This is a genomic window from uncultured Bacteroides sp., assembly GCF_902491285.1.
Classification (GTDB): Bacteria; Bacteroidota; Bacteroidia; order Bacteroidales; family Bacteroidaceae; genus Bacteroides.
In genome coordinates this window covers 1-40,866 of the sequence record NZ_CABUHK010000053.1, presented here as the reverse complement: position 1 = coordinate 40,866, position 40,866 = coordinate 1, and the positions used below count along the sequence as shown (strand labels likewise).

Below are 40,866 nucleotides of genomic sequence, written 5' to 3'. Positions count from 1 at the left end.
GCCAAGATTCTTTATTCACAATAGAAGAAGTACCACCAAATTTGACGAAGAACCTGGGGCCGAATACGTTTTTGTACGTTTCTTCTCCTGTACCCAGGCAGTCGTGATTGCCAATCAGAACCACATAAGGCACTTTCAGCCTGTTCATAATATCGCGCTGCCAAAGAAACTCTTTCGTCACTCCGAAGTCACTCATGTCTCCGCCATGAATGACGAAATCAATATCATCCCGTTTATTAATCTCTTTCACGAAATCTTCCGTTTCGTCATACCAGCGTTGTGAATCACCCATGGTTACGAAGCGTAGTGTAGTCTTGCCTTTGCAATTCGCTTCTATCTTTTCGATGTTGTGTGCATTGACATTTGTCTCGCCACTGATGCGGACATCGTATGGATGATAATCAATCATACCGCATCCGGTTAGTAGCAGACACGACAAGAGTGCATATAAATTCTTGTTTGGCATAAATAAAATATTAATTTATTGAAAACTTTGCACGAAAATAAAGTTTTCAACTGAGATAATAATGTCAGGTTATGAAAAATAGGTAAAAAAGAACAATAAAGAGGTGGAAGTATCTACTTTGCCGGAAAGAAGGGCAGGCTATTGATTTTGTCTAATAATTAGACGCGACTGTCTAATTATTAGACAATGAATATTGGGCTCGGATAATGTAAATGTCTGATAATTAAGAAGATGTCCTTCTGGCATACTTTCTGTATTTCAATTTGCAAATGTACACAATATAAATATATGGTAAGACACTGTTATTATATCGTTCAAACGTTGATGCATGAGCGGGCTACGAACATTATTAAAATCATTTCTTTGACATTAGGGGTATTTGTAAGTATCCTGTTGTTTTCCTGTGTTGCCTTTCAGTTGAGTTACTATAATTTCTGTAGGCAATCCGACCAGTTGTATATCGCATATATGGATGGAGTTTATACCTATGGTCCTTTCTCTGCGGCTATGCGTGAGAGTTTTCCGGAAGAAGTGGAGGATGCCACGACATTGAGAAATATGGGAACAAATGTTTTCTATAATGGAAATGTTCGTTTGACGGAATCTATGATACACGCTGATGAACATCTATTTTCCACATTGGGCTTGAAAGTACTGGCCGGTAAGACAGAAGAACTGATTCGGCCTGATATTTTATTCATTTCCCGTTCGTTGGCAGAAAAAATAGGAGAGGGAAACGACCTTGAGAGTGTCATAGGCAAGGCTTTATCTATTGACCGCAAGGAATCGATGATTATACGTGGGGTTTTTGAAGACATAGGAGAAAATACCGATATACATTTTGATGTGGTGGCACCGATGAGCCAGTTATGGAATCAGAATCGTGGAGGATGGGGGTACGATATCAGTTATATGTCGATAATTCGTTTCCGCGAACCTGATAAAGATATAGCGACGGTAGAGGCACGGATACCTGATATGCTCAAGAAATATATGGCTGATTCTGCTAATAAAAAGAACTCTTTTTCTTTCCGCCCCTTGCTTGAATTTCATACGGCCAATCCAACGGTACGGCTCATGATATTAATGATGTCTGTGTTGGGCGTTGTCATTCTGCTGATTTCCGCTTTTGATTATGTGCTGATTTCCGTTTCGTCTTTGGCACGGCGTGCCAAATCTGTCGGAGTACATAAATGCTGTGGTGCAACAGATGGCAATATCTTTAGAATGTTTTTGGTGGAAACTGTTTTTATTCTTTTTATTTCAGTGTTAATGACTGTGTTACTCCTTTTCCAGTTTCGGGAGTTTGTGGAAGAAATTGCAGGTATACGTTTAAGTTCGCTTTTTACGTGGCAGACACTTTGGGCACCATTGACCGTACTTCTAACAGTTTTTATATTGGCGGGAACTATACCGGCGAGCATATTTGCATCTATTCCTGTGACACAAGTTTTCCGTCGTTATGCAGAACGCAAAACTTCTTGGAAACGCCCGTTATTGTTTATCCAGTTTGCCGGTATGACTTTTATTTTAAGTTTCCTTATGGTTGTGTTTTGCCAATATCAGATGGTAATGAATAAAGATTTGGGATATCGTCCCGAACGTGTGGTGATGTGTTGGAAGAGTATGGGAAGTGACCGGCAAAATGCTAAAAGCTTCTTTATGAATCTGCCTATGGTTGAGGATTATGGGGTGGGTATGCAGAGTATTTGGTCCGGTTGGAGCGGGGAGCAGTTTGAGGTAGGGGAAGGACGTACCATTCACGGTCGGATAGAGTGGATTGGAGCTGATTTTATACCTATGATGGGGATACAAATATTGCAGGGTAAAAATGTGATGATGAAGAATGAAGCTTTAGTGAATGAAGAATTTGTACGTCAAGCCGGATGGACAGACAGCCCGATTGGTAAACAGTTGCCCACATGGAAAAGAAAAGTTACAATCGTTGGGGTAGTAAAAGATTTCTCTGTCCAAAGTGTCTATTATCCCCAGTTTCCCGTTTTATTGATAGGAGGAGATTCCAATCTTGCATTTCATTATCTGCGGTTAAAAGAGCCATTTGAGGATAATCTTAAACGTTTGAATGAGATGATGGCAGAAATATTTCCGGCCGATGATGTGCTCTTCTATTCATTGACTCAGAAATTAGATGCTCAATATACGGATATTGTACGTTTCCGAAATGCAGTATTTCTGGCCTCAATTTCTATTTTTCTGATTGCTTTGATGGGGCTGCTCGGATACGTTGGCGATGAGATTCGCTTTTGCAGGAAAGAGATTGCTATCCGCAAAGTAAATGGAGCCGATACTTTCGGTATCTTGAGATTATTCTCGACTAATATTTTGTGGACAGCATTTCCTGCTACTCTTGTTGGTGCGGGAGTGGCTTATCTGGTCGGCATGAAGTGGTTGCAGCAATTTAGCGAATCTGTCAACCCGGGCATTTGGCTGTTTGCCGGAATTATTGTCTTTGTATTAGTAGTGGTTCTTGTTTGTGTCATATTTAAAGCATGGCAAGTCGCCAATGAGAATCCGGTGAATAGTATTGCAAATGAATAATTGGAACATAATAAATTTGAAACATAATAATTTAAAATAAGATGATACAAATCACAGACATCAGTAAAGTATTCCGTACTTCCGAAGTGGAGACGGTCGCATTGAATCATGTTAACCTTGAAGTAAAAGAAGGAGAGTTCGTAGCCATTATGGGACCTTCGGGATGTGGCAAATCTACCTTGTTGAATATTCTCGGACTGTTGGACAATCCCACCGAAGGTTCCTATCGCCTGGTAGGGGAAGAGGTGGCCGGACTGAAGGAGAGAGAACGTACAAATGTGCGTAAGGGGAAACTAGGTTTCGTATTCCAGAGTTTCAACCTGATAGACGAACTGAATGTCTATGAGAATGTGGAACTTCCGCTCACTTACCTGGGGCTTAAAGCTTCCGAACGTCGCCGTATGGTAGAAAGCATTCTGAAACGAATGAATCTCAGTCACCGTGCCAAACACTTCCCGCAACAACTTTCCGGTGGTCAGCAACAGCGTGTTGCCATTGCCCGTGCAGTTGTCACTAATCCTAAATTAATTCTTGCTGATGAGCCTACGGGCAATCTTGACTCCAAGAACGGTGCCGAAGTAATGAATCTGCTGACAGAACTGAATAAGGAAGGAACTACCATTATTATGGTGACCCACTCACAGCATGATGCGAGTTTCGCACATCGTACGGTGCATTTATTCGATGGAAGTATCGTAGCAAGCGTAACGGCATAAACTGAATATAATGAGACAAATCTATTATACTATACGTACATTACTGCGTGAACGAGGGTCGAATATCATAAGAGTCATTTCCCTCTCTTTAGGGATTACCATTGGTATTCTGCTTTTCTCGCAGATAGCCTTCGAGTTAAGTTATGAACAATGCTATCCGGACGCGGAACGTCTGGCTCTTGTGCGTTGCCAGGTTACCAACTCCAACACAGGCGAAACGACAGGAGACGAGAGCGGAACCAGTTATGACTATACCGTTTTTGATGCGGTAGCAGCTACTCTGGCACAAGAGATGCCGAAAGAAGTCGAAATATCCAGTTGCGTCTTTCCTCATGGTGGCGCTAATATCTATAAGGAAGGTAAACTTTTGTCCGACATAAATTATATCTATGCAGACACCTGTTTTTTTCGGACTTTCGGCATCCCCGTGCTGAAAGGAAATCCGAAAGACATGAATATGCCCGGAAGCGTTTTCGTGTCAGAGCATTTTGCCCGTAAAACGTTCGGAGATGAAAATCCTGTCGGCAAAGCGCTTTTTATCCAGAAACAAGAAGAACTGACCATTCGTGGCATATACAAGGACGTACCGGAAAACACGATGCTTACTCATGACTTCGTAATTTCCATCCATCAGAATGGGGGATATCACGCGGGAGCCGGCTGGGGTGGAAATGATGTTTTTTATGCGTTCCTTCGCTTGCGCGATGTTTCGGATATTGATAAGGTAAACGCTAATATCCAGCGGGTGATTGGGAAATATACCTCTTTGGAATTTGATGGTTGGAAAATGAAATTTAGTATTATTCCATTAGTGAAACGCCATTTGGATTCTCCCGATGTGCAGAAACGGCTGGTTATCTACGGATTTCTGGGCTTTGCTATCTTCTTTGTGGCTATTATGAATTATATGCTTATATCCATTGCCATCTTGAGCCGTCGTGCGAAAGGGGTAGGAGTTCATAAGTGTAATGGAGCCAGTTCGGCAAATATCTTCAATATGTTTTTGGCAGAGACGGGAATTCTTATTATCATTTCCATATTGCTTAGTTTCTTGCTGATAATTAATACACGTGGCTTGATTGAAGATTTGCTTTCCGTACGTCTTTCCTCACTTTTTACTTGGGAAACGTTGTGGGTGCCGCTACTTACTGTCTTCGTGCTTTTCATTTTGGCAGGCGGCATACCGGGGCGGTTGTTCTCACGTATTCCTGTCACGCAAGTGTTCCGTCGTTATACTGACGGGAAGAAAGGCTGGAAACGTTCGTTGCTGTTTGTGCAATTTACAGGAGTTTCTTTCGTCTTGGGGTTACTGTTAGTCACCTTATTGCAGTATAGCCATTTGATGAACCGGGACATGGGGATTGTCGTGCCCGGATTGGCTCAGGCACAGACATGGCTTCCCAAAGAATCGGTAGAGCATATCAAAGACGAACTTCGCCGCCAGCCGATGGTAGAAGGAGTGACGGTTGCCATAAATGGTGTGCTTGGCGAGTACTGGACACGCGGACTGATAGGAAATGATGGCAAACGGATTGCTACACTGAATTTTAATTCTTGTCATTATAATTATCCTGAAGTAATGGGAATCAAGATTCTTGAAGGAACTACGATAAAGAAGCAGGATGATTTGCTGGTAAACGAGGAACTCGTGCGTCTGATGAAATGGACGGATGGGGCAGTAGGTAAAAAGTTGAATGATGTTCAGGGAACGATTGTGGGTGTTTTTCGTGACATTCGCAACACCAGCTTTTATGCGCCTCAATCTCCTATCGTCCTGATAGGAGATGAGAATGCAAACCATGCGTTCGATGTCCGTTTAAAAGAACCTTATGACGAAAACCTGAAACGTCTGAACGAATTTGTGGAAAGTACTTTCCCGAATATATCCTTACGCTTTGTCTTGGTAGACAGTATGGTGAAAGACGTATATAAGAATGTATACCGCTTCCGTAATTCCGTCTGGATTACTTCCGGCTTTATTTTGTTGATTGTCATCATGGGACTGATAGGCTATGTGAACGACGAAACCCAACGCCGCAGCAAGGAGATAGCTATCCGGAAAGTGAACGGTGCTGAGGCTTCCCGTGTATTGGGATTGCTGACACGTGACATCTTGTATGTTTCTGTAATTTCTATCCTGATAGGGACGGTTGTCTCTTATTTTGCGGGACAGGCATGGCTCGACCAATTTGCCGAGCAGATTGATTTAAATCCGTTGCTTTTTGTAGGCACAGCCCTTTCTGTTCAATTACTGATTGTAATTTGTGTTGTTCTGAAAGCATGGCATATCGCTAATGAAAATCCGGTAAATAGTATCAAAACGGAATAGGAATCACAGGACAAAAGCAGAATAGGGCAGGAATAGCCTTATTCTGCTATCACACTTTGTTGTTTGGATACTTTTTTGATATAGATTATCAAACTGACTACCGCCGTAATAAATGCAAAACCATCCGACACCGGCATACTAATCCAAACTCCTTTCAATCCCCACCAATTAGGGAAGAGTAGCAAGCAAGGCAACAAATAAAGCAACTGTCGTGTCAACGACAGGAAAATACTGATTTTTGCCTTGCCGATACTTTGGAAGAAGTTACCGATAACAATCTGTGCCCCTACGAACGGGAACATAATCACCGTTATCCGAAGCCCTTCTACGGCAAGGTCAATTAAATGGTCACTGTCAGTGAAAACTGCAGATACCGCATGCGGGAAAAGTTCACAGATAAAGAAACCGCTACTGGTGATGACTACTCCCGAGATAATACCCAGTTTTAATGTCTGTTTCACCCGGTCTATCTTCTGCGCTCCGAAGTTATAGCCGACAATCGGCTGCATTCCCATCGTCAGCCCGAGTACAATCATTACATAAAGAGTCAGCAGCCGATTGATGATGCCATAGGCACCGATAGCCATATCGCCCCCATGACTTTGCAGGCTGTTGTTGATGATAATTACTATCACGCAGGCGCATACATTCATCAGGAACGGTGACATACCGATAGCGAAGATGTTTCCTACGATTCTCCGTTTCATCTTCCAGACTTTCCCTTCGAAATGCACCGTACTGTCCTGTTTGAAGAAATGGCTCACTACCCACACCATACCGATTAACTGTGAAATAACGGTTGCCGTAGCAGCCCCCCGCATTCCCCATTCAAAGTGGAAGATGAAGATAGGAGCGAGGATGATGTTGGCGAATACCGTTGTCATAGAAGTAATCATTGCTTTTTTCGGGTATCCGGTGGCACGCATTATGTTGTTCAATCCAATCATCGTGTAAGTGATTGGAGTTCCCAACAAGATTACTTGCATGAAGCTGCGTGCATAAGGAAGTGTATCCGGACTGGCTCCGAAGAAAATCAAGATATCGTCCAGAAAGATAAAAGACAATATTCCGAAGAAGAAAGAGTTCGTAATACAGAGCATCAGCGTATGCGATAAAATCTCCGTAGCCCCTTTCATGTCTTTTTGTCCCAACCGGATAGAAGCAAGCGTAGAACCGCCTGCCGACACCAAGGTACAGAAAGCCACTACAAGGTTCATCAACGGAAAACTGATAGCCAACCCCGCAATAGCCATCGGGCCGACCCCATGCCCGATAAAGATACTGTCAATAATATTATAGATAGAAGTAATCGTCATTCCGATAATGGCAGGAATGGAATATTGTAGCAGCAATTTACCGATGCTTTCTTTTCCTAAAATATGTGGGTCGTTCTTACTCATGCGCTTGGATATTAGGTTGGATGAAAAAACGAATGTTACGTTTTTTTAAGTAGTGCAAAGGTACGAATAATTTGTCTGATTCGATGATTATTCGGAACTTTGCACTGACTGATACACAAGGTTTAACGTTTTAGGTAAAAAGAAAGTTTATATGAATGCAACGAAAACAATTGTGGCACTGTTCGATTTCGATGGTGTCATTATGGACACAGAGACACAGTACACCGTCTTTTGGAACGAACAGGGACTGATATATCTGAACGAAGAAGATTTCGGACGTCGTATCAAGGGACAGACTCTGACGCAGATTTACGAGAAATACTTTTCGGCTCTTCCCGAAGCGCAACAGGAAATCACTGCCCTGCTCAACGTCTTTGAGAAAAAGATGTCCTACGAATATATTCCCGGTGTGAAAGCCTTTATCACCGACTTGCACCGCCACGGCGTAAAGATAGCCGTAGTCACCAGCTCCAACGAGGAAAAGATGCAGAATGTCTACAATGCCCATCCCGAATTTAAGGGAATGGTAGACCGTATCCTCACCGGCGAAATGTTCGCCCGCTCCAAACCTGCTCCCGACTGTTTCCTGTTGGGAATGGAAATATTCGGTGCAACCCCCGAAACCACTTACGTTTTCGAAGATTCTTTTCACGGACTGCAAGCCGGAATGACTTCAGGCGCAACCGTTATCGGACTTGCCACCACCAACTCCTGTGAAGCTATTGCCGGAAAGGCCCATTACATCATAGACGACTTTACCGAAATGACTTATGATAAACTGCTGACGTTGCACCGCTGATCTCATTCTGAACAACGTCTTCATCTATCCTCTCAACCGTCTGTCAGCTATCATAGACAGATGGTTGAAAGGATTTTTTGTATTTCCTTCTCTGTTATGAATTAAATGTTATAACTTTGCCCCGATTTTTTTGCCGGTGTTCAAGGACATCGCTCAAAAGCACATAATAATTAATTTATAATTCAAAATTTAAAAAGACATGGCTGGTTATATATCAGATGACACAAGAAAGGTGACTACTCATCGTTTGGTTGAGATGAAACAGAGAGGTGAAAAGATTTCTATGCTTACTTCTTATGACTACACAATGGCACAGATTGTAGACGGTGCAGGGATGGATGTCATTCTTGTAGGTGATTCAGCTTCCAATGTAATGGCGGGCAACGTGACTACATTGCCTATTACTCTCGACCAGATGATTTATCACGCTAAATCCGTAGTGCGTGGTGTGAAACGTGCGATGGTGGTAGTTGATATGCCTTTCGGTTCTTATCAGGGAAATGAAATGGAAGGTCTTGCTTCTGCTATCCGTATCATGAAAGAGAGTCATGCCGATGCTCTGAAACTGGAAGGTGGAGAAGAAATCATCGGTTCCGTGAAGCGTATTATCAGTGCAGGTATTCCGGTGATGGGACATCTCGGATTAATGCCTCAGTCCATCAATAAATACGGAACTTACACCGTACGTGCCAAAGACGACGCCGAAGCGGAAAAACTGATTCGCGACGCTCATCTGCTCGAAGAGGCAGGCTGTTTCGCCATCGTACTCGAAAAGATTCCGGCAACCCTTGCCGAACGTGTAGCTTCCGAACTGACTATACCTATTATCGGTATTGGTGCAGGTGGTCATGTGGACGGTCAGGTATTGGTTATCCAGGATATGCTTGGCATGAACAACGGTTTCCGTCCCCGCTTCTTACGTCGTTATGCTGATTTGTATACGGTGATGACCGATGCAATCAGCCGTTATGTATCCGACGTGAAGAATTGCTACTTCCCGAACGAGAAGGAACAATATTAAAATAGTATATGGCGGTTAAATTGTGGACAATACATTTTATGCGGATATGTGTAGCTAATTTGCTATTGTTTATATCCTTGTATGTGTTATTTCCGGTACTTTCCGTTGAGATGGCCGACCGTCTCGGAGTGCCGGTTGCACAGACAGGAGTAATCTTTCTCTTTTTCACGCTGGGAATGTTCCTTATCGGTCCTTTCCATGCCTATCTTGTAGATGCATACAAACGTAAGACAGTGTGTGTATTCTCTTTTGCCCTCATGGTAGCGGCAACGGCAGGTTATGCTTTTGTGACCAACATGACGGAACTTATCCTGTTGAGCACCGTGCAGGGATTATCATTCGGCATAGCTACAACGGCAGGCATCACTCTGGCGATTGACATCACCAACTCCACACTGCGCAGTGCGGGTAATGTCAGTTTCTCATGGATGGCACGTCTGGGAATGATTCTGGGCATCGTCCTCGGAGTATGGCTTTACAAAAGTTACTCCTTTCAGAATTTACTGTCCGTCTCCGTTATCACCGGAGCAGCAGGAATTCTGGTTGCGTCAGGTGTTTATGTGCCTTTTCGTGCGCCGATTGTCACCAGACTCTATTCTTTCGACCGATTTCTGCTGTTGCGTGGATGGGTTCCTGCCATCAATATGATTCTGATTACGTTTGTACCGGGGTTGCTGATTCCGCTTGTCCATCCTTTCCTTAACGACTCTGTATTAGGAAATATGGGAATTCCCGTGCCTTTCTTTGTAGGAGTAGGAACCGGATACCTCGTGTCTCTGTTCCTTGCCCGTTTGTTTTTCATGAAAGAGAAAACGCTAAGGCTGGTCATTATAGGAATCGGACTTGAAATGCTGGCGATGTCTCTGCTGAATGCGGCTGACTCGGTAGTTGCTCCTTCTGTACTCTTAGGACTTGGATTAGGACTTATCATGCCGGAATTTCTGGTTATGTTTGTGAAGCTATCCTATCATTGTCAGCGCGGAACGGCAAACACCACTCATCTTCTGGCAAGCGAGGTGGGAGTATCTTTAGGTATTGTCACTACGTGTTACCTGGATATGGATACCGGAAAAATGCTTCATATCGGGCAGATAGTAGCTTCGGTAGCCTTGGTGTTCTTCGTCATTGTAACGTATCCTTATTATATGAGAAAGAAAGTGAGATAGGGGGCATAAATTACTATAAAAATAGTGACGCTATCCCATGCGGATAGCGTCATTATTTTTAATATGCAAATTCCGTATTAATTCCGGCTTACTTGTTTTACTCCCTTTACAGTCCGCAACTTCTTGATAAGCGCTTCCAGCCTTCCCGTATCACCGACCATAATCGTCAGCGTTCCGGAGAATAACCCGTCATGCGAGTCAATGCCGATGGAACGCAGTGTGATTCCGTTTTCCTTTGATATAATAGAAGTGATATTCGTTACAATGCCAATATCATCATGTCCTACAACGCGCAACGTGATAGGATACTGCGTGCCTTCCGACTTGCCCGCCCAACGAGCCTTTACAATCCGGTAACCGAAGCGCTCACGCATCTGGTTTGCATTCGGACAGTCTTTCCTGTGAATCTTGATGCCTCCGCTTACCGTCACGAAACCGAATACATCATCGCCATAAATTGGATTACAGCATTTGGCGAGTTTGAACTCCAGTCCTTTCAGGTTTTGGTCGATTACAAGCACATCTTCTTTCGATGTCGTTTCCTCTTGTGGCACCTGCATATTATATCCTTCGGCGCTACGATATACAATCTCGTCATGCGTATCATTATCCCGCTTCTGCTGTTCGACGTATTTGTCCAGAACCTCATTGACATCGAGTGCTTCATCAGCTATTTTCTGATAAAATTCTGTCACATTTTTGAACCCCAACCGCTTGATAAGGCGCATCATAGTCGCTTCATCATACTCCAGTTTGCGGTTCTTGAACTTCCGTTCCAATGTTTCTTTTGCAAAGTCATGCTGACGGGCCACCATCTCCTTGAGTGCCTGGCGAATCTTTGTGCGGGCTTTGGAGGTTGTTACGATATTCAGCCAGTCCTGTTTCGGAGTCTGGGTATTCGAGGTCATAATCTCCACCTGGTCGCCGCTGTTCAGCTTCTGTTTTAGCTGTACATTCTTACCGTTCACTTTGGCGCCGATGCATTTGCATCCCAGTTTGCTATGGATATGGAAAGCGAAATCAAGTACCGTAGCACCTTTCGCCAATTTGAACAAATCCCCTTTGGGAGTAAATACGAAAACCTCATCTTCGTAAAGATCCATCTTGAACTGATCCATTACTTTCATCGAGTCGTTGTCCGCATTCTCCAACGCTTCCCGAACCGAAGTCAACCATTCGTCCAGTCCTGTTTCACCTTTGATACCTTTGTATCTCCAGTGTGCCGCCAAGCCGCGTTCGGCGATTTCGTCCATGCGGCGGGTACGTATCTGTACTTCCACCCATTTTCCTTCCGGTCCCATCACGGTGATGTGCAACGACTCGTAACCGTTGCTCTTCGGGATAGAAAGCCAGTCGCGCAGGCGCTTCGGGTTGGGCTGGTACATATCTGTCACGATAGAATATACCTGCCAGCATTCCTGCTTCTCCTTTGCCGGATCCGGTTCCGAATCCAGTATAATACGGATGGCGAACAAGTCGTAAATACCTTCGAACGGTGTTTTCTGTTTCTGAATCTTGTTCCATATCGAATGTATGGACTTGGTGCGTCCCTTGATGTCGAACTTCAATCCTGCTGCCGCCACCTTCTTCTGTATAGGCTTGATAAAAGCGGCGATATACTTGTCGCGTGAAGCCTTCGTCTCGTTCAACTTATCCTTTATATAATAATAGGTATCCCGTTGCGTGTATTTCAGCGACAAATCCTCAAGTTCCGATTTCAGCTTATAAAGTCCCAGCTTGTGCGCCAGCGGAGCATATAGATAAGCAGCTTCGTTCGCCACCTTGTTGCGGTCTTCCTCGTTACCCGTATCCTTGATTTTGCGCATCACGTTCACGCGGTCGGCAATCATAATCAGGATGACACGCATATCTTCGGCAAACGAGAGCAGGAGATTACGGAAATTCTCCGACTCTATCGCCGGGCTCTTGGCATACAATTCGTTCGTTTTCACCAATCCCTTGATGATACTTGCCACATCTTCTCCGTATTCGGTATTCACTTCTTCGATAGACAGTATATGCGCCTTTACAATTTCGTGCAGCATGATACCGATGAGGCATGAGCCCTTCATGCCGATTTCCTCGGCTACGATGACCGCCGTTTGTAAATCTCTGATGACGGGATTCATCCCGAAGTTATTGCGTTGCAACCCGTTACACTGGGCTGCTTTTATTAAATGGCTCTTTAACTTTTGGCAGTCCCGCCAAAAAATGCTGTCTCCGGCAGATTTCATCAAATGCCGGTAGAGTGAAAAAAGCTCCTTTTTTTCCTCTGGTGTAAAAAAGTCGTCCATATTCAATCTTGTTAATTCGATGTAAAATTACTTTTTTTCTCGGTTATTCGGCAAGAAGTAAATAACATTTTGTATTTTTGGGCATCAATTAATAAAATTAGATATTATGATAACGACACAGGACAAAGAGTTGCTTGCCAAGAAAGGTATTACGGAAGCGCAAATAGCAGAGCAACTAGCTTGCTTCCAGACAGGTTTTCCTTTTTTGAAACTGGACGCTGCCGCTTCCATTGAAAAAGGTATATTGGCTCCTAATGCCGAAGAGCAGAAGGCGTATTTGGCAGCGTGGGATGCATATACAAACACGGATAAGACCATTGTGAAGTTTGTACCGGCTTCGGGTGCCGCAAGCCGTATGTTCAAGAACCTGTTTGAGTTTCTGTCTGCCGATTATGACAAACCGACTACAAAGTTCGAACAAGCATTCTTTGACGGCATCAAGGATTTTGCTTTCTATGACGACCTCAATGTAGCTTGCCAGCGTACAGCCGGAAAGGACATTCCCGGATTAATCGAAGAAGGCAACTATAAAGCTGTAGTATCTGCATTGCTCGAAACTGCCGGCTTGAATTACGGCGCACTGCCGAAAGGCCTGCTCAAATTCCATAAATATCCCGAAGGCGCACGTACTCCGTTGGAAGAACATCTTGCCGAAGGAGCCATGTACGCAGCCGGAAAGAGTGGCAAAGTCAATGTGCACTTTACCGTATCTACCGAACACCGTGAACTTTTCAAGAAACTCGTGGAAGAAAAGGCGGGAGAATTTGCCAAACGCTACGGAGTGGATTATTATATCACTTTCTCCGAACAGAAGCCGAGCACCGACACTATTGCCGCTGATATGGACAACCAACCGTTCCGCGATAACGGCAAACTGTTGTTTCGTCCGGGCGGACACGGTGCATTGATTGAGAACCTGAATGATCTCGATGCTGATATTATCTTTATCAAGAACATAGATAACGTAGTCCCCGACAAACTGAAGGAAGATACCGTTACCTATAAGAAACTAATTGCCGGTGTACTTGTCGCCCTGCAGAAACAAGCTTTCGAATACCTCGAACTGCTCGACAGCGGTAAATATACGCACGACCAGATGATGGAAATGCTCCAATTCCTGCAAAAGAAACTCTTCTGCAAGAATCCGGAAACGAAAGACCTCGAAGATTCTGTACTTGCCATTTACTTGAAGAACAAACTGAACCGTCCGATGCGTGTCTGCGGAATGGTGAAGAACGTAGGTGAACCTGGCGGCGGGCCGTTCCTTGCATACAACAGTGACGGAACTATCTCCCTGCAAATCCTCGAAAGCTCACAAATCGACATGAACGACCCCGAAAAGAAGGAAATGTTCGAGAAAGGTACGCACTTTAATCCGGTAGACCTGGTATGTGCTGTACGTGACTATAAAGGTCATAAGTTCGATTTGGTGAAATACGTGGATAAGGCAACAGGCTTCATCTCCTACAAATCAAAGAACGGCAAAGACCTGAAAGCTCTCGAACTTCCCGGCTTGTGGAACGGTGCGATGAGTGACTGGAATACCGTATTTGTAGAAGTTCCCCTTTCTACCTTCAATCCGGTAAAGACGGTCAATGACTTGCTGCGTGAGCAACATCAATAAAGAAAAAAGTGCGACTGTCCGATGAGGGAAAATTGAGCGGTCGTTTTCCACAAACTAACATTCCGGTTGCGTGAGCGGACGTATGTCCGCAAGCAACCGGTTTTATTAAAAAAAAGAGTGTTTAGAATGAATCAGATTGAGAAAGTCATTGATATTGCTACTTGGAACAGAAAAGAACATTTCGAGCACTTCAGTGCTTTTGACGACCCGTTTTTCGGAGTGACGGTCAATGTAGATTGTACTCGTGCTTATCGGGAAGCCAAAGACAAAGGCATATCTTTCTCCCTCTTGGTCTTGCACCGGATTATCACGGCTGCCGCCAAAGTCGAAGAATTCCGCTACCGTATCGAAGGTGACAGGGTAGTGTGTTATGACAGCCTTCTGCCCGAAGCCACCGTAGGTCGTGCCGACCATACGTTTTCTTTTGCTGCTTTTGAATATGACCCGGACGAACTCGTCTTTATCCGTAAAGCGAAAACTGAAATGGAACGCCTGCAAGCTACTACCGGACTGAATAAAGGGGGGACATTCCATCCCAACGCCATCCACTACTCGGCTGTTCCGTGGCTCACTTTCACAGATATGAAGCACCCCACCAATATGCATTCGGGAGATAGTGTCCCCAAAATCTCTACCGGAAAGTACTTCCACGAAGGAGAGAAGTTGATGATGCCCGTTTCCGTCACTTGCCATCATGGATTGATGGATGGTTATCATGTCGCCAAGTTTATTGAAATCCTCGATTTATAAACTTCGTTCTAAAAAAGACAAACTAGACTTATATGAGATTAAAAGTATCAAGATGGAAAGTCATTGCCTTCTATTCGTTATTACTCTTTCCGCGGACTTTCTTATATGCACAGGAGGTACGACAAGATACATTGGAAGATGTCCGGCAGAACGTGAAGCAACTTCAACATGATGTTCGTGAGCTTCGTCAGGAAGTCCGGAAGTTGCAGGAGGAAATCCGGGAACTCCGGCAGGGCTATTTCCCGGAGTACGGTGAATATGGATTTGATACTGTTTCGACCTACACTCCCCATCGTTTCATCCATCGTTTGGGAATAGAGGCACGCCCGCAATACGTATTTCCCACCAATCCTTTCCTGCGTGGAGAGAACGAACGGTGGAAACCGATTCAGACGTCTTTTGCCGCCCATCTGAAATATTCATTCAAATTCCGTCCCAATACTTGTGCCGACCGTATCTATGGCGGTGCATATCAAGGATTCGGTCTGGCTCTCACCACTTTTGGCGACAAGAAACAACTTGGTGACCCTGTCACTTTCTATCTGTTTCAAGGAGCCCGTATCGCCCGTTTCAACCCGCGTCTTTCGCTCAATTACGAATGGAACTTCGGCATCTCAACCGGATGGCAACCGTACGATAATGATTATAATTCCTACAACGGGGCCGTCGGTTCCCGTATGAATGCCTACCTCAATGCAGGTATTTATCTGAATTGGGCATTCTCCCGCAATTTCGACCTGATTATCGGTGGAGACTTTACGCATTTCTCCAACGGAAACACGAAGTTCCCCAATGCGGGAGTGAATACTACCGGAGCTAAAATCGGACTGGTCTACAACTTCAACCGTGAAGAATCGGATTTGGCTAAATCTTTGGTGACTCCGCTTATTCCCCGTTTCCCGCGTCACATCAGTTATGACCTTGTCATGTTCGGTTCATGGCGCCGGAAAGGCGTATATGTAGACAGTGGGAAACAGATCGCTTCTCCCGGCAGTTATCCTGTGGCGGGATTCAACTTTGCTCCGATGTACAATCTCAGCTATAAATTTCGTTTTGGAGTTTCGTTGGACGGGGTTTATGACGGTAGTGCCAATGTATACATCGAAGATGTCATTTCAGAATACGGAGATAGCAACGGTTCACGCCGTTTCTGCAGACCGGGAATCCAACACCAGTTGGCTTTGGGCGTTTCGGGACGTGCGGAATACGTGATGCCTTATTTCACTATTGGTGTCGGTCTTGGTTCGAACGTATTGGGTCGCGGCGATTTACGGGGGCTATATCAGGTGGTTGCCTTGAAGATGAACATCACCCGAAGTTCTTTCCTTCACATCGGCTACAATCTTCAGAATTTTCAGACCCCTAATTACCTGATGCTCGGACTCGGTTTCCGTTTTCACAATAAATATCCGAAAGTACGTCACTAAAAAAAGCCGTATTTCATCGAAATATACTAATTTTGCGTCACTAATATAAAACACTCAAAATGATGAAGAAAATACTGTTACTCGGTTCTGGAGAACTTGGAAAGGAGTTTGTAATCTCAGCTCAACGTAAAGGTCAGCATATCATTGCCTGTGACTCTTATGCAGGAGCTCCGGCTATGCAAGTAGCCGATGAATTTGAAGTATTCGACATGCTGGATGGTGAAGAACTGGAACGTGTCGTAAAGAAACATCAGCCGGATATTATCGTGCCGGAAATTGAGGCAATCCGCACAGAACGTCTGTACGACTTCGAGAAAGAAGGAATCCAGGTAGTGCCTAGTGCCCGTGCCGTCAACTTCACGATGAACCGTAAGGCTATTCGCGACCTTGCTGCCAAAGAACTCGGACTGAAGACAGCGAAATATTTCTATGCCAAATCACTGGAAGAACTGAAAGAGGCTGCCGCTAAAATCGGTTTTCCTTGTGTGGTAAAACCTTTAATGTCCTCATCCGGCAAAGGACAGTCCCTCGTAAAGAGTGCCGATGAGCTCGAACATGCCTGGGAATATGGATGCAGTGGTAGCCGTGGTGATATCCGTGAGCTTATCATCGAAGAATTTATCAAGTTCGACAGTGAGATCACTTTGCTGACTGTCACCCAGAAGAACGGTCCTACCTTGTTCTGCCCGCCTATCGGACATGTACAGAAGGGTGGCGATTACCGTGAAAGTTTCCAACCCGCACATATCGACCCCGCTCACCTGAAAGAAGCGGAAGAGATGGCTGAAAAAGTAACCCGTGCCCTGACAGGTGCAGGATTGTGGGGTGTGGAATTTTTCTTGAGTCACGAAAACGGAGTTTATTTCTCCGAACTTTCTCCACGTCCGCATGATACGGGCATGGTGACACTGGCAGGAACACAAAACCTGAACGAATTTGAGCTTCATCTCCGTGCCGTACTGGGTCTGCCTATTCCCGGCATCAAGCAGGAGCGGATAGGGGCAAGTGCCGTTATTCTTTCTCCGATTGCCAGCCAGGAACGTCCCCAATATCGTGGACTGGAAGAGGTGACAAAGGAAGAGGATACCTATCTCCGTATATTCGGCAAACCGTTTACCCGTGTCAACCGCCGTATGGGGGTAGTGCTCTGCTATGCTCCGTTGAATTCCGACCTCGACGTGTTGCGTGATAAGGCCAAGAAAATCGCTGAAAAGGTAGAAGTGTTTTAAAAATTATACATAACTCGGAATCTGTTACAAGATGTGATATTAAGGAAATCACATTAAAAGAAGGTGTCCTCCCATTCTGTCATCACCTTTGCCCGTATTCCGGTTCTTGTTCCTATTGTTCCCAGATTAATAGGAGCAAGCGGTGTACCTATTCCATAAAAATGATTGGCAATGATAGGAAAGCGGTAAACGCCTTGCGGGTCGATAATTCCCGTGCCGTTTCCGGTAGAAGAATTTGTATCATCGCTGTCGGAGAGAGTGACACGTGCCGAACGTAATGTATTTCCGGCAGCGTTTATAATTTCCACTTTCAACGTGTAATCATTGTCGTTCACTGCGGCGGGAGCAGGAATTGGCAGTACATAAGCGCCTTTGGATAGCGTGGCGACAGGTAATGTGCCTGTGGGTACAGGGATTTGCACCAATATTCGTCCGCCGGTGGAAGCAGAAAGGGGGCTGGCTATGTAATCCTTGAATACTGGGGTTTGACTGCGTTGCAGTAATGGGACACTTTTGTTTTGTTGAGTATAGAGAGTGATACGTATGGCGGTTACGGTAGTAGTACCAATAAGAGTGGGAACATTTGTGAACCAGCCCATTACACCCGCTACTCGTCGCCAAAGATCTACATTACCTTGTGTACCATAGTTGCCGGGAGTCAATATGGTGGCTCCGGCAAAAAGTTCGGAAGTACGTATATTGCTCCAAGTGGTTGTTTCCGAGCCGGACAGGGTGGCGATGGCATTGCCTAGCGTGGTAGTATTTACTTGGATGGCATTGGGGAATCCATAAGTAGTGCGGGAAGACGCATCCATTCCGACAGCAAGAAAAGTGTAAGGGGTATCCTTCACAAGTCCTTCATACTTTACATGATATTTCATGGTAGCAGTCACTGTGGGCGGCACATTACCGAAGTAGTCAGACCAGCCGACATCTTCGGATGCTATGCAAACGGCATCGTTACCCGTTCCATTGAAAATATAGAGCTGGACGGACGTCGCATGCTGAATATTGCCCGAACCGGGCAGTTCGGTACGGGTACTCGCCGGATCAGCACTTACTGACAACTCGCCTGCTACAGTGAAGTTAAGAATGACTTCACCTGCTTTCTCCTGAGGCACAGGTTCCACCAGTTCTTCTATCTCTTCTCCTTGCTGGCAAGCGGTTATCAGCACCGCCGACAGCAAGAACGCCCACTTTCTTCCTATATGATTCCGTTTCATAATGCTATATTTTTCAGGTATGATTCTTTATTATTGATTCTTCATTAGATAAAATCTTCCTACGTGCGTAGATAGTATTCCTAAATCCAGTGTCGTTTCCGAGGCAGATAATGAAGTACGTTTTCCTGTCTGCGTATCCATGAGCGACCAGTTCTTCCAGGCATTTCCACTGTCGTGGGAAAGTTTTAACGTAACCCGTGCAGGATTGCGCAGACTGAATCCCAAAGGAATCTGAACGGCATTATTGAGTTGCTGGATATCAAGTGCTTTCTCATCGGAAATACTGAACACGGCAATGATTGGAGAAACCTCGTTATCCATCAACAGCTCGGAATCTTCGCCTGCACGAAAACCGTCGCGGGCGGAAGAGGACAGGCGTATCAGACAACCGGAAGTGATATTCCCGGCTGTTGCCGAGAGTAACAGAGTAGGCCGTGAAGCAGAGGTGCTACCGGACAAAGACATGGCACGGGTGCTACGCATCAATCCGCCCGAGCCTGGAGCCTGCGTCAGGGCGGCTTCGGTGAACTTCACCGAAAGACCGGTAGCGGGCAGGCTGACAGTGACAAAGAAGGATTGCATCGGCGCGATATACTGAAAATTACTGCCGTTCGTCAATAGCTGTCCGTCTACTTTGATGACGGAGTTGTTGCTATTGCCGTCATATACTTTGATGGATGTCACGCTAGGATTGTCTGTCATAAAACGGTCGATGCGTATATGCGTCATAAAGGGATTTCCGATGAGGAAGCTCGTTCCGGCGGCTTTGTTCGTGGCGTTCACGGTATAAGGGAATGTAACCGTTCCGCTACTGTTCTCGTAGATAAAGCGTCCGGGAAGCGTCCGTGTCAGGTTTTCGCTATACGAAGTTCCTTGTCCCGACATATTATAATAGGTATAATGTGTGTGCGCTTTGGGGAAACGGAATGTGAGCGTGTTGCCCGATACCGATTCTTTGTCTGCCAATAAGGAAAATCCCATGCCTACGGTGTAGGCTTGGTTCAACGCGTTGAAAGGCGGTGTCCAGTTGGTCTTGTCCGGAGTGACGGTGACAGGAGTCAGCGTTCCGCCACTAATCTTCTGTCCGGGGGCGTCATGACTCCAAAGGCGTTGGTAGATACGGGGGCTGAAACGGTTTTCCGGGGAAGTCGTTTCGTTCAGAGTCACGAAGAAGTCGTTGTTCTGTGTTCCGCTCATGGAAGCAGGGATAAACATATCTCCTGTGAAAGTCGCTTTCAACGGGGCGGACAGCATATAGTAGCATCCGGATTGCAGCGCCATTTCCGCCCATGCCTGCGAATAGGTGAGATAGTGAGTATTTACTATTTCTGCGTTCGGGGCGAAGTGGAGATTGTTGCAATAGTTGGCGTCTCCTTGCACGAGTACGGGATAGAGGGCCGCACCGGACGGGATAATGACGTCCGTACATTGCCAGGGACTCCCGTCACTCCAGTTACCCCACGTGTTCCAGTTGGAAGTGCCGGCATTGGTTTTCCAGGTGGTGCGCAGCGGGTGGACGGTGGAATGGATGCCGTTGTAATATAGCTTCGTGCCGCCGGCATCATAGATGGAGATATAATAATCCCCTGCGGGCATATTGGTGATGGTAAAGGTCTGATTAGTGAGGGCCACCGTTTTATCAGTAACTTCGTTATTCTTAACGACGTTGTAGAAACGCAGCAAGTAATTATTGCCATTCGTTCCACCCTTCACTTGCAGGACGATGGGGCTGCCTTGACAGAGATGTGCGGTGACACCGAGAAAATCAATCGTCTCGTCCTGTCCGGGAGTCACTTCGGCACAGTCAGGAATGCCGTCACCGTTGCTGTCCTGGCGAGTATAAACTCCTCCCAGTTGAATTGTTTTCAGTGCATTGACAACTCCGGAAAAGGTTATCCGTACTTCATCGAAAGGGGCGGAAGAAGGAGTTGCTTCCATGTACTGCCTACTGTTTGTTCCGATTACATCCAGTCCCAATACGCCACCTGTTCCGGTCTGTCCCACCAGTACGCCTGCATTATAGACGGAGAGTGTAGTCCAGTTTATCAGGTCGGCTCCGGCTATTCCGGCAGGATCTGCCACGATAAAGCCTACAGGTTGTTTCTGCTGTATCCGATTGAACTTCACTGCTACGGTGACTGCTCCCAGTGCATTGGTAGTGGTAATGGTGGAATAAGTGTTTTCGTCGGCATCTATCAGGTTGCCTAAATTATTAAGGGAAGTTCCTATATGGGCTACTCCCGGACTTCCGGTGGCAGCGTAGTTGATGCTTGCTCCATATGTGGAAGGTGTCATAAGTTGAAGACAGGCATTGGCTATGCTACTGTTGTAACAGTTGTCGCTCACGTTTTCCCAATAAGCATAGTAAATGCGGAAAGCATTCAGATTGAGGTTGAGTATGCCACCCGTCCAAAGTTCGATGGCATCGAATTCCAGATTGGTGGTGACACCGACACGCACTTTATTGCCACTGTCACCTATCAGTCCCGCGGAGATGGCATTATTGTTGTCTGCGGTACTTTCGAATATCTTCACACCATTCCGATACAGACGTATGATAAGATATTTAAGCACGTTAGCACTGAGCAGCTTCGAAGAAGTCTGGATAACAAATCCTGTACGGATTTGCGCTTTCGAAGTATTGACAGGGGTAGTGGCTGCTGTCCGAATACCTACAATGGAGGTATTGGCGGCAATACTTGCTACATTATAATAGGTGATATAGTTATCGGGATTGTTGTCGATGAGGTTGCTTTTTCCCGTAAAATTAGTGCCTTCACCTACGCATAGCAGACATCCGCCGCCGGAAGGGGCATAGACGGTAGCTCCGTTGCTGATGCCGGTTATCATTGTATTGCAGGAAGCAGAGCCGTTGGAAACAGCATTGCGGGTTATCGTAGCGGTCTGTGTGTAAACAGTGCCGTTGGCTGCGGTGTAGGTTCCTGTCACCTGGTAGCTGCCGTTGACGGTCATACCCGTTATTTTATTGTTGCTAACGACAGGAGTAGCTCCTGAAGGGTAGCTGGTGACGGTGTAGTTCACGCTTCCGGTGGCAGGGGGTACTAACTGGTAAGAATTGCCTGTAATCGTGGCGTTACTTAGTGAGAAAAAGCTCGATGGGTCTACTATTGACGCATCACGTACAAAGGCGTAATTGATAGTCGTAGTTCCCAGGTTGACATTTATTCCGGAAAATTGTATTTTGACCTGTGTACAGGGTTTCTTTAACACCATACTGACTTGTGTGCCGCCACCTATAATAGCGGAAATGCCGAGGAGGTTGCTGATAGAAACCTGTTCCTGTTGTGTGTCATTAGCATCGTAGGTGGTTAATGTAGTTGTACCCAACAGGCTGATATTGGCAAGTCCGAGGTTGGAAAGATTGAATCCGACTTCGGCTTCTATGGGGATTACTTGTTTGAAATTGATCGTGGCACGGGGTTGTAGTAATGAGCCTATCAGGCTGAAAGAGGGACCGTTGCTCAGGTTGGCGTCTATTAATTCGCCGCTATTGGGGACAGTGGTCCAAGTCAATTCCAGGATAGAGTTGGTATGTACCGCTACGCCGTTTGTATAGTAAGCGTTTCCGGTTACGGCGGGTTGTATGGGGGTGTCGCCTACAAAGGCGTAGTATAGTTTCAGGGCATTTAGTACAGTCGCGGAGATACCGTACATACCTATTTTGATTTCGTCAAAGGGCTTGCTGAATGAGGTGGTAATAGAAAGAGCCTGTTGACCGCCATTGTTGGCAGCACCGATAAGGTTGAGTTGTAACGTTTCCACTACTTGTGAGTCGCTGCCTTTCATTTCCTGTTCCACACCTTTGAGGTAAGTCTTCAGATAGAAACCTTTCAGGACATCAAGTGTGAGTAAAGAGGAATTATCCAGCAAGTAGACAAATCCGGCAGCTTGTCCACCGGCATAGGTGCGGTTGACGTCACGGACGGAAGCTATTTGGTTGCCTATCAGGTTGGCGGTTGCCACGCCACTGAATGAGGCGGAGTTGGTCAGATCGGTATCGAGCATATTGGCGATACCCTGATTATTATTGAGTACTTCTATCAAAGCGTTCGACATATCGTCTACGATACGTCCTTCACCTACTAGAGGAACCCTTCGGCTGGCTGTCCACGTCAGGCCACCATTGGCAGTGGTGAGGACGGATGTGGAAGTAGAAGTGGCTGCAATGGCTCTCGACAGAGGAATATCTGCGGGAGCAGGCATTATTTCTTCGTCCTGACAGGCGGAAAGGCAGAGGATGAAGGCGCAGGTTAGAAAGATATGTTTTGTTTTCATTGTAGGAAGTGGATTCTTTAGTAACAGGGGGGTAAGTGAAGAAGGTGTGTCAAGGATTCTGTGGCTAGAATCTATTTCGGCACACCCTCTTATTGAAGAAATTATTCTATGCCAAGGTTATAGATCGTATCCCAAGCATCGTTAACGGTGATGTTAATAACAGTCTCTTTTGACAGGTCAATCGGTTGGTCGGCATCTCCGGGGTCGCTTGTACCGCCGTCGGTAGAACTGGCTTTATATTTTTGGCCGATGGAGTAGAAGTAATTGCGTTGAACGTCATACACTTTCTTGTCTCCTGTAAGAGCATTGTTCACTATATCCCATTCTTTCAATACTTCTCCTGTGGCATTTTCCAACTGTACGGTAAAAGTTGTTGCACTTGCTACTTTGGCAAATGGAATGAGGAACTTACCGTTGAGGATACTGTTGGGTACGGTGGCTGTCAGGCCGGTAGTGGCGGGAATATTGAACGTTTTGGTCAGGTCTGTCCCGACAGCAGTGGTTTGGGCAATGAAGTCGGTTATTAGTGTGGCAAGATTAAATTCCAGAACTTTAGTCTTAGTATTATTACCTGTACCATTTACCAACAATGCACTTGGGAAGGTGAATGCCGGTGCATGGGATGAAGCATATACACGGACGAATGCAACAACGGTAGGAATACCGGTAGTGGGATGCGGGTACAATATAGGTACATTTTTGAAGTATCCCAGCAAACCGGCTACGTGACGACGCAGTTCGACTTCGCTGCTGGTTCCTGCTTCTATATTACCGTTCACTACATTAAAGGTGTTCTTTCCGGCAAAGAGTTCGGACTCGTTGGTAGCTGCCGGAAGGGTAGCCGTGAACGCGTCGCTGGCATTGCCACCACCACTGATGGTGTAGTCGGTCGAAAGATTATAACCGTAAGCCACTACGGTGTATTGTCCATCGGTTGCCAGTTTATTCAATTTGACGGTCTGACTTGCTTTGTGCGCAGGACTCGGATTGTCACCGGGGGCGGCGGGGGTAGACGGACCTGCTGTCCAGACGATAGGATTTTGCGTACCTGCTGCCAATGCGGAAGCTGTAACGTCAGTTCCTGCCGCGTTATAAATGTACAGTTTAACGGCAGTTACATTATTGGCTGCTTCCGAACTGTTCACGGGACGAGCGGCGCGTGTACTTAGTCCGTCACCACCACTGTTGAGGGTTAGAGTGAGCGTCTGACCGGATTGGGCTACGTCAGGACTTTCCACAGGAACTGTGTCGTCATTACTACATGCTGCCAGCATCATGGCACCGACAGCGGACAAAAACAAATAATTTTTCATTTAAGCTAAGTTTTAGAATTAAATAATATGTGAAAAAAACGAGATTAATCTATATCTAGGTTGTAGATGATTTTCCAGACATCATCTATGAGCAGGAAGATGTTGAAGTCTCTTTTCTCGTCATCGTAGACATACTTTAAAGTAGTCAGTTCGTTACGTTTCAGAGTGACATTCACATTTTTTGGGGTGAGTGTAGGCGTTATTCGGTCTGCTTTATCGTATAGATTGAGATGTACGGGGGATTGGAGTTCTCCTGTCGAGGGAGCTAGAATGGTGTACAGTACAATCTCCGGAGCGGCATTCCAAGTGTCTTGCTTACGTACAGTGACCGGATTTGCATATTCGAACTTATGGTTCACACGTTCGTATATTTGTCCGATACTGTTATCCTCGTAGCGTACAGTGGCAGGAAGATTGGCGATTTGAATCAGCAACTTTCCGGTGGTGCGTTGCAGTGCTAATGAGTGATGGCTATGTTGTTCGTCATACACCAGCGTGTCATGTGCCAGATAGACATCGTTTGCTTCCGTCAGATTAGTATGCAGGATACTGGTCAGTGATTGTCCGGTTAGCTGCGATTGGTCTGACAGACCACCCCATACGTTCAGTACATATGTGCCGAAAGGCAGGCACTCACAGAAGGTGATGGAGTTTGTGGGAGTATTGCCTGTTACGTTGAATATGCCTTGTTCTTCTATGATATCACCGGTTGCAACATTGCGCAGCGTATAGTAGAGTGTAGGAACATAATCGCGAAAAGCGAGAGATTCACTCTTACGTGTTTCCAACGCCACATTATTGATGTTGGAGTAGTTTTTATCCTTTACAGAGAGCTCTACCTGTAGGGGCGGACAGTGTTGCATCCCTTCTTTGATGCAGGACGACAGCAATGGCAGGACAGAAATGAGAAAGAATTGGATGCTTCTTCTGACTGACTTACGGGGATACATTTTGTATAGGGGAATATCAGTTTTTATGGTGGTTAGCCGCAACAGCGTTTGTTTCATGGCATGGGCTTATTTCGTTTTCGGAAGACAACAGAAGCTAATTCTTGTTTGTTTCGGAAAAATAAGGCTTTAACCTTCATTAATCAATCCGTATGGAAACGGTTGCTTCGTGCTCGAACACGAAAATGGTTGTCTTTGCTACTATTTTTCTCTTTCTGTTAATTCGCTGATTTTGAATGAAGAGGTGGAAAACTTTAATCGTTTATTCAGCTTATTGTTATTTTATTATCGTAGAATATTGTTTTATTGAAAATAGTAACTGAAATATTCGGATTTTGGTATTTTTGTAGTATTTATTGGGCTAATAAGTGTTATCGAACGACAAATAAAGACAAAGGGAGAACAACCTCCCGAATTTGTTTCTATATTTGCGCAGTTGTTTGTTTAACTATTTGTTCTGGTGATAGTTTGCTGGAAATAGAAAATAGATGAACAAAAGTTGAACTTAACTGTTTATTATAATAGTAAAACAGGTAAAACGCGAAACGTTCCTTGCCATACTGTTATTTCAATAGGAATAGTGAAAGAATAATATAAATAAAAGATTGCTTATGTCACAGATTATCGGACATATCTCTCAGGTTATCGGCCCGGTGGTCGATGTGTACTTTGAAGGTACGGATGCAGAAATGGTGCTGCCAAGCATTCACGATGCACTGGAGATAAAAAGGCCAAACGGCAAAATACTGGTTGTAGAAGTACAGCAACATATCGGTGAGAATACGGTACGTACCGTAGCAATGGACAGCACCGACGGACTTCAACGCGGTATGAAGGTATATCCCACAGGCGGCCCCATCACAATGCCTATCGGCGAACAGATTAAAGGCCGGTTGATGAACGTAGTCGGTGATTCTATCGACGGTATGAAAGACCTGGACCGCAAAGGTGCATATTCCATCCACCGTGATCCCCCTAAATTTGAAGACTTGACAACTGTGCAGGAAGTACTCTTCACGGGTATTAAAGTGATTGACCTGCTCGAACCGTATGCCAAAGGTGGTAAAATCGGTTTGTTCGGTGGTGCCGGTGTGGGAAAGACTGTACTGATTCAGGAGCTTATCAATAATATCGCCAAGAAACATAACGGATTCTCCGTATTTGCCGGAGTAGGTGAGCGTACCCGTGAAGGTAACGACCTGCTGCGTGAAATGATTGAATCGGGCGTTATCCGCTACGGTGAAGCATTCAAGGAAGGCATGGAGAAAGGGCATTGGGATCTTTCGAAAGTTGATTATAACGAACTGGAGAAATCGCAGGTATCGCTGATATTCGGTCAGATGAACGAACCGCCGGGTGCACGTGCTTCCGTAGCGCTGTCCGGTCTGACGGTAGCGGAATCTTTCCGTGATGCCGGAAGTGAGGGTGAGAAGCGTGATATTCTGTTCTTTATTGATAATATTTTCCGTTTCACGCAGGCAGGTTCGGAAGTATCCGCCCTTTTGGGACGTATGCCTTCCGCCGTTGGTTATCAACCGACACTGGCTACGGAAATGGGGGCGATGCAGGAACGTATCACGTCTACCCGTAAAGGTTCTATCACCTCTGTACAGGCAGTATATGTACCTGCCGATGACTTGACGGATCCGGCTCCTGCAACTACCTTCAGCCATTTGGATGCCACTACCGTGCTCGACCGTAAGATTACGGAACTTGGTATCTACCCGGCTGTAGACCCCTTGGCTTCGACTTCCCGTATCCTCGACCCGCACATCGTAGGTCAGGAACATTATGATGTAGCGCAGCGGGTGAAGCAGATTCTGCAACGCAACAAGGAATTGCAGGATATTATCTCCATCCTCGGTATGGAAGAACTTTCGGAAGAAGACAAGACGGTAGTGAACCGCGCCCGCCGTGTGCAGCGTTTCCTTTCGCAGCCGTTTGCCGTAGCTGAACAGTTTACAGGCGTGCCGGGCGTGATGGTGACTATCGAAGATACGATTAAGGGATTCAAGATGATTCTGGACGGCGAAGTGGATTATCTTCCCGAACAGGCTTTTCTGAATGTCGGAACAATTGAGGAAGCGATAGAGAAAGGTAAGAAATTGCTGGAACAGGCAAAGAAATAAAAACGTAGAGTGATGAAAGAACTGCATTTGAGTATAGTATCGCCTGAAAAGAGCATATTCGACGGAGATGTGAAGATTGTCACATTGCCGGGCACGATCGGGTCGTTTTCCATTCTTCCGGGACATGCGCCTATCGTCTCGTCATTGAAGGCGGGAACGCTGAGTTACACGACGATGGAGGGCGAGGAGCATACAATGGATATTCAGGGTGGTTTTGTCGAATTGAGTGACGGGACGGTTTCTGCTTGCATTTCCTAAAGAAAGACACAGTGACATGGTGAACATTACTAAAACGAAACGGAACTTTATCGGTTTGCATACTTTGTTTGCAATTTTAAGCGCAGCGCTTGGAGCGGTTATTTTACACTTTGCCCTACCGGGGCATTATTTTGGAGGATATCCGTTCATTCCGGTTTATTTCTATTTATTCGGTTTGTTTAGTATCTATATGTTCGATGCGTGCCGGTTACATGCCCCGCAAAAATTGTTACTGTTGTATTTGGCAATAAAGATGGTAAAGATGATTCTTTCGATAATCCTGGTCTTGATTTATTGTATTGCTGTACGCGAAGAAGCCAAAGCATTTTTGCTGACGTTTATCTCGTTCTATTTGGTATATCTGGTATTCGAAACCTGGTTCTTCTTCTCTTTTGAAGTGAACCGGAAACTGAAGAAGAAAAATAAGAAGAAAAATGAAACAGTTGCATAACATAGTAGCTCCGTTGATTCTGTTCTGCCTGATGGTGGCAGTCGGTCTGCCGGTTCTTGCACAGGAACAGGAGGGGGAAGCGGCTTCACAGACGCAGGATGTGATTACTCCCCAAGAGGAGAAGGAAAATACGGTGGACGTGAAGGAAATCGTGTTCGGGCATATCGGCGACTCATACGAATGGCATATTACGACATGGGGTAAAACGCACATTACCATACCATTACCTATCATAGTTTATAGTGGAAGTACAGGTTGGCATATGTTCCTTTCTTCCCGTCTCGGAGAGAATGGCGGTACGTATGAAGGACTTTCCATCGCTCCTGAGGGAAGTAAATACGAAGGTAAACTGGTAGAATATGACGCAGCGGGCGAGCAGGTTCGTCCCTGGGATATTTCTATTACGAAAGTGACATTCGCTTTGCTGTTCAACAGCATATTGCTGCTGGTTATCGTGCTGAGTGTGGCGCACTGGTACAGGAAACGTCCGCAAGGAGCTAAGGCACCGGGTGGATTTGTCGGATTCATGGAAATGTTCATTATGATGGTGAACGATGATATCATCAAAAGTTGTGTCGGACCGAATTACCGGAAGTTTGCCCCATATCTGCTGACAGCGTTTTTCTTTATCTTCATCAATAATATGATGGGGTTGATTCCATTTTTTCCCGGTGGTGCGAATGTGACGGGAAATATCGCTATCACGATGGTACTTGCAATATGCACTTTTCTGGCAGTCAATATCTTCGGAACGAAGCATTATTGGAAGGATATTTTTTGGCCGGATGTACCTTGGTGGTTGAAAGTACCTGTGCCGATGATGCCGTTTATCGAGTTCTTCGGAATCTTTACGAAACCGTTTGCCTTGATGATTCGTCTTTTCGCCAATATGTTGGCGGGACACATGGCGATGCTGGTACTCACTTGCCTGATATTCATTTCGGCAAGCATGGGACCCGCACTGAACGGCACGCTGACAGTAGCTTCCGTATTGTTCAACATCTTTATGAATGCGCTTGAACTGTTGGTTGCTTTTATTCAGGCTTATGTCTTCACCATGCTTTCGGCGGTGTTTATCGGACTGGCGCAGGAAGGTGCCAAGGTAAAGGCGGAAGACAAATAAAAGAGAATTTAATAGAGAGAAAATAAAAAATATAAACCATTTTAAAACTGAAAATTATGATCCTATCAGTATTGTTACAAGCCACTGCAGCAGCAGTAGGAGTAAGTAAATTAGGTGCAGCTATCGGTGCAGGTCTTGCAGTAATCGGAGCTGGTTTGGGTATTGGTAAAATTGGTGGTTCGGCTATGGAAGCTATTGCACGCCAGCCGGAAGCATCAGGTGACATTCGTATGAATATGATTATTGCAGCCGCCTTGATTGAAGGTGTGGCATTGTTGGCGGTAGTCGTTTGTTTATTGGTATTCTTCCTCTAAGCCTATGTCGTTACTATTACCTGATAGTGGCCTGTTGTTCTGGATGTTCCTCTCATTCGGGATTGTGTTCGTGGTATTGGCAAAATACGGTTTTCCTGTCATCATCAAGATGGTGGAAGGCCGTAAGACCTATATCGACCAGTCTTTGGAGGTGGCGAGGGAAGCTAATGCCCAGTTGTCTAAACTGAAACAAGAAGGCGACGCATTGGTGGCAGCCGCCAACAAAGAGCAAGGACGCATCTTGAGGGAAGCAATGGAAGAACGTGACAAGATTGTTCACGAGGCCCGTAAGCAAGCCGAGATAGCCGCACAGAAAGAATTGGATGCGGTGAAACAACAGATTCAGATTGAAAAGGACGAAGCTATCCGCGACATCCGTCGCCAGGTGGCTGTTCTTTCGGTCGACATTGCCGAGAAGGTGCTCCGCAAGAATCTTGCGGATAAAGATGCTCAGATGGGCATGATCGACCGGATGCTGGATGAAGTATTAACCCCGAATAAGAACTAAGGAAGATGGATGTCGGAATACTCTCAATGCGTTATGCAAAAGCAATGATTGAATACGCGCAGGAAAAAGGTATTGAAGACAGGATATATCAGGAGTTCCTGACCCTGTCTCACAGCTTCTGGGCCTTGCCCGGTCTGTGCGAAGCACTTGAAAATCCTGTCATCACGACCAGGGAGAAGTTGGCATTGGTCTGCACCGCTGCCGATGGTGACGGTAAGTCAACGAGGGAGTTTGTCCGTTTCATCACTTTGGTATTGAAAAACAGGCGTGAAGGCTATCTGCAATTTATCAGTCTGATGTATCTGGATCTTTACCGGAAGCTGAAACATATCGGAACCGGCAAGTTGATTACGGCCGTGCCGGTCGATAAGGATACGGAAAACCGGATTCGTTCCGCAGCCGCGCATATCCTGCATGCCCAAATGGAGTTGGAAACGGTGGTAGACCCGTCCATCGAAGGCGGCTTTATCTTCGATATTAATGACTACCGGCTGGATGCAAGTGTTGCCACGCAGTTGAAGCGAGTGAAACAACAATTTATTGATAAGAATAGGAGAATTGTATAATGTCTGAAAATATAAGAGTAAGCGAAGTATCTGATATATTGCGCAAGCAGCTCGAAGGAATCAATGCCAATGTGCAACTTGACGAGATCGGTACGGTGCTCCAGGTGAGCGACGGCGTAGTCCGTATCTACGGTTTGCGGAATGCCGAGGCGAATGAATTGCTGGAGTTTGACAATGGTATCAAAGCAATCGTGATGAACCTCGAAGAGGACAACGTGGGTGCTGTGTTGCTGGGGCCGACGGACAGGATCAAAGAGGGATTCATCGTGAAGCGTACCAATCGTATCGCCTCTATCCGTGTGGGAGAGGGGATGCTGGGACGTGTCATCGATCCGCTGGGTGAACCGCTGGACGGTAAAGGTCTGGTCGGAGGTGACTTGTACGATATGCCGTTGGAACGGAAAGCTCCGGGAGTTATCTACCGTCAGCCTGTTAACCAGCCGTTGCAGACCGGATTGAAGGCTGTTGATGCCATGATTCCTATCGGCCGTGGACAGCGTGAGTTGATTATCGGTGACCGCCAGACGGGAAAGACCGCTATTGCGATTGATACAATTATCAATCAGCGCAGTAACTTTCTGGCAGGCGACCCTGTGTATTGTATTTATGTGGCTATCGGTCAGAAAGGTTCTACCGTTGCTTCTATCGTAAATACGCTTCGTGAGTACGGAGCACTGGATTATACGGTTGTAGTAGCCGCTACGGCGGGTGACCCGGCTGCATTACAGTATTATGCACCGTTTGCGGGTGCTGCCATCGGCGAATATTTCCGCGATACCGGTCGTCATGCATTGGTTGTCTATGATGACCTTTCCAAGCAGGCGGTAGCTTATCGTGAGGTTTCTCTGATTCTTCGTCGTCCGTCGGGACGTGAAGCTTACCCGGGTGATATTTTCTATCTGCACTCCCGTCTGTTGGAACGTGCGGCAAAGATTATCAGCCAGGAAGAGGTGGCACGCGAAATGAACGACCTGCCGGATAGTCTGAAAGGCATCGTCAAAGGTGGTGGTTCTCTTACCGCACTTCCTATCATCGAGACGCAGGCTGGCGACGTTTCGGCTTATATCCCTACAAACGTGATTTCTATCACCGACGGACAGATATTCCTTGAAACGGATTTGTTCAACCAAGGGGTCCGTCCTGCCATCAACGTTGGTATCTCCGTATCCCGTGTAGGTGGAAATGCTCAGATTAAGGCGATGAAAAAAGTTGCCGGGACATTGAAGATTGACCAGGCGCAATATCGTGAACTGGAAGCCTTCTCCAAGTTTAGCAGTGATATGGATGCGATTACAGCTCTGACTATCGACAAGGGGCGTAAGAATGCCCGGCTATTGATTCAGCCTCAATACAGTCCGATGCCCGTAGAGCAACAGATTGCTATTCTTTACTGTGGTACGCATGGGCTTCTCCATGATGTCCCCTTGGATAAAGTGCAGGATTTTGAACGTAGCTTCGTCGAATCTCTGCAACTGAACCACCAACAGGATGTATTGGATGTGTTGAGAACCGGTGTTATTGATGATAACGTGACTAAGGCTATCGAAGAGACTGCCGCTATGGTCGCCAAACAATACTTATAATAACGATTAGTGGTTAGTGATGAGTGATTAACGTAATATTACTAACTGACACTAACCACTAATCATTAATCACTAACCACTAATCATTAAAAATCATGGCTTCACTGAAAGAAGTAAAAACCAGAATAAATTCGGTAAAAAGTACCCGAAAAATCACTTCAGCAATGAAGATGGTGGCTTCTGCCAAATTACACAAGGCACAAGGAGCCATTGAGAATATGCTGCCTTATCAGAAGAAGTTGAACAAGATTCTAACTAACTTCCTGAGTGCGGACCTCCCAGTCGAGTCTCCTTATGTGAAGGAACGCGAAGTGAAACGTGTGGCAATTGTCGTTTTCTCTTCGAATACCTCTCTTTGTGGTGCTTTCAATGCCAATGTCATCAAAATGTTATTGCAAACGATTGGTGAGTATCGTACTTTGGGACAAGATAATATCTTGATTTTCCCAATAGGAAAAAAGGTCGATGAAGCCGTGAAACGTATGGGATTCCAACCGCAGGAAACCGCTCCCACACTTTCCGACAAACCGACTTATCAGGAGGCTTCCGATTTGGCGCATCGCCTGATGGCGATGTATGTGTCCGGAGAGGTGGATCGTGTAGAAATCATCTATCATCATTTCAAATCAATGGGCTTGCAGATTCTTCTTCGTGAAATGTATCTCCCTATTGACCTGACGCGTGTCATAGATGAAGAGGAACAAAAGGACAAAGAGGAAGTGGAAGATCATGAAATAGCAAACGACTATATCATCGAACCTAATGCCGAAGAACTGATTGCCAATCTGATTCCAACGGTATTGAGCCAAAAAATGTTTACCGCAGCCGTTGATTCGAATACATCGGAGCATGCTGCACGTACATTGGCTATGCAGGTAGCTACGGATAATGCAAACGAGTTGATCCAGGATTTGACGAAGCAATATAATAAGAGCCGTCAGCAAGCGATTACGAATGAATTGCTGGATATAGTAGGCGGTTCGATGAAATAATTTATACTATTTCCGGCTTGCTATAAAGAGTGGTAAAACTCCTTTATGATTTTGCAGGCACGGATTACACGGAATTTACGGTTCTAATAGGATGAAACCGTGCTATTCGTGTAGTCCGTGCTTGTTTTTTTGTATTTAGATTTCAGTGGTTGGAATCTATTCAGTAACTTTACCGAAAATTTTAGGAAACATGGAAAATAATCCTGAACTGCAACTAGCTTGGCAGTTCATTGAAAATACAGGCACACACCTGTTTCTTACCGGGAAAGCCGGAACAGGAAAAACTACATTTTTAAGACGATTGAGAGAGCATACCCCCAAACGCATGGTCGTATTGGCTCCTACGGGTATAGCGGCTATTAACGCTGGGGGAGTGACGATTCATTCTTTTTTCCAGTTATCTTTTGCACCGTTCGTGCCGGATACAACTCTTAACTCGGCACAGATGCACTACCGTTTTAATAAGGAGAAACGTAACATCATCCGGAGCATGGATTTGCTTGTGATTGATGAAATCAGTATGGTACGTGCGGATTTGCTGGATGCGGTGGACGCGACTTTGCGGCGTTATCGTGACCGTGAGAAACCATTCGGTGGGGTACAGTTGTTGATGATTGGAGATTTACAGCAGTTGGCGCCTGTTGTGAAAGACAGTGAGTGGGAGTTGTTGCGGCGTTATTACGAAACGCCCTATTTCTTTGCCAGCCATGCGTTGAGGGAAACTGTCTATATGACGATTGAACTGGAAAAGGTGTATCGTCAGAGCGATACTTATTTTCTTTCTCTGTTGAATAAGATACGGGAGAACAAGGCGGATGATGAAGTCTTGAATGCGTTGAACAAGCGGTATCAGCGAGGTTTCCAGCCCTCCAAAGAAGAAGGATATATCCGTCTGACGACACATAATAATCAGGCACAGCAGGTCAACGACCGTGAGCTGGCATCTTTGCCCGGGAAGGCTTACAGTTTCCGTGCTGAGGTGAAAGATGAATTTCCCGAATATTCCTATCCTGCGGATGAAGTTCTCACAGTCAAGGAAGGTGCGCAAATCATGTTCCTCAAGAATGATGTTTCTTCCGAAAAACGGTATTATAACGGTATGATTGGAGAAGTGGTAACTGTCAATGAAACGGGGATGTTTGTACGTGGAAAGGATAGCGAACATGAGTTTCAACTGCTGCAGGAAGAATGGGGGAATTACAAATACGTATTGAACGAGGAGACGAAAGAAATTACAGAGGAGATAGCGGGAGTATTCCGCCAGTATCCTATTCGTCTGGCTTGGGCTATTACGATTCATAAGAGCCAGGGATTGACGTTTGAGCGTGCCATTATTGATGCGCGTAATTCTTTTGCGCATGGGCAGACTTACGTGGCTTTGAGCCGCTGCAAGACTTTGGAAGGAATGGTATTGGAATCTCCTTTGCGCCGGGAAGCCATCATTAGTGACAGTATTGTCGATAATTTCACAAAGGGAGTGGAGCAAAATAAGCCGGGAAGCAAGCAGTTGAATGATATGCAGAAGGCTTATTTCTTTGATTTGTTGAGCGATTTGTTTAACTTCTATGCTATCGAACAGGCTTATAAGCGGCTGCTCCGTATGATGGATGAAGACCTTTACAGGCTCTTTCCGAAGCAACTTGCCGACTATAAGGCATTGGAACCCCACATCAAGGAAAGGATAGTGGAAGTTGCCCATCGTTTCCGTAACCAATATACCCGGTTGATAAACGAGAGCGAAGATTATGCCGGAAATCAGGAGTTGCAGGAACGTATCCGTTCCGGTGCCGGATATTTTCGTAGAGAGTTGAAACCGGTTCGTGCCTTGTTCGATAAGACTAATATGCCTCTTGACAATAGGGAATTGAGGAAGCAACTGAATGAACGTCTGCAAACACTGGATGATGCGTTGTGGATTAAGGAATCCTTATTGGGTATCATATGTACGTCAAGTTTCACCGTTTCTGATTATCTGAAGCAGAAAGCGAAGGTAATGTTAAGCCTCGAAGGGGATTCTTCGACTTCTGCTTCGTCTTCCAAAGCTCCGAGAGAGAGAAAAGAACGGAAAGAACGTGCGGCAAGCACTCGTTCCGGGAAGGTGAAAGTGGATGTTCCTACAGATATTATGCATCCGGAGCTTTATCGTACTTTGGCGGAATGGAGAATGGAAAAGACGCGTGAAGCCAATGTGCCTGCGTATGTCATTATGCAGCAGAAGGCATTGATGGGAATTGTGAACCTATTGCCGGATACTCCGCAAGCATTGGAAGCCGTGCCTTATTTCGGAGCGAAAGGCGTGGAGAAATATGGACTTGAAATTTTGGGGATTGTTCGTAAGTATATGAAAGAAAATCAACTGGAACGGCCGGAAATCAAGGAGATATTTATTTCAGCGAAGGAACATAAGAAAAAGGAAGAAAAAAAAGAACCTAAGAAAGAAACGAAACAGGTGAGCTATGAAATGTTCTGCCGGGGGATGAGCATAGAGGAAATAGCTAAAGCGCGTGATTTGGTGACGGGGACGATCGCTACCCATCTGGAGTACTATGTCCGTGAGGGAAAGATAAAGCTGGAGCAAGTAGTGCCGGCGGAAAAGATAGAAAAAATTCGCCGTTATCAGCAGAAGAAAGAGAATCTTGGAGTGGTGGGAATAAAGGCGGCATTAGGAGATGAGGTCTCCTATGCCGATATAAAGTTTGTATTCGCAGCCAACGACGTCCGACGTTGATTCAATAGAAAACATATTGTATAAATTCTGTGTTTCCAAATATTATATATTTTCCCAATCCATGAGCACTTCTTTGAGTTTTCGTGGATTATATCCGAGTATTGTCTGTGCTTTCCCGATACTCATTCCACTGAAACGGGGGCGGGGAGTAGACTCCTGCATCTCTTCCGTGGTAGCGGGATGGATAAGTGAGCGGTCTAGCTTCATATGGTCTGCTACTTGGAAGGCAATCTCTGCGATAGTCAGACATTCGTCGCCACAAATATGAAAGATTCCGTTGGCTGTATTTTCTATCAGGAGTTGTATTCCGTTTGACACATCTCCAACGTAAGTCGGAGTTCTCCACTGATTAGACACAACGCGAATCTCCTGTCCGGCTTTCAAACGGTTCATCACTAATTGGACGATATTTCCATGCTGTCCAGGTAGTGCCTTCCCATATACAATTTCTACACGGGCAATGGCATAATTGCTGCAAATTTCAGCAACCTTTTCTTCCCCTTTCCACTTGGTAAATCCATAATAGTTCACGGGAGCAGGAGCATCTTCTTCCGTATATAATTGCCCTGTATTCTCATCTATCTTGCCGTCGAAGACGAAATCGGTAGACAGATGGATGAAACGGCTCTTATATTCTTCGCATAGGCGTGCCAGTTGCTCTACTGCCGTAACATTAGTAATATAAGCCTCTTCATGGTGTGTTTCGCAATAATCGGGGACAGATAAAGCGGAACAGTTGACAACAACTTCGGGACATACCTTTTTGAAAAGGTCTTTAACAGCCACTTCATCCCGTATATCAGTTTCAATGAAATGATAGCTTTTTGTATTCTCCGAAGTTGGGAGAATATCCGGGTGCAGAGAGCATCCGGTCACGTTATATTGCTTGTGAATGGATAAGTCGTTCAGTAACTGGCGTCCGGTGAATCCGTTGGTACCGATGATTAGTATATTTCTCATAAATTCTTTTATTCTGCTAGTTCTCTGTTATTTTAATGAGTGGCTGTATACCAGCCTGTCTCATTCTTTTTGGCAGCTTCCGGGCTGATACTCGGGTCGGAAATAGTGATACCGGAGAAAGTCTCTATTTTCACTCTGCCTTTACTCATTGAATAGTAATAGTCTGTATTTCTTTTGAATGGAACAGTTCGTTCCAACTGTTCCTTAAATTGAGCTAATAACTCCTGGTCGGAACATAACTTTGAGACGTAATCCTCGCAATCAAAGAATATGACGGGAGAGTAACCGTCTAATCTTTGCAGTGAACCGGTTAGTGACGTATCAAACGTAAACCGGCTATTTATTTCTTTCATTATAGCTGCCAGATTATCCATTTCCGAACAATCGGTAACGGCAAGCGTTCCGCATGGCATAGTGCTGTAATTTGAATAAAAAGCATAGAACCCGTCGCAAACTTCTTTGTAATTGACTTCTCCTATTAAATACTGCCCGATTTCAGCATAAGGCATCCCGTATGCCATAACTTCACTGGTAGACGCAATCAGATACTCCGTTACCTCTTTGAGGTCGTGAGCCACCTCCACGCCCGACATATAGCAGTCGTCAAAAAGTATATACTCCATTTTCAGACCGACGTTGGATATTCCTTTGGCAAGCGTGGTTAAATCCGTCTGATATTCGGGAGCTAACCCACCGAATAAACGTGTCATAGGCACATTCTCGTATTCCCAATGTCTCTTTCCGATACTGAAACTGCTGCGGGCTTTGACATTCGATACAGGTATCCATCCCAAACCATGACACCCGATAATCATTGCATATCGTTTGGCAGGGGTATAGTCTTGAACATCGTCCAAAATAGAAGCAATGCCTTCCGCTGTTGTATATGTAGGACTCGGATAATCGTAGTATTTATAAGTTTTCCGTACAGCTTTCCCGTCCTCATAAACAAGTTCAAAGAGAGCCGCCTCTGTTGCTTTGGTACACATGAATACGATAATCCGTTCGTTCTTCAGTACATTCGTTGCAACAACCTTTTCCAAATCAATGATATTCTGTTTGAAGTTATCAGTAAGATTAGTAGACCAGGGAAGATACATAAATACCGTCTGTTCATTGTTCGGACGTATAATCGGTTCGCTAAGTCCGGAATCTGCCGGGTCGTCATCACCCGGAGTATCTGTTTGCCTGGTATTCGGTGCTGTGGAAACCGGCTCTTCTTTCTCACACGAAATCATGCTAAAAGAAAGAAGTAGCATGAAAAGAACTGATTGTACTAATCTATAATATTTCTGCATTGTTTCCATTATTCTACGGAGATTAAATTATCTTTTTATATATAACGTAAAAAGAGAACTTTTTGATTTTCCTTATCGAGAGAAATTAGGTTTGACAGGCATCTCTCTCCTTTTGCAAAGTTACTGAAAATTAGGGGAATTTTCACTATTGGGCATAAAAAAAGGAGCAACGCCTTGCTCCAACCTTTGTTAACCTTAAATCTAATACTATGAAAAACACATTGCAAAGGTACGCACTTTTGCGAAATCTGCAAATAATCCAAGAAAAAAAGTATGTTTCATAACATAGATTAAGAATTTGATATTTCAATTCAAATTTTATTAAGACTTTTTTCTCGTCTCGTAATGATTTGATAACACTTTATTGGGGGATGGGAATCCCTACTTGACAAACATCATCAATTAGGTATTCTGAATTCATTGGGCGAACAACCTGTGATTTTCTTGAACAGACGGCTGAAATATTGTGAATTGGAGAATCCCAGTTCCTCTGCAATTTGATTAAGTGGTTTATCGGTATTCTGCAACCAGTCTTTTGCAACCTCGAAACGCTTGAACTGGATATACTCATTGAATGATTTCCCTGTTTCATATATCAGCAGGTCATTGAGATATGCAGGTGATAAATGAAGAAATTTAGCGCAATATTCAGAGGAAAGCATACCGGTTGACTGAACTGCTTTCGTACTGATATGAGTATCTAGCAGGAGACTAAAATCTTTGATAATCTTCTTGTTAGCTCCATTGCGTGTGATAAACTGCCGTTCATAGAAACGGATGCAATAATCCAGCAACAGTTCAATGTATTTTGAAATGATTTTCTTGCTATGCCGGTCGATGCAGCGTTGGAGTTCCTGATTAATCTTCTCCAGAAACTCCAGGATAATCTGTTTTTCACGTTGCGAGATATGCAGCGCTTCTTCGGGGCGATAAGAGAAGAAGGTATAATTGTGTATGTTAAGCCCCAGGGGAGTGCCGCAAATCAGGTCGGGATGAAACGCCAGTATCCATCCCTTGGAAGGGAACCTCTTGTTATTCTCTTTCATGCTGATTGATGCTCCCAGAGTCAGGCACACAAGGGTTCCGTCCGAGAAATCATAGTACTGATGCCCGTATGCATAAGCTTCACATTTGCATTCACTCAATAGAAGCGTATAAAATCCGAATTTAATGTCCGTATGAGGAGATAAGTCCGCCTTTGAGAGGTCAATGACACTGACCAGCGGGTGCAATGTCTTGCTTCCCAGGCAACAATTACATTGATGCACAGTTCCTATCTTGAGTATTTTATCTCCCATGACGCTGATGTTCTCCTGTATCTATTATATACGTTTTAATTCAGTTGCTTATATTCATTCGGAGTATGTCCGACGTGTTTCTTAAATAGCCGGCTGAAATGTTGTGGATACTGGAATCCCAGTTCATAGGCTATCTGGCTGACCGTTTGCGTACCTTCTAATATCCGTTCTTTGGCAAGTTCAATGATTCGGCATTGGATATACTCCTGTGCAGTCTTGCCCGTCTCCTTTTTTATCAGGTCACCAAAGTAATTGGGAGAAAGACATACCTTGTCCGCAAAGTATTTTACGGAAGGCAGCCCTTCGGTCATTGCCGCCTGTCCCTGAAAATATTCATCCAGCAAATGTTCGAACCTTACGATAATATCTTTATTAGCCTGGTTGCGGGTGATAAACTGCCGTTCGTAGAAACGCATACAGTAATCGAGCAGCAGTTCGATGTTGCGCACGATAAGCTGCTTGCTATGTTTGTCAATAGCATGTTCCAGTTCGATTTGTATCTTATGTATGCAGTCCGTTACGATTTCCTTTTCCTGGTCGGACAAATGCAAGGCTTCGCTTACCTCATAGGAAAAGAAAGAATAATTCTTGATATTCTGTCCCAGAGAAGTACCCCGGATTAAGTCGGGATGAAACAACACGCCGATAGATTGGGTACGTACGGGCGCCTGCTTTCGGTTATCTATTCCGATTACTTGCCCCGGAGCCATACAAACCACCGTCCCTTCCTGATAATCATAATATTTGCGACCGTATTTTAGGTCCCCGCATTTTGCGTCTTTCAGAAACAGAGAGTAGAATCCGATATTCATGTGATAGTATTCCACTGTCTTTGTTGCTTTTGAAAAGTCAATCACATTGACCAAAGGGTGCAAAGTCTCCAGCCCGAACAGTTGGTCGTACTGGTCAATAGTTTCAATTCTGGTAATTTCATCCATACGGCTTACAGTTTTATCTGTAGGCAAAGATAAGACATTTCGGAATATCTTCCCTACATCACATTTGCAAATCAGTAATATAGGTACAAGAATCAGTAATTTATATTATTGCTGTCCGATAAACCTTTTTATTGCAAGATAAAATTAGGGTCGATTCCATT

Annotated in this window: 31 protein-coding genes; 20 read left to right on the top strand and 11 right to left on the bottom strand. The window is 45.1% G+C overall.

The features are described from left to right. A partial coding sequence (locus RDN93_RS14170; RefSeq protein WP_308746109.1) for a metallophosphoesterase occupies window positions 1–466 on the bottom strand: 466 nt, incomplete at its 3' end. 288 nt (window positions 467–754) lie between these two features. Between RDN93_RS14170 and RDN93_RS14165 the strand changes: the two genes are divergently transcribed. From RDN93_RS14165 to RDN93_RS14155, 3 genes are read left to right on the top strand one after another with little or no spacing between them, the layout of a single operon-like run. Next, window positions 755–3,025 carry an FtsX-like permease family protein gene (locus tag RDN93_RS14165; protein ID WP_308746108.1) on the top strand — a complete coding sequence of 757 codons (2,271 nt, stop codon included), beginning with the start codon at window positions 755–757 and terminating at the stop codon, window positions 3,023–3,025. 41 nt (window positions 3,026–3,066) lie between these two features. Continuing rightward, complete coding sequence (locus RDN93_RS14160) at window positions 3,067–3,741, top strand: ABC transporter ATP-binding protein (protein ID WP_308746107.1); 675 nt, start codon at window positions 3,067–3,069, stop codon at window positions 3,739–3,741. Window positions 3,742–3,751: 10 nt separating this feature from the next. Then, window positions 3,752–6,070, top strand: coding sequence for an ABC transporter permease (locus tag RDN93_RS14155; protein WP_308746106.1), 2,319 nt, complete (start codon window positions 3,752–3,754; stop codon window positions 6,068–6,070). A gap of 38 nt (window positions 6,071–6,108) precedes the next feature. On the opposite strand, the gene RDN93_RS14150 is transcribed toward RDN93_RS14155, so the two are convergent. Continuing rightward, entirely contained in the window at window positions 6,109–7,470 is a 1,362-nt protein-coding gene (locus tag RDN93_RS14150; protein WP_308746105.1) for an MATE family efflux transporter, read from the bottom strand. Between the two features lie 151 nt (window positions 7,471–7,621). Here RDN93_RS14150 and RDN93_RS14145 point away from each other — a divergent pair, with 151 nt between their 5' ends. The 3 genes from RDN93_RS14145 to RDN93_RS14135 all read left to right on the top strand — a co-directional run bounded on the left by RDN93_RS14145 (window position 7,622) and on the right by RDN93_RS14135 (window position 10,456). Then, window positions 7,622–8,269, top strand: coding sequence for an HAD family hydrolase (locus RDN93_RS14145; protein WP_308746104.1), 648 nt, complete (start codon window positions 7,622–7,624; stop codon window positions 8,267–8,269). A 199-nt stretch (window positions 8,270–8,468) separates the two neighbouring features. Then, a complete protein-coding gene (gene panB, locus RDN93_RS14140) occupies window positions 8,469–9,290 on the top strand; it encodes a 3-methyl-2-oxobutanoate hydroxymethyltransferase (RefSeq protein WP_022137289.1) in 822 nt (273 codons plus the stop codon). Between the two features lie 8 nt (window positions 9,291–9,298). After that, a complete protein-coding gene (locus tag RDN93_RS14135; RefSeq protein WP_308746103.1) occupies window positions 9,299–10,456 on the top strand; it encodes an MFS transporter in 1,158 nt (385 codons plus the stop codon). A 77-nt stretch (window positions 10,457–10,533) separates the two neighbouring features. Here the strand turns inward: RDN93_RS14135 and RDN93_RS14130 are convergent, their stop codons facing one another. Beyond that, a complete protein-coding gene (locus RDN93_RS14130; RefSeq protein WP_308746102.1) occupies window positions 10,534–12,750 on the bottom strand; it encodes a RelA/SpoT family protein in 2,217 nt (738 codons plus the stop codon). A 106-nt stretch (window positions 12,751–12,856) separates the two neighbouring features. On the opposite strand from RDN93_RS14130, the gene RDN93_RS14125 reads away from it, so the two are divergent. From RDN93_RS14125 to purT, 4 genes are all read left to right on the top strand, one after another. Further along, window positions 12,857–14,374: a DUF4301 family protein gene (locus RDN93_RS14125; protein WP_308746101.1), complete on the top strand. Its 1,518-nt coding sequence runs from the start codon at window positions 12,857–12,859 to the stop codon at window positions 14,372–14,374. A 126-nt stretch (window positions 14,375–14,500) separates the two neighbouring features. Beyond that, window positions 14,501–15,124 carry a chloramphenicol acetyltransferase gene (locus tag RDN93_RS14120; protein ID WP_308746100.1) on the top strand — a complete coding sequence of 208 codons (624 nt, stop codon included), beginning with the start codon at window positions 14,501–14,503 and terminating at the stop codon, window positions 15,122–15,124. A 32-nt stretch (window positions 15,125–15,156) separates the two neighbouring features. Further along, window positions 15,157–16,551: a septum formation initiator family protein gene (locus RDN93_RS14115; RefSeq protein WP_308746099.1), complete on the top strand. Its 1,395-nt coding sequence runs from the start codon at window positions 15,157–15,159 to the stop codon at window positions 16,549–16,551. A 62-nt stretch (window positions 16,552–16,613) separates the two neighbouring features. Then, a complete protein-coding gene (gene purT / locus RDN93_RS14110) occupies window positions 16,614–17,780 on the top strand; it encodes a formate-dependent phosphoribosylglycinamide formyltransferase (protein ID WP_308746110.1) in 1,167 nt (388 codons plus the stop codon). A gap of 53 nt (window positions 17,781–17,833) precedes the next feature. Here the strand turns inward: purT and RDN93_RS14105 are convergent, their stop codons facing one another. From RDN93_RS14105 to RDN93_RS14090, 4 genes are all read right to left on the bottom strand, one after another. Then, window positions 17,834–19,003, bottom strand: a complete 1,170-nt coding sequence (locus RDN93_RS14105) for a hypothetical protein (protein ID WP_308746098.1) — start codon at window positions 19,001–19,003, stop codon at window positions 17,834–17,836. 30 nt (window positions 19,004–19,033) lie between these two features. Continuing rightward, the gene (locus tag RDN93_RS14100) at window positions 19,034–23,299 is read right to left on the bottom strand and encodes a hypothetical protein (protein WP_308746097.1); all 4,266 of its coding nucleotides are present in this window, start codon (window positions 23,297–23,299) and stop codon (window positions 19,034–19,036) included. 101 nt (window positions 23,300–23,400) lie between these two features. Continuing rightward, on the bottom strand, window positions 23,401–24,612 hold the full coding sequence (locus RDN93_RS14095) for a hypothetical protein (RefSeq protein ID WP_308746096.1): 1,212 nt from the start codon (window positions 24,610–24,612) through the stop codon (window positions 23,401–23,403). Between the two features lie 44 nt (window positions 24,613–24,656). After that, on the bottom strand, window positions 24,657–25,619 hold the full coding sequence (locus RDN93_RS14090; RefSeq protein WP_308746095.1) for a hypothetical protein: 963 nt from the start codon (window positions 25,617–25,619) through the stop codon (window positions 24,657–24,659). 551 nt (window positions 25,620–26,170) lie between these two features. Between RDN93_RS14090 and atpD the strand changes: the two genes are divergently transcribed. The 10 genes from atpD to RDN93_RS14040 all read left to right on the top strand — a co-directional run bounded on the left by atpD (window position 26,171) and on the right by RDN93_RS14040 (window position 36,211). Then, window positions 26,171–27,688 (top strand): F0F1 ATP synthase subunit beta, encoded by a 1,518-nt coding sequence (gene atpD, locus RDN93_RS14085; RefSeq protein WP_308746094.1) that lies wholly within the window; start codon window positions 26,171–26,173, stop codon window positions 27,686–27,688. A gap of 12 nt (window positions 27,689–27,700) precedes the next feature. After that, window positions 27,701–27,946, top strand: a complete 246-nt coding sequence (gene atpC, locus RDN93_RS14080; protein ID WP_308746093.1) for an ATP synthase F1 subunit epsilon — start codon at window positions 27,701–27,703, stop codon at window positions 27,944–27,946. Window positions 27,947–27,962: 16 nt separating this feature from the next. Beyond that, window positions 27,963–28,397, top strand: coding sequence for a hypothetical protein (locus tag RDN93_RS14075; RefSeq protein WP_308746092.1), 435 nt, complete (start codon window positions 27,963–27,965; stop codon window positions 28,395–28,397). Continuing rightward, complete coding sequence (atpB, locus tag RDN93_RS14070) at window positions 28,381–29,520, top strand: F0F1 ATP synthase subunit A (protein ID WP_308746091.1); 1,140 nt, start codon at window positions 28,381–28,383, stop codon at window positions 29,518–29,520. Before RDN93_RS14075 ends, atpB begins: the two co-directional genes overlap by 17 nt. Window positions 29,521–29,576: 56 nt before the next feature. Beyond that, a complete protein-coding gene (atpE, locus tag RDN93_RS14065) occupies window positions 29,577–29,834 on the top strand; it encodes an ATP synthase F0 subunit C (RefSeq protein WP_024988623.1) in 258 nt (85 codons plus the stop codon). Between the two features lie 4 nt (window positions 29,835–29,838). Beyond that, the gene (gene atpF / locus RDN93_RS14060; RefSeq protein ID WP_308746090.1) at window positions 29,839–30,342 is read left to right on the top strand and encodes a F0F1 ATP synthase subunit B; all 504 of its coding nucleotides are present in this window, start codon (window positions 29,839–29,841) and stop codon (window positions 30,340–30,342) included. Between the two features lie 5 nt (window positions 30,343–30,347). Next, complete coding sequence (locus RDN93_RS14055) at window positions 30,348–30,908, top strand: F0F1 ATP synthase subunit delta (RefSeq protein WP_308746089.1); 561 nt, start codon at window positions 30,348–30,350, stop codon at window positions 30,906–30,908. After that, window positions 30,908–32,491 (top strand): F0F1 ATP synthase subunit alpha, encoded by a 1,584-nt coding sequence (atpA, locus tag RDN93_RS14050; RefSeq protein ID WP_308746088.1) that lies wholly within the window; start codon window positions 30,908–30,910, stop codon window positions 32,489–32,491. The genes RDN93_RS14055 and atpA overlap by 1 nt, the downstream gene beginning before the upstream one ends. Window positions 32,492–32,586: 95 nt before the next feature. Beyond that, window positions 32,587–33,483, top strand: coding sequence for a F0F1 ATP synthase subunit gamma (locus RDN93_RS14045; RefSeq protein WP_308746087.1), 897 nt, complete (start codon window positions 32,587–32,589; stop codon window positions 33,481–33,483). A gap of 190 nt (window positions 33,484–33,673) precedes the next feature. Next, entirely contained in the window at window positions 33,674–36,211 is a 2,538-nt protein-coding gene (locus RDN93_RS14040; RefSeq protein ID WP_308746086.1) for a helix-turn-helix domain-containing protein, read from the top strand. Window positions 36,212–36,253: 42 nt separating this feature from the next. On the opposite strand, the gene RDN93_RS14035 is transcribed toward RDN93_RS14040, so the two are convergent. From RDN93_RS14035 to RDN93_RS14020, 4 genes are all read right to left on the bottom strand, one after another. Continuing rightward, the gene (locus tag RDN93_RS14035) at window positions 36,254–37,171 is read right to left on the bottom strand and encodes an SDR family oxidoreductase (protein WP_308746085.1); all 918 of its coding nucleotides are present in this window, start codon (window positions 37,169–37,171) and stop codon (window positions 36,254–36,256) included. 32 nt (window positions 37,172–37,203) lie between these two features. Further along, window positions 37,204–38,478, bottom strand: coding sequence for a clostripain-related cysteine peptidase (locus RDN93_RS14030; protein WP_308746084.1), 1,275 nt, complete (start codon window positions 38,476–38,478; stop codon window positions 37,204–37,206). A gap of 389 nt (window positions 38,479–38,867) precedes the next feature. Beyond that, window positions 38,868–39,767, bottom strand: a complete 900-nt coding sequence (locus RDN93_RS14025; protein ID WP_308746083.1) for an AraC family transcriptional regulator — start codon at window positions 39,765–39,767, stop codon at window positions 38,868–38,870. 35 nt (window positions 39,768–39,802) lie between these two features. Beyond that, window positions 39,803–40,705 carry an AraC family transcriptional regulator gene (locus tag RDN93_RS14020; RefSeq protein WP_167965347.1) on the bottom strand — a complete coding sequence of 301 codons (903 nt, stop codon included), beginning with the start codon at window positions 40,703–40,705 and terminating at the stop codon, window positions 39,803–39,805. Window positions 40,706–40,866 lie beyond the last annotated feature (161 nt).

Coding starts and splice junctions, on each gene's coding strand:
- RDN93_RS14165 (WP_308746108.1), top strand. CDS start 755: ATGGTAAGACACTGTTATTATATCGTTCAAACGTTGATGCATGAGCGG.
- RDN93_RS14160 (WP_308746107.1), top strand. CDS start 3,067: ATGATACAAATCACAGACATCAGTAAAGTATTCCGTACTTCCGAAGTG.
- RDN93_RS14155 (WP_308746106.1), top strand. CDS start 3,752: ATGAGACAAATCTATTATACTATACGTACATTACTGCGTGAACGAGGG.
- RDN93_RS14150 (WP_308746105.1), bottom strand. CDS start 7,470: ATGAGTAAGAACGACCCACATATTTTAGGAAAAGAAAGCATCGGTAAA.
- RDN93_RS14145 (WP_308746104.1), top strand. CDS start 7,622: ATGAATGCAACGAAAACAATTGTGGCACTGTTCGATTTCGATGGTGTC.
- panB (WP_022137289.1), top strand. CDS start 8,469: ATGGCTGGTTATATATCAGATGACACAAGAAAGGTGACTACTCATCGT.
- RDN93_RS14135 (WP_308746103.1), top strand. CDS start 9,299: ATGGCGGTTAAATTGTGGACAATACATTTTATGCGGATATGTGTAGCT.
- RDN93_RS14130 (WP_308746102.1), bottom strand. CDS start 12,750: ATGGACGACTTTTTTACACCAGAGGAAAAAAAGGAGCTTTTTTCACTC.
- RDN93_RS14125 (WP_308746101.1), top strand. CDS start 12,857: ATGATAACGACACAGGACAAAGAGTTGCTTGCCAAGAAAGGTATTACG.
- RDN93_RS14120 (WP_308746100.1), top strand. CDS start 14,501: ATGAATCAGATTGAGAAAGTCATTGATATTGCTACTTGGAACAGAAAA.
- RDN93_RS14115 (WP_308746099.1), top strand. CDS start 15,157: ATGAGATTAAAAGTATCAAGATGGAAAGTCATTGCCTTCTATTCGTTA.
- purT (WP_308746110.1), top strand. CDS start 16,614: ATGAAGAAAATACTGTTACTCGGTTCTGGAGAACTTGGAAAGGAGTTT.
- RDN93_RS14105 (WP_308746098.1), bottom strand. CDS start 19,003: ATGAAACGGAATCATATAGGAAGAAAGTGGGCGTTCTTGCTGTCGGCG.
- RDN93_RS14100 (WP_308746097.1), bottom strand. CDS start 23,299: ATGAAAACAAAACATATCTTTCTAACCTGCGCCTTCATCCTCTGCCTT.
- RDN93_RS14095 (WP_308746096.1), bottom strand. CDS start 24,612: ATGAAAAATTATTTGTTTTTGTCCGCTGTCGGTGCCATGATGCTGGCA.
- RDN93_RS14090 (WP_308746095.1), bottom strand. CDS start 25,619: ATGAAACAAACGCTGTTGCGGCTAACCACCATAAAAACTGATATTCCC.
- atpD (WP_308746094.1), top strand. CDS start 26,171: ATGTCACAGATTATCGGACATATCTCTCAGGTTATCGGCCCGGTGGTC.
- atpC (WP_308746093.1), top strand. CDS start 27,701: ATGAAAGAACTGCATTTGAGTATAGTATCGCCTGAAAAGAGCATATTC.
- RDN93_RS14075 (WP_308746092.1), top strand. CDS start 27,963: ATGGTGAACATTACTAAAACGAAACGGAACTTTATCGGTTTGCATACT.
- atpB (WP_308746091.1), top strand. CDS start 28,381: ATGAAACAGTTGCATAACATAGTAGCTCCGTTGATTCTGTTCTGCCTG.
- atpE (WP_024988623.1), top strand. CDS start 29,577: ATGATCCTATCAGTATTGTTACAAGCCACTGCAGCAGCAGTAGGAGTA.
- atpF (WP_308746090.1), top strand. CDS start 29,839: ATGTCGTTACTATTACCTGATAGTGGCCTGTTGTTCTGGATGTTCCTC.
- RDN93_RS14055 (WP_308746089.1), top strand. CDS start 30,348: ATGGATGTCGGAATACTCTCAATGCGTTATGCAAAAGCAATGATTGAA.
- atpA (WP_308746088.1), top strand. CDS start 30,908: ATGTCTGAAAATATAAGAGTAAGCGAAGTATCTGATATATTGCGCAAG.
- RDN93_RS14045 (WP_308746087.1), top strand. CDS start 32,587: ATGGCTTCACTGAAAGAAGTAAAAACCAGAATAAATTCGGTAAAAAGT.
- RDN93_RS14040 (WP_308746086.1), top strand. CDS start 33,674: ATGGAAAATAATCCTGAACTGCAACTAGCTTGGCAGTTCATTGAAAAT.
- RDN93_RS14035 (WP_308746085.1), bottom strand. CDS start 37,171: ATGAGAAATATACTAATCATCGGTACCAACGGATTCACCGGACGCCAG.
- RDN93_RS14030 (WP_308746084.1), bottom strand. CDS start 38,478: ATGGAAACAATGCAGAAATATTATAGATTAGTACAATCAGTTCTTTTC.
- RDN93_RS14025 (WP_308746083.1), bottom strand. CDS start 39,767: ATGGGAGATAAAATACTCAAGATAGGAACTGTGCATCAATGTAATTGT.
- RDN93_RS14020 (WP_167965347.1), bottom strand. CDS start 40,705: ATGGATGAAATTACCAGAATTGAAACTATTGACCAGTACGACCAACTG.